Consider the following 53,809-nt stretch of genomic DNA (forward strand, 5'->3'; position numbering starts at 1 on the left):
ACCAGGGGGTGGCGCGCAGCCGGGTGGTGGCGAGCAGCGGGGCGAGGGTGAACTGGACGGCGAGGCAGCCGACGAGGCCGAAGACGGCGGAGACGGCGGCGCCGGGCAGGGCGGTGTAGAGCAGCGGGGCGAGGACGACGCCGGCGCACAGGACGGCGACGTCGGCGCCGGTGTAGACGCCGACCGGGGGGCGGGGCATCCGGATGCGGGCGAGGTACCGGGCGGCCAGGGTGATCTCGGCGGCGACGGCGGCGCTGAGGGCGGCCAGGGCGGTGGGGCTGACGTCCATTCAGTTCCTCCGCCTGCCGGGGTCGTTGATGGCGCCGCGATGGTCTGGGGTGCCGTGGCTGTCGAGGGTGTCGAAGGTGTGCTCGCGCAGGTCGGCGCGGACGGGTGCGGTGGGCGGCATGGCGGTGCGGTCGTCGTGGAGCACGATGTCGCACAGGCGCAGTCCGGAGGCGCGGGCGCGGTCTTCCAGGCGGCCGTGCAGGGCGGTGGCGGGCAGGCGGTCGACGAGCAGGTGCAGGCGGGCGGGTCCGTCGGGTCCTTCGGGGCCTTCGGTGAGGGCGTGGCGGGCGGGCAGCGGGACCTCGGGTTCGGCCTCGACGAGGTCGAGGACGTCTCGGGTGGTGACGGTGCGGCTGAGCGGGCCGTTCCAGCGGCCGAGGATCTCGGAGGTGGCGGGCAGGTGGGCGAGTTCGCAGGTGGGCGGCTCGGCGGGGAGGCGGACGAGGTCGCCGGTGGCGTAGCGCAGCAGCAGGGTGCAGTCGCGGTAGGGCACGTAGGGGGTGTGGACGACGGTGCCGGTGGCGCCGGGGGCGGTGGGTTCCCAGGTGAGCGGGTCGAGGACTTCGAGGTGTCCGAACTCGGTGGTGTGGTGGAGGTGGCCCTGGGTGCAGGGGGTGGCGCCGGAGGGGAGGATCTCGGTCATCAGGTAGGCGGAGGTGATGGTGGCGCCGAAAGCCGCTTCGGCGCGGCGGCGCAGTGGTGTGGAGAGCACCTCGCCGCCGACGCTGATCGACCGCAGGCCGAAGTCGGCGCTCTGCCACTTGTGGTGTTCGGCTTCCTGGACCAGGGCTGCCAGGTAGGAGGCGGAGGTGGTCAGGTGGGTGATCCGGGGGTCCTTGCCGGGCAGGCCGAGCGGGGCGGCGAGGCGGTCGAGGGCGACGGCGGGGCCGACGGTGCCGAACTGGACGAAGCCTGCTCCGGCGCGGGTGGCCGACTCCTCGGCGTTGACCAGTGGCATGGTGGCGCGGGAGCAGCCGGCGTAGGCGACGGTGTGGCGGGGTCGCAGGCCGAGGCCGAGGACGGCGGAGATGGTGCTGAAGGCGACGGCGCACTCGAGTTCGGCGCGGGAGAACCAGACGGCGGTGGGGGTGCCGCTGGTGCCGGTGGTGAGTGCCATCAGGACGGGGGTGGCGGCGTCGGAGACGAAGGCGGCGGGCAGGGCGCGCAGGGCCTGCTTGGGGGTGACGGGGACGCGCGACCATTCCTCGGGCTCCAACGTGGCCGGGTCGAGGTCGAGTTCGGCGAACTGCCGGCGGTAGTGGGCGGTGTGGCGGGCCGCGGTGCGGGCGGTGGCGCGCAGGCTGCGACGGGCGACCTCGCGCCGTACCTTCGGGTCGACGGGTCCGGTCCGGCCGGGCAGCAGGGCGGAGTCCTCGCCGGGTTCGCCGAACTCGGCGATGGTGGCGACGAGGTCGCGGGCGAGGCGTTCCAGGTCCTTGGGCCGTATCCGGCGGTTCGTCAGGATGGCTGCGCCGTAGCGCAGTTGGCTCAGCGCGGTCGCGAACATGCGGGCTCCCCGGGCCAGGGTCGGACGGTGGGCCACCCGGCCCCGGCCGGGGTCGACCGGGGCCGGGGCGCCGATCGGATCGGGCGATCGATCGGATCAGGCCATCGGTCGGGTCGGACCGCCGGTCGGGTCAGACCGTCGGTCGGGTCGTCGGTCGGATCAGACCATGTGGAGGAACATCGCGGCGGTGAGGGTGCTGAAGGCGTACTTGAGGTAGTGCTTGACCATGATCGGTTCTCCCTCGTACGGGCCGGCCGGGCGCGGCAGCGGATGCCCGTGGCCGGTTCCGGCCGTCGGGCAACGGCAGTATAGGGACGCACGGGCCGCCCGCAACAGCCCATGTGCACGACCAACCTTCCGGTTGTTCACGTCAGTTGGGGATCGCCGCCTCGGGACGCCGGGAGCGCTCAGGCGTCGGGGCCGGTCAGCACTCCAGGAGGGTGCAGGCCCAGTGCATGCCGCGCCCCATGCCGGCCGGGGCGATCCTGACCAGCACCGACACCGGCACCCTCGGCGCGGCGACGGTGGTGGGGGCGGGGCCCGGTGCCCCTCCCCCACCCGGCGGCCGTGCGGTTCAGGAGGCGGTGAAGCCGACCTGGTCGACGGTCCAGAAGGCGCTGTTGGTGCCGGTGTAGCGGAACTGGAAGCGGGCGGTGGTGGCGCCGGCGGGGACGGTGACGGGGAGGTTCTCGACGGTGTTGAGGTCGCTGCGGTAGGACTTCACCAGCTGCGGGGCGCCGTTGTCGAAGACCACGTAGACGTCGCCGGTCTGCGGCCCGTCGATCTTGTAGTTCGCCGCGAAGGACAGCACGCCGCGGCTCGCGCCGGAGACCGGGTAGGCCGGGCTGACCAGGGTGGAGTCGAACTGGCCGGCGCCGTGCGCCTTGTCGTCCCACTCGTCGGAGTCGGCGACGGCGAACACGTTGCGGGCGCGCACGTTGGTCTCGCGGGACTGGGCGAGCTGGGCGGCCGTCCAGAACTCGTCGGTGGCGAAGGTCCAGCCGCGCCACTCGGTGACGCCGCCGCTGGGCATGCGGGAGTTGTCGATGCTCCAGCCGGCCGGCGGGGTGTGGGTCCAGCCCTTCACGGTGGCCGGGATGCCGCTCTCGTCGGTACGGGTCTGCAGGCTCGGGCGCAGCGCGTCGAAGTCGTCGGGGACGATCTCGTCGATCGGGCGGCCGTCGAGCTTCCAGGCCGGGTCGATGGCGGCGCCCTCGTGCTTGAGGACGGTGGGGGCGATGTCGACGGGCTTGACGTCGTAGCGGCGCGAGCCGGGGGTGTAGCCGGTGCCGTTGGCGATCAGGAAGGTCTGGCGCTCGTTGGCGCTGTTGCCGCCGTGGCCGCCGGCGTCGGTGTGGCCGTGGTCGGTGGTGACGATGATCAGCCAGTCCTCGGAGGCGTACGTGGGGCGGGACTTGACGGCCTGGAGGACCTGGCCGACGAGGGCGTCGGCGGAGTGCAGGGCGGCCGCGTACTCGGGGCTGGTGCCGCCGTGGTTGTGGCCGGCCTCGTCGACCTGGTCGAAGTGCAGGAAGGTGGTGTCGGGGTTGCCGTGGGAGAGGTAGTCGACGGCGTCGGCGGCGGTCTTGGTGTCGTTCTCGCTCTCCTGGAGGCGCAGGTCGGCGCGGCCGTTGAAGACGTTGCCGGCGATGGGGTTCCAGGAGCCGATCACCAGGGTGGAGTTGCCGGGGTCGGCGTTCTCCAGGCGGGTGGCGAAGTCGGGGTAGAGGTCGAAGCGGGAGCCGGTGAAGGCGTTGTCCTTGACCTGGTGCTTGTCGGGCCACACGCCGGTGGCGATGGTCGACCAGCCGGGGCCGGAGAGGGTGGGCGCCAGCGGGTTGGCGTAGAGGTTGCTGGTGGCGGTCATACCGCCGGACATCAGGGCCTTGAGGTTGGGGGCGTCGGCGGTGAGCAGCTTGTCGTAGCGGGTGCCGTCGACGCCGATGACCAGAGTCTTGGCCTGCTTGGTGCCGTTCGGCAGGCCCTGGTACGGGCCGGCGGCGCTCGCGGCGGAGGCGGCGGCGGACAGCGGGATCAGCGTGGCGACGGTGGTGGCGACCGTGACGGCGGCGAGGGCGGCGGTGCGGGCGGAGCGGGAGGTGGGGCGGGAGGTGGGGCGGGAGGTGCGCAACGGAGGGGCTCCCAACTGGTCGTCAGTGCGGTGCATTCGCACCGGGAGTGAGGATGGGTCGGGCGGGCGAGGCAGACCCCTCACCGAATCCACGGTTGTATGAACAACCGCCGAAATTCAGACCAGACCCGTTACGCTTTCGTGATCAAAGGCCCCGGGGCGCCCGTACGGCCCACGGGGCGCTCGGTAGGCTTGCGCGGTGAACCACCCCATCCCCCGGGCCGCCCCCGAGCCCGCCCGCGCCGGCGTCCCCGAGCACGGCCGGGTGCCCAAGTACTACCTGGTCAAGGCCCGCCTGGAGGAGCTGATCGCCGAGCTGGGCCCGGGCGGGCGGCTGCCCACCGAGGCCGATCTGGCGCAGCGTCACGGCGTCGCCCGGGCCACCGTGCGCCAGGCGCTGCGCGAGCTGCTGCTGGAGGGGCGGCTGCGCCGGCAGGGCCGGGGCACGGTGGTGGCCGGGCCGAAGATCGAGCAGCCGCTGTCCCTGAGCAGCTACACCGAGGGCGTCTCGCGCCAGGGCCTGCGCCCCGGCCGCACCCTGATCGCCCTGGACCGGCTGCCCGCCGACGCGGCGACGGCCCGGTGCCTGGAGGTCCCCGAGGGCGAGCCGCTGTGGCACCTGGAGCGGGTGCTGCGCGCGGACGAGGAGCGGGTCGGGCTGGAGTCCACGTACGTGCCGGTCGCCCGGGTGCCCGCACTGGAGCGGGACTTCGACCCGGAGGGGTCCTTCTACGGCTACCTGCGCGGGCAGGGGGTTCGGATCGGCGCCGCCGACGAGCGGATCGAGACGGTGCTGGCCACCCCGCGCGAGGCGCTTCTGATCGGCACCCCGCCGGCGCTGCCGATGCTGCTGCTGCACCGCCGCAGCCTGGACGCCGCGGGGCGCCCGCTGGAGCAGGTGCGCAGCCTCTACCGCGGCGACCGGTTCAGCTTCACCCTCGCCCTCGGCGCGCCGGAGGGCGACTGACGGGGGCGTACCCGGACCCAGAGCGCGGCCGGACCCGTACCCGGACTGACCTCCTCCGGCCCGACCTTGTAGGTTTCGGTGTCACCGGCTGCGAGGTGCCGGTGACACCGGGTGGGGAGGGAGGGCCCCGGCCGGGCAGGGGGACGGGCCCCCGGAAGGGATGGGCGGACGGTGGCCACGAACACGGAGAGCGTGTTCCGCAGCGAGGGCGTACCCGTGAAGGAGCGGTTCGACTGCTGGCGGGAGCTGGTCAGCCGCACCCGGGACAGCGACGTGACCAGCGAGCACCGCGACGACTTCCGGGCGGAGATGCGGCGCCTGGAGCTGGGCCCGGTGACCCTGCTGCGCAGCTCCTTCCCGCCGACCCGCTTCCACCGCACCGCGCGCCGGGTGCGGCACTCGGACCCGGAGGCCTTCCACATCACCCTGCTGCTCGACGGCGGCTTCACCCTGACCCGCGACACCGGGCGCACCGAGACCTTCGGGCCGGGCAACCTGCACATGCTCGACAGCTCCCACCCCTTCGACCTGCGGTCCTTCGGCACCCGCGCCGCCAAGGCCCCCGGGGCCCCGCGCATCGAGGCCGTCGGCGTCGACTTCCCCCTCGCCCTGCTGCCGCTGGCACCGCACCGGCTGGAGGACCTGCTGGGCCGCGGCTTCTCCTCCCGGGAGGGATCCGGCGCGCTGGTCTCGGACTTCCTTCTCAGCCTCGACCGGCAGGCCGCCGCCCTGGGCCCGGCCGAGAGCCCCCGCCTGGGCGGCATCGTGGTCGACCTGGTGACCGCCTGGCTCGCCCGGGAGCTGGACGCCGAGGCCGCCGTACCCGACGACACCCGGCAGCGGGCCCTGGTCGAGAACGTCCGGGCCTTCGTCGGACGCAACCTGCCCGACCCCGAGCTGACGCCCACCGCGATCGCGGCCGCCCACCACATCTCCGTCAGCTACCTGCACCGCCTGTTCACCCGGCACTCCGGCGGCGAGACCGTCGCCGCCTTCATCCGCCGCCGCCGGCTGGAGCGGGCCCGCCGCGACCTGGCCGACCCCGCGCTGCGCGACCTGCCCGTCCACGCCGTCGCCACCCGCTGCGGCCTGCCCCGCGCCGCCGAGTTCAGCCGCGCCTTCAAGGCCGCGTACGGCCTCTCCCCCCGCGATCACCGCCTCCACGCCCTGGCCGGGACGGCCGGCGGGTAGCCGCCCGGGCGGGACAGGGCTGTCCCAACCCCGGCTCCGGCTCCGACTCCGGCCCCCACCCGATCCGATCCGATCCCAGGTGAACATATGTCACGACACATATGTCGTGTAACCTGTCCGGTATGAGTACTTCAGAGAAGATTCCGACCCTCGTCTTCGTCCCCTGCTTCTCCGGCGCCCCGTGGAGCGCCGAGCAGCTCGCCCCCTACGGCGACGCGCCCAAGCGGACGCTGCGCCTGCCCGAGGGCGTCGACGACATGGAGCGCTACGCCGACCACGTGCAGGAGGCGGTCGCGGACCTGGACGACTGGGTGCTGGTCGGCGACTCGTTCGGCGCGAACATCGCGCTCGCGCTCGCCACCCGCCGCCCCAAGGGCCTGCGCGCCCTGGTCCTGTCCGGCGGATTCGCGGCCAACCCGGTCGACTCCAAGCCGTGGAAGGCCCTGATGCGGGTGATCGGCAGGGCCCGCGGCCCGCTCTACACCCAGCTGACGCTGCGGGCCCACGCCCACCGCCTCGCCTCCCCGTTCGACGGCGAGGGACAGGTGCCCTGGAGCGAGGCGCGCAGCCGCGAACTGTTCCTCGCCAACACCCCGGCCGCGTCCTTCGACGCGCGCGTGCGGGCCAGTCTCACCGCCGACTACGTCGCCGCGCTGGGCCGGGTCGAGGTCCCGACCCTGCTCCTGACCCCCTCGCACGACGTGCTGATCGGCGAGAACGCCTCCAGGATCATGCTCGCGGGCATCCCCGACGCCCGCGAGGTCGTGCTGCCGCGCACCGGCCACATGTTCCGCTTCTCCCACCCGGTAACCTACGCCGCCGCGGTCGAGTACTTCCTCGCCGCCCAGCCGACCCTCCGGAAGGACATCGATGCGTAAGGCCGAACACCTGCGGTTCGCGATCCTGGCAGCCCAGCGCGAGGGCAACCGGCTGCTGATCCAGGCCCTCAAACCCCACGGCATCACCCCGTCCCAGGCCGAGGTGCTGCGCCTGCTCCAGCAGCACGGCACCCTGAGCCTCAACGGGCTCGGACAGCTCCTGGTGTGCGAGAGCGGCACCAACCCCAGCCGGCTGGTCGAACGCGTCGTCGCGGCCGGACTGGTCGAACGCCGCACCGACGACGCGGACCGCCGCTACCTCCAGCTCAGCCTCACCCCCGAGGGCGAACGCCTGGCCACCGAGGTCGCCGGGATCGAGGAGTTCCTCTACGGCGCGATGGACGCCGCCTGCGAGGGCCTGGACACCGACGCGATGCTCACGTTCCTGCACAGGTTCATCGATCCCCTCCCCTCGGGCGAGGCCCTCAACAAGCGCCTCACCCTCGACTGACGCCACGGCCGGCACCACGACCGACACCACGGCCGTGAACGCGAGAACCCCGCATCATGGGCACCCGATGCGCACGAGCAGGCGGGAATCCCGGATCAGTGCACGCAATGCCAAGGACTGTCCACTCGGTGCCAACACGGCGGGGTACCTCCCTGGCATGCTCATCGAGGAACACCGCGCAGCGGAATCTCAAGTTCCGTTTCCATGCCGGCGGCCCGGCACGCCACGGGGGAGCGTGCCGGGCCACCGGATTCCGGCGCGGCCGGTCAGCGGGCGGACTCGTGGGCGAAGACGGCCTGGCCGATCGCCTTCTGCAGCGGGTCCAGGTGCTTGTCGACGAGGGCCTGGTAGTCGGCGGTGCGGCCGTCGGACCACTGGCCGAGGCCCGCGACCATCGCCCGGCCGGCGCCGGAGAACATCTGCACCATGCCGCTGTCCGGGGGCAGGGTGGTCAGGCCCGCGGAGGGCGGCGGGGCCTGGGCGCCGACCTGGTAGTCGTCGAAGGCCATGCTCAGCGTGGTCACCAGGTGGACGGTGTCCACGGGGTCGGCCATGGTGAAGACGGCCAGGTTGTACTGGTTCTTGGCGCTGTCGGTGTACAGGGCGATCTGCTCGCCCAGGCAGCCCTTCGACGCGCGGATCATCCCGATCAGCCGGGGGCCGACCGAGTCCGGTTCGACGCAGGACGGCATGGCCTTCGATCCGATCCTGGTGTAGACCTCGCCGCCGGCCGCCGTCACCCGGGCGGGGAACAGTTGGTCGAGCGGCAGCAGGGAACCGGCCGAGGGGGTCGCGGAGGCCGACGGGGTCGTGAGGGCCGCGGATGCCGAGGGAATCGCGGATGCCGCCGACGACGACGGCGCCGCGGCGGCCGGGGAGGAGTCGCCCTCGTCGTCGGCGGGCTGCAGCAGGGTGCAGGCACCGGCGGTCAGTGCGGCGGCGACGGCGGCGAGCGCGAGGTTGCGCGGCCAGACCCGCTGGGACTGGGGCTGGTCAGGATCGGTGTGGGACATACCGCCGTACCGTAGTGATCATGATCGCAGCGCTTGACGACGGTCCGATCACAGTGCGATCACATTGCCGGTGACGGCTTGTCGTTGCTGTCCTCCCTGACCCAGGCGCCGGCGCCGAGGCGTCCGGTGGTGCCGAGGTCGAGTTCCGGGGTGACCATGACGGGGGCCGCGTCGGGGGTGGCGCGCACCCGGACGTAGGGGGCGTTGAGCGGTTCGCCGGCGCCGGCCTCGGTGGTGTTGCGCCACACCAGGGTGGTGCGGGCGCCCTCCCCCGGGCGCAGGTCGATCCGCCGGGGCGGGTCGTCGGCGCCGGTGCCGGTGGCGATCTCGGCGCCGCCGCGCAGGACGCGCACCCCGTCGAGGGGCTTGTGGTCGAGGTCGAGCGGCTGGACCTGCGGGTAGCCGTCGAGGGTGACGGTGGCGGTGCCGCAGTTGCGCAGGTGCAGCCCGACCACGCGCAGGCCCATCGCGGCGTCGCCCTCGTCGGCGTACAGCCGCAGGCCGGAGGCCGGGCAGGGGCCGCCGGCATTGGGCGCCTCGGCGGTGGGCACGCTGCGGACCTTGAGGAGTTCGGGCTTCGGCACGCGGGCCTCGGGCGGTGTCAGGGTGGGCGGCTGGCCTGTCCGCGGGGTCCGGCCGGGCGTGGTCAGGTCGATCCGCCCCTTCTCGGTGGCGCCTGGGGCGAGCCCGGTGACGGTCCGGGTCAGGTTCCCCACCCTTCCCCCGGGGCCGCCGAACACCGCCGTCCCCTGGCCCGGATCGGGGCCGTTGAACACCACGGTGAAGTCGTACGGTTCGCTGTTCGGGTTGGTCACCTCGTACTCGAAGCAGGTGGGCCCGGCGGCGGTGATCCGCGCCCCGCCCTGGGCGAGCTTCGTCGGCTGCGGCACGCCGCCGGGTGCGCTCGGCGCCGGGGTGCCGCACGGCGCGGGGCTGCCGGAGGCCTCCGGTCCGCCGCCGGAGCCCGCGGTCGTCGCGGTGCCACAGCCCGCGAGCAGCAGCGCTGCGGCGGCGAATGGGATGTGACGAACCGTCAGCGGGCGGCGGGGCGTGGAGGACTGGCGCATCGAGCGAGTCGATCACGCCGCGCGCCGGACGGCAGTGAGCTGCGCCACTTCGTGTGCAACAGACCTGCCACGATCAGCGCCGGCGGCGCGGTTCTCATCGCGTGGGGTCCTGCGCCTGGTCGGTGCTGGGCTGCCGGTCGGTGTCCGGTTGCCGGGTGGTCCACGAGGTGAGGATGCGCAGGGCGTCGTGGGAGGGGCTGCCCGGTTCGGCGGTCAGGACCATGAGGCGCTGTCCGGAGCCGTCGGGGCTGGTCCAGGTGTCGCAGTCGAGGGTGAGGTCCCCCACCAGGTGGTGGCGGTAGTGCTTGGTGCCGTAACCGGCGCTGTTGACGCGGTGTTCGGCCCACCAGGTGCGGAAGTCGGCGTCCTGGAGGGACAGTTCGCCGACGAGTCGGGCGAGGTCGGGGTCGCCGGAGTCGGCCGCGGCCTCCATGCGCAGCGCGGCGACGGCTTCCCGGGCGTCGTGGGACCAGTTCCGGTGCAGTTGCCGGACGACCGGTTCGGTGAACAGCAGCCTCAGGTAGTTGCGGTGGTGGGGCGCGAGGGCTGCGAAGTCGGTGTAGAGGGCGGTGGCGGCGGGGTTCCAGGCCAGGACGTCCAGGCGTCTGCCGAGGACGAGCGCGGGGGTGTCGGTGAGCTGGCCGAGCAGCCGTCCCATGGCGGGGCGCAGGCGTTGGGCGGGGCGGCGGGGGCGGGGGCGGGCGTCGGTCCGGCCGGCGAGTTCGTAGAGGTACGTCTGCTGGTCGTCGTCGAGGCGCAGGGCGCGGGCCAGGGTGGTGAGCACGGGTGCGGACGCCCGGACCCGGCCCTGTTCCAGCCGGGTGTAGTAGTCCACGCTGATGGCGGCGAGCCGGGCGACCTCCTCGCGGCGCAGCCCGGCGACCCTGCGGGCGGTGTCCGTCTCGGGGAGGCCGCACTCCCGTGGGGACAGCTGGGCCCGGCGGGCCTTGAGGAAGGCGCCCAGCGCCCGGGACTCGGAGTCTGCGGTCATGCCTCCAGTGTCGGTGTGCCGGGGCGGGTGGGGCACGTGTTCCGGGGGGGCAGGTTCTTTCCCGGGCACGGGTCTGACTCTCCCGCGCGGACGGCGGGTGGCCGAACGTGGAGGCGTGCCCGGCAGGGCGGGGCCCCGGGCCCCGGTGCCGGTGCGTCACGTCCCGTCACCGTCCCAGTGGAGAGCGCCCCATGGCCCGCACCGCCGTCCGTACCGTCCGTACCGCCTGTGATGTCCGTACCGTCCGTTTCGACAGCGCCGGCATCACGCTCGTCGGCCACCTCTACACCCCGCAGGCGCCGGCGCCCGGCCCGCGGCCGGCCCTCGTGGTCGGCCACCCGGGCACCGGCGTGAAGGAGCAGACCTCCGGCACCTACGCGCGGCTGCTGGCCGAGCGCGGCTTCGTCACCCTCGCCTTCGACGCCGCCCACCAGGGCGAGTCGGGCGGCCTGCCGCGGGGCCTGGAGGACCCCGCCCAGCGGGTGGAGGACTTCAAGGCCGCGGTGTCCTACCTCTCGGCCCTCGACGAGGTCGACGCCGGGCGGATCGGCCTGCTGGGCATCTGCGCCTCGGGCAGTTACGCGCTGGCCGCGACCGGCACGGACCGCCGGGTCAGGGCCGTGGCCGCCGTGTCCACCGCCGAACCCGCCCGCCAGTTCCGCCTCGGCGCCGACGGCACCCAGGACCCGGCCGTCTTCGAGGCCCTGCTGGACGCGGCCGCGGCGGCCCGCGGCGCCGCCGCCCGCGGCGAGGACCCCGGGGCGCTGCCCGTGTTCCCGGAGACCGCCGAGCAGGCCCACGCGCTGGGCGGACGGCACGGCGCCGAGGGCTTCGCGTACTACTGCACCCCGCGCGGCGAACACGAGCGCTCCGCGAAGACCCTCGCCTGGGAGAGCGTCGACCGGATGGCGCTTCACGACGCCTTCCTCGCCGTCCCGCTGATCGGCCCCCGCCCCGTCCTCCAGATCATCGGCGAACACGCCGTCACCGCCTGGATGGCCGTCGAAGCCCACCAGCGCGCCACCGGCCCCAAGGAGCTCCACCGGATCGCGGGCGCCGGCCACGTCGACCTCTACGACAAGGAGGAGTACGTCGCCCCGGCCGTCGACAAGCTCGCCGACTTCTACACCGCCCACCTCGCCACCGGCTGACGGCCGGAGCCGGGTGATCCTGCCGAGATCCGTATGACAGGATCGACAGGCCTGACGCCGTCCACGCAACGAGCCGGAGGACCCACGACATGTCGGCATCACCGGAGTTCCGCGGCTTCGACCTGGTGCGGCGCGGCTACGACCGCCCCGAAGTCGACGACTACCTCAGGGCCCTGTCCGGAGCCGGTGCACCGCCGCCCGTACCGGCCTTCCGGATCAGGTGGCGGGGCTACGCCCCCGAGCAGGTCGACGCGCGCATCGCGGACCTCCTGCACGGCAGGGGCGGCAGCGCGTGACCCCGCGCAGGAGGTCGGCCCGGCCGACCTCCTGCGCCGTGGGGTGTTCGGTACTCCGACGACGTCGCGCGTCAGCTCGCCGAGGCGCGCCGCCGAGCCTGTCCGAACGGTTCCCGCCGGGCGCGCGGTCGATTGTCGGACATGGCCTATCCGCCGGCCAGCGGGGCCAGGGTGCCGGGGTAGAGGTACTCCTTCGGCGGGATCGTCGTGCCGTGGGCCCAGGCGTCGAAGAAACCCTTGAGGTCCTTGCCGGACACCTTCGCGGCCAAGGCCTCGAACTGCGGGAAGGAGGCGTTGCCGTAGGCGTGGTCGGCGGTCCAGCGCTTGAGGGTGCCGAAGAACGCGTCGTCTCCGACGGTGCGCCGCAGGGCGTGCATCATCAGGGAGCCCTTGAAGTAGAGGGCCGCGCTGAGCTCGTTGCCCTGGCCGGGGTCGTACAGCCTGGTGGACCAGTACGCCGGGTTGTTCCTGTTCTCTTCGATGTTGTGGGCGTAGAAGGTGGTGTCGAGGTTCATGCCCCTGTGCTCCTCCCACAGTTGGTTGGCGTACTGGGCGACGCATTCGGCGATGCAGCCGTCGCGCCAGTCGGTGAACGAGACGCTGTCGCCGAACCACTGGTGGGCGATCTCGTGGACCGCCGCGGCGTCCCAGAAGTAGCTGGTGTAGGTGGGTCGGCTCTGGGTCTCCAGGTCCGGCGCGCCCGTGCCCGACACCTTGGGCTCGCCACGGACGATGGCGCCCGCGGAGGAGAACGGGTACGGGCCGAACGTCGAGGCCAGGAAGGCGAGGATCTCCGGCTGCTGGGCCTCGGTCGCCTTGGCCATCTCGTCGATCGGCACGTCCGGGCCGTAGGCCGTGATGACCGGCGTCCCGTCCGGCAGCTCCGAGCGGTGGACGGTGAACCTGTCGATGGCGACCGTGCCGAGGTAGGTCGCCATCGGCTTGTCCTCGCGCCAGCGGAAGGTCGTCGAACCGCCCGCGCTGGTGGTCGGACCGGGCCGGCCGTTGCCGATGGCCGTCCAACCGTCGGGGACGGTCGCGGTGAGCGAGAAGGTGGCCTTGTCGGACGGGTGGTCGTTGGACGGGAACCAGGAGGTCGCGGAGTGCGGCTCGCCCATCGCGTTGACGCCGCCGGATACCAGCAGGTGCCAGCCCTCGGGGTCGGGCTTTCCCGCGTACACCACCCGCACCGCGAAGGTGGCGCCGCCGGCCACGCGGCGGGCGGGTTCGATGTCCAGCTTGTGTGCGCCGGAGCGGGAGAACGACTTCGCCGGGATGCCGTTCACGGTGACGGAGGCGACCTGGAAGCCCTTGAGGTCCAGGGAGAGGCGGTCCAGCGACCGCAGGGCCCGGGCGGTGACGGTCGTGTCGCCCTTCAACAGGTCGGGCCGGGCCGGGTCGTAGGCGATCCGGACGTCGTAGTTCGCCACGTCGTAGCCGGCGTTGCCGTCGTCGGGGAAGTAGGGGTCGCCCGCCCCGGCCGCTCCCGCGGGGACGGCGGTCAGGGCGACGCCGAGGGCGGTGGTGGCCGCCACCAGGGCGGCGGCCTTGCGGCGGTGGTGGCTCAGTGGTGCGCGCATCTGCGGCTCCTGGGGACGGGTGGTCAGGACTGGGCGGGGGCGGGGGCGGTGGCGGCAGGCGTCATGGCGGCGAACTGCCACACCACGCCGATCAGGGCGTTGGTACTGGTCTCCTGCGTCGCGGGGTCGACGTTGGCGAGGTCGTCGCACGCGCTGTGGAGGCAGTCCGAGACGCCACTGCTGAACCCGGACGACGGGATGCCGGCGTCCCCGAACGACTGGGTGTCGGAGCTGTCCAGCGGGATGTCGAACGTGGCGAGGCCCCGGGCGCCGAACCAGTTCTCGAAGGCCTGGAAGGCCGCGGTCCCATCGTTCCTCGCGTCCTTCACCACGAGGTACTGCTGGACGTTCCTGCTGCCCGCCTGGTCGAGGTTGAGGTACAGGTCGATGGCCTTGCGGTCGGCGGCGGACAGGTTCTTGACGTAGTCCGCCGAGCCGGCCATCCCCAGCTCCTCCGCTCCCCACCAGGCGAAACGCAGGTGCCGCTCGGGCTTCAGCTTGGCCTTGGCCACCTGCAGGGCAGTGGTCAGGACGGCCGCCGAGCCGGAGCCGTTGTCGTTGATCCCCGGGCCCATCGGGACGCTGTCCAGGTGGGCGCCGGAGAGCAGTACGTGATTCGGGTCGCCGCCCGGCCAGTCGGCGATCAGGTTGTAGCCGTCCTTGCCGTCGTGGGAGAAGTGACGCAGCTGCGTCCGGAAGCCGGCCCGGTCCAGGGCCTGCTTCACGTACGCCACCGACTCCGCGTACCCCCGGGTGCCGTGCGCCCGGTTGCCGCCGTTGCGGTCCGCGATCCGTTGCAGGGCCTGGAGGTGCGGCATCACCTCCGCCGCCGTGACGGCGGGCACGGCGGGAGCCGGCCCGTGAGTGGCGGCCGTCGCCGCGACGGCGGGGACGGTGGACAGCAGCAGGGCCGCCCCGAGGGCGCGGGCGGTGAGGGACACCGGACGGGGGGAGGGCATCACACGGGAGCCTTTCGGAGGCGGGGCCGGGGCACTCCCCCGGCGGGTTCCACCCACCCTGGTCCGTCGGTGTCAGGAACTTGTCGAGAGGCTGTCGTGAACCGGTGGGAGTGCCTTGCGGAGGGCGACTTACGATCATCCTCATGTGCGCACATGTCGTGGTCGCCGAGGACGATCCCAAGCAGGCCGACCTGGCCCGCCTGTACCTGGAGCGGGAAGGGCATCGCGTGGTCGTCGTCCACGACGGCCGCGCCGCGCTGGAGCAGGCCCGCAACGGCCCCACCCAGCTCCTGGTCCTCGACGTGATGATGCCCGTCATGGACGGACTCGACGTCTGCCGCGCCCTGCGCGCCGAATCCGCCGTCCCGGTGCTGATGCTGACCGCCCGCACCACCGAGGAGGACCTGCTGCTCGGGCTCGACCTCGGCGCCGACGACTACCTCACCAAGCCCTACAGTCCCCGCGAACTCGTCGCCCGGGTCCGCGCCCTGCTGCGCCGCGGCTCTCACCCGCTGCCCCAGGACGCCGCCCCGCCGCCCCGGCCGGCGGTGCTGACCACCGGGGCCCTCACCGTCGACCCCCTGCGCCACGAGGTCACCGCGGACGGACGTCCCGTCAGCTGCACACCCGGCGAGTTCCGGCTGCTGGAGGTACTGGCCGCCCAGCCCGGCCGCGTCTTCACCCGGGCCCAGCTGCTGGAGCACCTGCACGGCATCGACCGGTACATCACCACCCGGACCGTCGACACCCACGTGATGAACCTGCGTCGCAAGATCGAGCCACAACCACGGCGCCCCACACGCCTGTTGACGGTCTACGGCATCGGCTACAAGCTCGCGGAGGGGCCGCGCGGTGCGTCGTGACACCCCGCCGCACCGCAGCCTGCTGCTCCGGCTGCTCGCCCTCTCCGCCCTGGTCTCCCTCTGCTCCATCGCCGCGACGGCCTGGCTGACCGCCCGCACCACGACGGGCGTGATCAGGCAGGAGCGGCGTCAGGCCCTCGCGGACCAGGTCCGGATCTACCACGAACTGCTCGGCTACGCCGCGACCCACCCCGACTGGACCGGCGCGGAGTCGACCGTGCGGCGGCTCGCCGCCGACACAGGGCAGCGCATCCTGCTGGCCACACCGCGCTTCGATCCGGTCATCGACTCCGCGGCGCCGGCCCCGGGCGCAGGCGCAGGCGCAGGCGCGGGCGCCGACCACACGGTCCTGCCCCACACCCCCACCACCACCGTCGACCCGCTCTCCGTCGACCTCGCCATGCTGCCCGACGCCCCCGCCGACCGGATCGACGCCCGCGCCGTGGGCCCGTTCCGGCTGACGACCGCCGAGCGCACGGCCATGGAGGAGGCCGCTCGCAACCGGGCCGGCTGCCTGCGGTCGGAACTGGGCGTCGAGGCGACCGTGACCGACGACCCCGCCGGACACCCCGTGGTGAGCGTCCCCGGCGGCCCGGCCCCCGCCACACGCTGCGCGTCCCCCCTGGTACTGGACGCCCCGACCCGCACCGAGAGCGCCGCCCTCGCCGACCTCACCGCACTCGTCAACGCCTGCCTGGAACGCCAGCAGATCCGGCCCGTCACGCTGTCCCTGGCACTGCAGTGGTCCCCGCCCCGTGACCCGGCTCAGGAACAGGCGATCTCCGCCTGCCTCGCCAACTCCCGCCGGCAGCAACTCGTCCGGTACGTGGCACCGCCCGTGCTGCTGTTCGTCGGCGCACCCGCCGGGGCGGAGGATCCCGGCCCCGTCCTGTCCGCCCCTCACCGCGGGCGGGTCGCCGAGGTCGCCGCGCTGGTCCTGGCCGTCACCGTGGCGATCACCACAACGGTCGGACTACGGCTCTCCCGGCCGCTGAACGCACTCACCCGCGCCGCCCGGCGGATGACCGACGGGGACCTCTCCGCCCGGGTGGCCACGACCGGCCGCGACGAGATCGCCGGACTCGCCGCCGCCTTCAACGCCATGGCGCAGCGCCGCGAACAACTCGAGGAGCTGCGCCGGGCGATGGTGGGCGACATCGCGCATGAACTGCGCACCCCGCTCAGCAACATCCGCGGCTGGCTGGAGGCCGTCGAGGACGGCATCGTCACCGCCGACGGCGCCCTGACGAGTTCGCTGCTGGAGGAGGCCCTGCTGCTCCAGCACCTGATCGACGACCTGCGGGACCTCGCCGCCGCCGACGCCGGCGAACTCGCCCTGCACCGCCGCACCGTGGACGCCGAGGACCTGCTCGCCCAGGTCGCCACCGCCCACCACGCCGGGGCACGGGCGTCGGGCGTGAGCCTGACCGTCGAACCGGTCGCGGCCACGGCCGGGTACGAGGTGTTCGCCGACCCGGTGCGTCTGCGCCAGATGGTGGGCAACCTGGTCGCCAACGCCGTCCGGCACACCCCGCCGGGCGGTACGGTCACCCTGCGGGCCCGCCTGGACGCCGACGCCCTACTCATCGAGGTCGCCGACACCGGCAACGGCATCGCCGCGGCGGACCTGCCGCTGGTGTTCGAACGCTTCTGGCGGGCCGAGAAGTCCCGCAACCGCCAGAGCGGCGGCAGCGGTCTCGGCCTCGCCATCGTCCGGAAGCTCGCCGAGATCCACGGCGGCGACGTCCGCGCGGCCAGCACGCCCGGCACCGGTTCGGTGTTCACCGTGCGCCTTCCCACCACGGCTGCTGCCCCGCCGAAGACCACCGGCGGCCGGCGGAAGGACCGTTGAGGGCGCTCGGGGCATCAGGCCCGCGCGTCTGAGGGACTCGCCGGCCGGGCACCGCCCGCCACGTAGCCGCGACGGCTTCGCGGGCCTTGCTGTTGCCGGCGCCGGGAAGGCGTTCCTCACTGCCGCCGGTGGGCCCGAAGAAGCAGCGTGTCGGCCGAGCGGGCACCCGAAGTGGCGGGCGGGAGGCGGTCGATGCCGATCGCGGTGAACCCGGCCTCGTCCAGCAGCTTCGTCCAGACGTGCTCCTGGAGGACCCAGCGGCGCATCGTCGCCGGAGTACCGTCCGGGGTACGGGCCGGGATGTCGACGTGCCGGACGTCCGGCTCGGCGGGCGCTCCACCGACGTAGTGGCCCAGGGTGGAGGCGGCGAGCAGCCCGCCGGGACGCAGGGCGCGGGCGGCCGCGGGCAGCAGTCGGCGGGGGTCGGCGAAGTCGAGACCGCCGAACACCGAGTAGAGGACGTCGTACTCGTCCGGGTGCGCCTCCAGGTGTTCGATGGCGTTGGCGTGCAGGGTGCGCAGGCGCGGCGCGAGATGGCCGTAGAGGTCACGGGCCATCGCGTGCTGAGCCGGAGAGGCGTCGATGGCGTCGACCCGGGCCGGGGCGCGGTGGACGACAAGGTGGGCGGCGTGCCGGGCGGCGCCCGCGCCGAGGTCGGCCAGTACGAGGCCGGTGACGTCCCCCAGCACCTCGCTTCCGGGCCCGCCGTCCTGGGCCCAGACCCAGGGGAAGGCGTCGGGGACGCTCCGGTCAGCGGCGGCGCGGGCGCGGCCGTAGTGGTGCCAGAGGTCCGACGCGGCGGGGTGGGCGGGTGGGGTTGTCACTCGGGCCATCCTGGTGCCCGGCGGGTCCGGGCGCGGGGGTTCGGGCGAAGACCACCCGTCCGGGTTGCGGTGGTCCCGACCGGGTCGGGACCACCGCGATCAACCGCTCGCAGCCGGGTCGTCCGCCTGGTCGTCGGCGGCGCAGGCCCGGCACCAACTCGACTACTCGGGCGCGTACTCCTGGTGCGGGACGGCGAGTTCCCAGAGCGAGTCGAAGGCCGCGCCGAAGAACCGCAGCAGTCCCGGTTCCATGGCTTCGGAGACGACCTCGCGGCAGTTGAGCTCACCGTCGCCGGTGAAGTGGTTGACGACGGCCTGTGCGTCGTCGAACAGCCAGAAGTCGTTGGCGGGGAGCGGGGTGTCCCGGATGTCGGCCCGCCGCAGCCAGCGGACCTGCTCGCCTGCCGCGATGTTGAGGTAGGTCACGTGGTGCTCGTACTTGATGTAGTCGGTGACCGGCTCCGAGACGATCCGCAGCCGCCGGACGGCCACGCCGCGGGACACCGCTTCCCGGACCGCGTCACCCCAGCCCTGGAACCACTCGGGCCGGTCTTCAGGAACGTAGCGGTGGCCGAGTCTCCAACGCTGGAACTCGGGATCGCTCGCGCCGTAGGCGTCACGAAGTTCCAGGTGAACGGCCGTGCGCGTTGCCTTGGCCAGCCCGTCACGGGTAGGCGTTGTCACGTGACTCCTTCGCGTCCTCGGCGAGTCGTCGGTCGAGGTCAGACGGTGAACTTCTCGTGCTCGACGGCCCGCGCCCAGGCGGCCTCGTAGGCCGCCAGGTACCGCCTGGCCAGTTCCGGATCGTTCCGGACCTCCATGCCGGCCTCGGCCCACTGCCCGTCCCCGGTGAAGTGGTGCAGGATCACCACCTCGTCATCCATCACCCAGCCGTCCAGGCCGGGCAGGAGCAGATCACCGGCGCGGGAGCGCGGCAACCACCGCACGTCCTCTCCCGCCGCGACGTTCGGAAACGTCACGTCGTACTCGTACCGGATGTAGTCGGTCACCGGCTCGGAGACGACCCGCAGACGGCGCATGGCGACCCCACGGCCGGTCGCCTCGGCCACCACGTCGAGCCACGACCGCCACCACGACTCGCGGTCCATCGGGTCAAGCCGCTTGCCCTGCTGCCAGGCGATGAAGTCGGGGTCGTCCAGCATGTAGCTGTCCCGCATCTCCAGATGCACCGCCGAGCGCTGCGCGTTCGCCAGCTGCTCACGAACCGCTGTTGCCATCGTCGTTGACCTCGCTGTCCGGCCGGGGGGGGTGAACTGGATCATGTTGGCGGGCAGCCGGTACACGCCCTCTGGCGTCATGACTGCCTCCCGTACCGGTTCCACGACCTTGGCCCCACCCGTGAAGGGCCGTCAAGGGCGCGGGTGGAGCAGTGCCGCAGCCCCCGGCGCGCGGGCGGCGGGGGCGGCGGGCGGGTCAGGCGTCCTCGTCGGGCGTCGGGGCCGCGCGGAGGGCGGTGACGACGCCCAGGGCGACGGTCGCGAAGGCGAGGGCGAGGAGGACGGCGAAAGCCGTCCCGATCAGGTATCGCACGAGGTCCTGCGTTCGGCGTCGAGGAGCAGGGTGAGGAGGTTCAACAGCGTCGAGGCCGGCGCGGTGTTGAAGCGGACGAGGACACGGCCGTCCATGGTCCTGTCGGTGTCGATCGAGGGGAAGATGAGGCCGAACTCGCGCCCCCGCTCCCGGACTTCGTCCAGCAGGGCGCGGATGTGGTCCTCGGTGTAGTACCGGATCCGGGGGTCGGTCGGCAGCATCGGGTGACGGCCGGGTCGGTAGATCATCAGGCGGCGTCCTTCAGCAGCTCGAACCACACGGATTTGGCACGCTCGTGGGGGTCGACGCCCCAGCGGTGGGTGAGGGCCTCGACCAGCTGGAGGCCGCGCCCCGACTCGGCGAGCAGGGACAGCGGCGGGGCGGAGGGCAGGACCGGGCTCTCGTCCGTGACGGAGACGCGCAGGGAGTCGCCGACGGAGATGATCTCGACCAGCGGCGCGGGGGTGTCGGTGTGGCGCCAGGCGTTGACGAGGAGCTCGCAGAGGGCGAGCTGCGCGTCGGAGATGAGGGAAGGGGCCCAGCCGACGCGGGTCATGGTGTTGTGGAGGGTGTGGCGGGCGATGGCGATGGTGGGCGTGTTGATGTGACGCATGGGAGTTCTCCCGAGGCGTGAGTGAGGGGGAACCGGCGGAACATGTGTCGCCGTGAGCCAGGCCAGCGGAGATGGGCGTGGCTGCTCTGCGGTGCTTGCTAGCAGGCGTTACTGACGATCCGTCGGATCGATGTGAGATCGACCGTAGCGCAGATGAGTATCCAATTTTCCACTCTTTGGGGAAGTTCACCCTACGGTGGTAGCTGGTGGACCGACGCTCGACGCACACGGCAGACTGGCCGCACTGACCTTCGGAAGGGACCCATGCCTCCACGCTCCAACCCAACACTCCGCCAGCGCAGGATCGGCACCGAGCTGCGGAGAATGCGCGAGCGGGCTGGCTACGGCGGTTCAGAACTCGGCCGCGCCGTCAGCATGTCTCCTGCCCAGGTCACTCAGATGGAATCCGGGCGGATCGGCATCAGCGTCGACCGCCTCCGCATCATCGCCGCCACATGCAACTGCGACAGCCCCTCACTGATCGACGCCCTCGCCGAGATGATCACCGAGCGCGGAAAGGGCTGGTGGGAGGAATATCGGGAGGTCCTGACGACGGACTTCCTCGAAGTCGCAGAGATCGAGAGCTACGCACGAGCACTCTCCACCTGCACAACGACCTACATCCCGGGCTTGCTGCAGACCGGCGCGTACGCCTCCGCTGTCTTCACGCGGGTCTATCCCCCGTTGTCCCACTCGGAGATCGACGTCCGCACTGCATTCCGCATCCAGCGGCAGCAGATAGTCCGCTCGGGCAAGACCTCTCTCGTGGCGTTCATCCACGAAGCCGCGCTGCGGATGCAGTTCGGCGGCCCCAAGGTGCTTGCCGAACAACTCGATGCACTCATCAAGGACTCCGAGCATCCCGGGATCTCGATCCGAGTAGTGCCCTTCGCCGTCGCCACCTTCCCAGGTGCTTCCGAGAACCTCACGTTCGCCAACGGCCCGGTTCCCGAGTTGGACACTGTCCAAATGGACGTTGCCCAGGGTGTCCTGTTCTTCGACTCCCCGGCAGACCTGGCCAAGCATCGGACGATCTTCGATCGCATGGACTCCCTGGCACTCTCCAACGAGAAGTCCCGGGATCTCATCCGATCAGTCATGAAGGAAACGGAAGACAGCTATGCCTGAGTCGAAGTGGCAGAAGTCGAGCTACAGCGGCGCAACCAACGAGTGCGTGGAGGTCCGCACAATCAGCGGCGTGGTCGAACTCCGCGAGTCCGACGAAGCCCACCTCACCCTCCGCACCACCCCCACCGCCCTCGCCGCCCTCCTCATCGGTGTCAAGGCCGACGAGTTCGACCACCACACCTGAACCCTTGCAACCTCCCCCTTTGCGCAGGAAGTCGGCCTGCCCGACTTCCTGCGCAACCGCCTCGTCTCCACCGCCCCTCGCGCCTGACTCAGCGCGAGGGGCCGACTCCCCCGGAGGCACAAATGACCGACACCGCGTGGCAGAAGTCCAGCTACAGCGCTGCAAACAATGAATGCGTCGAGGTTCGCGCCATCAACGAGGCGGTCGAACTCCGTGAGTCCGACGAAGGCCACCTCATCCTCCACACCACCCCCACCACCCTCGCCACCCTCCTCCACGCCCTCAAGGCCGGCGAATTCGACCACCACACCTGAACCCTCCCGGCCCCTCGCGCATGCTTGCGCGAGGGGCCGACGGCTCCCCCAAAGGCACTCGACCGGCGGCCGGCAGCTCAGCTCGTCTGCTCGCCGAGGGCAGTGCGGAGCCAGTCGAGCGAGTCGGTCGCCAGAAGGGTGTCCGCGAGCGCGTTGGCGGTCTTCGTGGTCAGCCGCCCACGGCTGTTGTCGATCCACCGCTGGGCGTTCGCGTAGCCCTGAGCCCGGTACTCGATGCCCTGGATCAGGCACTCCAGCTTGTCGGCGTCCCGTGCGCAGATCGCTTCCGGCGACTCCTTCGCCTCGTACTCGGCGATGAGCTCCTGCACGGCCGACGCCAGAACCTCGGGCATGCCCGCGACCTGGTCGGCCGTCACCGCCTCCGGGTCGGCGCTGCTCGCGTACTTCTTTCCCAGGTAGTTGACGTCTCCCGTACGCGTCTCCGCGATGTCGTGCCAGGTGGCGAGGAACGCCGCCTGCGCGGGGTCGGCGCCTTCGAGCTTGGCGATGAGCGAGGCGAGGAGCGAGGTCCGCCAGGAGTGTTCGGCCACCGACTCGGGGTCGCGGACGCCGGCCATCCACCAGCCCGTGCGCTTGGTCTGCTTGAGTGTCCCGGCTTCGAACAGGAAGCGCGCCACCGAGGACAGGTCGTCGGGCACCGTCGGACTCCCCTCACGCCTCAGCGAGGCGGATTGCGTAACGGATGTTCTCGAGTTCGCGCCGCCCGCGCGACGAGAGCTCAGCGCTATCCAACATCATGGGGAGCCGGTCTCGTAGGGCGCTTGCCGCCGTTCCGGAGCGCAGCAGGTTCGGCCGGATCTGGAGCAGCGACCACACACTGTGGATGTTCAGGTCGAGGTAGCCATGACGGGGGTCGATGCCATCGGCGAGGTGGGCTAACAGCTTGTGTCCGGGCCGAAAGCCCGATGCCTGGGATGCGATGAAGTCGTCGGAGAGTTCGAGCGGGATCTCGCCGATCCAGTACGCCCAGTAGTTGAGGTTCACGGCTGCGCCGACGTCGTCGGCAAGGGCGGTGTCGATGAAGTGGGACATGCGGTCCGGGTCGCCGTGGCGAGCCGAGACCATCGCGCCGGACTACGCCGCCGCGCAGCGACTCGTCCACGGCATCGAGGGCGACGGCGTGATCCCGATGGCGTCGGCCCGCCCGGCGAAGAAGTCGGCGGGCAAGCACCGCAAGCCCTGACCGTTGGCCCGGCGCCCGGCCCTGGCAGGGGCCAGGCGCCTTCGCGTCATGCGAGGGCCTGACCACTCCGCCCCGCCGAGTTGTTGCTCGGCGGGGCGGAGTCGTGTGCGGTGGATCGTGCCCGGCTTCGACCGGTTCGGGCTCACCGTCACGCCCGACGGGCAGACGGTGTGGCTGGACAGCTCGGACAATCCCGTGCCGGCGCCTCACTGATCGGAGTGGGAAGTCGGCCGGGCCGACTTCCCACTCCGCACCAAGCGCCTTACTGCTTTGGCCGGCTCGCCCGCTGCTCCCCGGCTACAGGAGCCGGAGGTGGTCGAGGGCGAGGTAGGCCGCGGCGGTGTCGGTCATCTCCCCCGCGCGGAGCACGCGGGTGCGGAACTCCGCCAGGTCGAGGGTGACCACGTCGATGAACTCGGTGCGCTCCGGCTGCGGTTCGCAGATCTTGACGCAGTCGGTGGCGACGAAGGCGTAGCGGCGGGTGTCGGAGTACGCGTCGAGCCAGTACGACCCGACCTCGCGCACGTCGCCCTGGTAGCCGGTCTCCTCCAGCAGCTCGCGGGCGATGGCGTCCGCTGCGGACTCCCCGGGTTCGACGTAGCCGCCCGGGAGTTCGTGCAGCACGCGGTCGGGGCCCGGACGGTACTGGCGGGCGAGAATGACCTGCCGACCGGGGGTGAGGGCGAGCACGGCGCCGGCCGGGCGCTCGCGCTTGAGGTAGAACTCCTCCTTCCTGCCGTCGGGCATCTCATAGTCGACACGGTCCACGGCCCGGCCGAACTTGCTGAAGACGGTGGTGCGTTCGAGCTCGCGCCACGACGCGGCGGTGGTGTCGGTCATGGCCAGGACTGTACGACTCGCCCCGTCGCGAGAGAGCCACGTCCGCGGGGATGGCGGGTACGGCAAGTCCAGGAGACCACCGGATCGGGTGATGTGGCAGGGCACAACCATGGCCGGCGCCCGCCTCGCCACCGTGCTCTACCGGCGGGGGACCGCTCCGAAGCCGATCACCACGCGGCTCAGGCCTCGGCACTCGCGGCCACCGTCGGCTCCGCACGCCTGGCCTCCGCGCTCGCTGACATGCGGGCCCGCTGCGGGCCGGTGAGTTCGACCGCCACGCCTGAACTCCCGCGGCCCCTCGTTTGCGCGGGAAGTCGGCCTGCCCGACTTCCCGCGCAGACGCCTCACCGAGCCGCGCCGACACCGTTGCCCCTCGCGCCGGCCCCGGCGCGAGGCTCCACTCTTCGTCGCCGGGCGGGCCCTTGCGCTCCGCAAGGGCCCGCCGACAGAGAGACCCACGCCGACGCGCCCGTATGGCTGCCCAGCTCCGCCGGGGGCGGCCGTGGCATGCATCTGGTCAGCGAACACGCCCACCGTCGGGGCACTCGCCCCACCCGCATGCACGGCTTTCGCCGCCCGGCGGCGCCCGACCCCACCGCGTGATACCCGCTGGCCTGCGGTCGGCGACGCGCGGCAGTATGCCGCCATGACGACGAACGGAGCCCCCGGAACGGCGGGCGAGGCGGTGCGGGAATTGCGGGAGCTCGCCCACTGGTGGATCGACGGCCGGTACGGCGACCCGGATCGTCTGATCCAGGCCGCTCTCCGCGCCCTGATCGTCGGCGTCGACACACCGTCGCTGCCGATCCTCGCCGGGCTCCTGCGCAGCGAGAAGGACCAAGCCCCGGAACTTTTCGGCCAGGTGATGGACGAGCTCGGTTTTGGCTTCCACCCACCCGAGGACTACTGGGAAGGCCGACTGGCGCTCGCCCGCTGGTACGCCGCCGAGATCGTCGGCGGATGGCTCGACCCCGTCGAGGGCGCCGAACTCATCATCGAGAACGTCGCCGAGGCCTACGGCGAGTCCGAGGAGTTGGCACCCATGGTCGACGCGGTGAAGGCGCTCCAGAACTACGGCGAGCCGACATTCCCGGACGACATCCCCGCACACCTGACCCGGGCCGCCCACGAACTCCTGGCCCGTATCCCCTCCTGACAGCACGACCGCGCCGACACCGGCCGCGACGCGTCTGCAGAGTCGTGGGCCGACCTGCTGCGCGACTGCCGCCGACGCGGCATGCGCGACCCCGAACTCGTCGTCGGCGACGGCGCGATGGGCCTGTGGAAGGCACTGGCCGAAGTGTTCCCCGCCCCGCCACCAGCGGTGCTGGGTCCACAAGGCCCGAAGTGTCACGAACGCCCTGCCGAAGTCCGCACAACCGGGCGCGACGAAGGCCGTGCAGGAGATCTACAACGCCGAGGACCGCACGCACGCGGAGAAGGCCATCGACGCTTTCGCCAAGACCTACGGGACGAAGTGGCCCAAGGCGGTCTCGAAGATCACCGAGGACCGGGAGGAGCTGCTGGCGTTCTACGACTTCCCGGCCGAGCACTGGGTCCACCTGCGGACCACGAACCCCATCGAATCCACGTTCTCCACGGTCAAGCTGCGGACCAAGGTCACCCGCGGGGCCGGCAGCCCGGCCGCGGCCCTGGCGATGGTGTTCAAGCTGGTCGAGTCCGCGCAGGCCCGCTGGCGCGCGATCACCGGAGCCCACCTCGTCGCCCTCGTCCGCTCCGGAGCCGAGTTCAAGAACGGCGTCCTGGTCGAACGGGAGGAGCCCACCGCAGCCTGATCACACGTCAACCGATTGTCGCCCTCGTCCGCGCAAGGGCCCGCTTCGAACACGGCCAACTCGTTGAACGTCCGCAGACGACCGCGGCATGAACAGGGTGGCGGACATGCCTCGAAGTTCGAGACCATCCGGTCATGTCGGATGACACACCAGGACAGGACCTTCCGGTCGGCTTCGGGTTCCGGCCGTATAGCGGCGGCGAAGACCACGGCGCCATGGCCGCGGTGCGGCTGGGGTGTGCTGAACATGACGGGGTCGATGCCCATTCGGTTGTGGAAGGGATCCCGACAGCAGCCGAGATCGCCGAAGCCTCCGCCAAGCTGGAGGAGCCGTCCAAGAACCAGAACCTGGTGGTACACGACGGGAGAGTCGTCGGCTACTCGACGATCCGGTGGTGGCAAGAGCAGGACGATACGTGGCTCTACCTGCACCGCGGCTACCTCTTGCCCCAGCACCGCCGCCAGGGCATCGGCTCAGCCATGCTGAGCTGGGCCGAAGAGCGGATCCACCAGCTCGTCGAACAGCATGGAACGAATCGGACGGCAGTGATCGGCGCGAACGCTCTGGTCTCCGAGCAGGACGCCACCGCCCTTCTCCTCGCAGCCGGCTACCGACGCGTCTTCGGCCTGGTCGAGATGGAATTGGGCGATCTGCGGCAGCTGCCCGAGCGGGACAGCGAACTGCCGGCCGGGATACGGACGGGACCGATCGGGGCAAGCCACTACCGTGCAGCCTGGAGGACGGTCGTCGATTCGTATGCGGATGCCGGTTTCACTCGGAAATGGCCGTTCCAGGACTTCGTCGACACCGCCGACTCGGCATGCTGGAGGGCTGCGTGGAACGGGCAGGACATGGTCGGCGTCGCCCTCTGCTCCATCCGCCGCCACGACCACACCGTGGGAGAGATCGAAGAGCTGAGTGTCCGGACGGACCAGCGACGTCTCGGAATCGGCCGGGCCCTGCTGCTGGACGGGCTGCGAAGCCTTCGTGAGCAGGGTGCAACGACCACCCGGCTGTTCACGGGCACGGCGAATCCGCACCGGTCCTACCACCTTTACGAGAGCGTGGGGTTCCGGCGGCAGAACGAGCACGTCCGCTACCGCAAGCCGCTTGCTTGACCGACCGGTCCTTGGGCGGTTCGATCAGTCCACAGGATTTGACACACCGGCCGCCACGTTGGTCCGGGCGCCGCTTCGCAGATGCCTGAACCGCAATGGCTCCTCGCTTCACGGCGCTCTCGCAAGGCTTCATGAGGATTCTGACGGATCCTCATTCTTGTGGTTTACCTGGGCGTCCGAGTGAGACCGACCGCAAGGGGAGTGACTGTGAGCCTGAACCGCGAACGCGTGCTGGTCAGCTACGACGAGTTCGAGGAGATGTTCACGACCTTCCAGCACACGGCCTTCCGGCTGGAGACCCGCCGCCGCTACCGCTCGGACGAGGAGTCCGAGACCTACCAGCAGTTCGTCGCCGGTCTGGCCCCCGAATGGGACCTGGACCACCCCTGGTGCCGCTCGCGTCGCGAACAGGCGGCCCTGGGCAAGCGGTTCGAGCGGGTGCGCATCATGGACAACCCGCCCACCATCGGGCAGCGGTACCTGCTCAACAACTCCGAGCGGAACGGTCTGGTCGGCGAGGACATCCGGTACCTCTGGCGCGCCGACGCCGACCGGCTCGGCCTCCCGGCGGAGGATGCCTGGCTGTTCGACTCGCGCTACCTCGCCCTGCTGCACTTCGACGCCGACGACGACATCACCGAGATCGAGGTGATCACCGACCCGGTGAAGGTGGCCCGCGCCTGCCAGGAGCGGGACGCCGCCTGGCACTACGCCACCCCGCACCGCGAGTTCGCGGCTGGGGTACCGTCCGGCATGTGAGCACCGACTTCCAGCACCGGCGCGTCTGGGACACGCTGGGCGCCGTGCTCGTCGCCCCGTGGGCGCCCGAGTACGGCGGGGAGGCCGTCGTCCGGCTCACGGTCGGTGAGGACGGCACGGCGAGCGGCCGGTTCGTCGGGTCGTCCGCCTTCATGCGGCTGCGCCGGCAGCGGACCGCACGGCCGGGCAGTCTGGAGTACCTGTCCGGGCCGTGGCCGGCCGACGGCACGAAGTCGTCGACGCCCCTCTCCCCCGACGAGATCGGCGGGTGGCCGGCCATGTTCGCCATCGGCGTGCAGGTGCCCGACGCGTTCCCGCTGACCGAGCGGTACGCCGACGGCACGTACACGCTGTGGCTCCACGACACCGCCGTCACGTCCTGGGCCACCGCCGACTGGGAGCCCGACCGGAGCGCCTACGAGGTGGTGCAGTCCGGCCCCCGCGGGCTCTGGGACGAGGTGGAGGCGGCCTGGCGCTGGTGGCGCCGCCGGGGGCGCCCCGGCTTCGACCGGTTCGGGCTCACCGTCACGCCCGACGGGCAGACGGTGTGGCTGGACAGCCCGGACAATCCCGTGCCGGCACCGCACTGATCGGAGTGGGAAGTCGGCCGGGCCGACTTCCCACTCCGCACCAAGCGCCCTACCGCCTTGGCCGAACGCCCCGGGGGCGACGCCGCCCGACGCCGATGCCGGAGGTGCATCGCCTCCGAACCGGTGGTTCCATAAAGTGGGAGCACCCTTCTGGAGGTGACGGTATATGCCAGCACCGGTTCTGCAAGCATATGGCCCTGTCAACTGGGCAATGGCTCAGGGAAATAGCCCCCTCATGCCCGGCCAGTACCACACGTGGCTGAGCCCCGACTTGCCGGGGAACGCAGTCGTGTTCGCGGTATCCGCGCACCCGGCCAGGGAGTCGAGCGTGCAGTCCATGAGAGTGGACTATCTCGCCACGCAGTACTTGAGCAGCGGTACGGCCGGCGCAAGTTACGCGCTCCTCAACAACGGCCCCTGGGGGATCACGGCCTACCATGCCTGGCTCAGCGGGGTCAATCTCGACCCGTCATCCGGGTCGCCCGAAGATCTCGGACGGCGGGCTTTCGCCATTCACGACACCGCGGGAATCATCTCCGAAATCGTCACCGCCCCGATCGGTCTGGCCGTGGAAAAGCAGACAGCGCTGGGATTCTCCATGACGGAGATCGAGCTCCCGCCGGACGTCACTGCCGCGGACCTCGAAAGCTCGGAGGCCGCGACGGAGTTCGCCGCCGGATTTCTCGTGCAGGTATCCACGACGAAGCTGAGGGCTGCCGTCGTGGAGCGGTAGCGGGCCGTCGTGGGGCGGCAGCGGGCCGGGCCGCCGGTGGCGGTGAGGTGACGGGCAACCCGGGCCTCACCCCGCCGTCCTGCACGATCGGGATCAGCGCACGAGGCGATAGAAGGGGACACCGTTCGTCGAGTCGGAAAAGACCCAGATAGCAGGTATGTCGTCCTCTGTGTAGCCGCCTGCTATGGCGGCACCGTGTTCATCGACCGACGTCGTGTAGAAGTAGTCCTCGGGGTTCGAGCGGAGCGCAGACAGCAGCTGAACCGTGCCAGGAACTTGCTGGCCGTAAACCCAGCCGGCAGAAGGCTCGTCCTGCCAGCCTGATTTGGTCAGATCGAGCGCCTTGGCGGCGTCCGTGGTGTAGACGTGCGCCTGGCTCTCCGGGTGGTAGAGGCGAAGCAGCTCCACAACCCCGCGGAGCTCGGGCGGCAGCACTACCACCGGCCTCTGGTCGTAGATCCAGCATGCGATCCCTTCCAGGGAGTACCCGTGGCTGTTGATCGCAGTGGTCGCCTCAGCTGCTGACGTGGTGTAGAAATGCGGCACTTCGATCGACCTCTCCGAATTCCAAGGGATAATGCGGCATATTCTTGGCGCGGCCTGTTCTCCTTTCGAGTCGCGCATACATCTCTCCTCAATGTTCCGCCCAAGCCGCCACCCGTGCACCTCGCGCGCAGGATCACGGAACCCGGGGCATGGTCCCGATGACGTCGGCCCGGCCGGCGAAGAAGCCGGCAGAGAAGCCGGCGGCCGAGCGCCGCGAGTCCTGACGGTTGGTCTGGTGCCCGGCCCCGGCAGGGGCCGGGCACCGGCACGGTCGGCCGGGCGCTCGCGCTTGAGGTAGAACTCTTCCGTCCTGCCGTCGGGCATCTCGTAGTCGACGCGGTGTCCACGGCCCGGCCGAACTTGCCGAACACGGTGGTGCGTTCGAGCTCGTGCCACGACGCGGCGGTGGTGTCGGTCACGGCCGGGACTGTACGGCTCGCCCCGTCGCGAGCGAGCCACGGCAGGGCAGATCGGTGGGCAGATCGGTGGGTGGAAGGCCCACCGCCACGGCTCCGGCTGGAGCCGATCGGGCTCAGCCCGGGGCGGGGGCGGCCGCGGGGCCGGGGCCGACGCCTCCGCCCGTTCCTTCGAGCTGCTGGATCAGGGCCTTGAGTGCCGCGATCTCCTCACTCAGGGCCTTCTTGCCCGCCTTGGTGAGCTGGATCCAGGTGCGGGCCCGCTTGCCTTCGTAGCCCTTGTCGATCGTGACCAGGCCCGCCTTCTCCAGGACCGCGAGGTGCTGGGAGAGGTTCCCGGCGGTGAGCCCGAGCGTGCTGCGGAGGAACGTGAACTCCACCTGCCGGGCCTCCTTGGTCACCGCGAGGATGCCCAGGCGGACGCGCTGGTGCACGACGTCGTCGAGGCCGTTGGTGGGGTGTTCGTTCATGTGGCCGACCGCCCCTTGCGCCTCTGCAGCAGGGCGAGGCCGACGCCGCCGAGCAGCAGCACTCCCCCCTCCAGCAGGATGCGCGGGAGGCCGCCCCACGGCGAGGGGTCGGGAAGGTCGCCGGCGCTGATCATGAAGCCAAGGTACCCGCAGGCGATGGCGAGGAGCAGCCAGCTGCGCTCGATCCGGGCGAGCAGCAGCAGCGCCAGGCCGATCGTGCCGGCCGGGCTCACCACCGGGTTGGTGAGGATCGGTGCGAAGGGCGACGGCCCGCGGAGTTCGGCGAGGAACCCCGGGTCGAGGGCCGTCCACAGCACGTAGCCGGTGATGAGTACGACCAGGGTGATGCCCAGCGCCAGGTACGGTCCGACCCGGGTGCCCAGGCCGAGCCTGGTGGAGCGCCGCACGTAGAACCAGCTGATCGCGGCATAGGCGAGCAGTAGCGCCACCGGCCAGTACCACATGGCCGGCGGCAGGCCGCCGTTGTGGTCGCCTTGGCCGTAGCGGACCACCGGTGCGGCGCCGAGGCGCACCGCGGCGAAGACGAGGAGGGCGAACCAGGCGCCGCGCTGCTCGCGGTGGATGTGCCGGGTCAGGGCCTGCTTCATCGTCAGGAGGTCGCGGGGGTTGTTCGAGGAGGGGGCGGAGTGAGTCGTCACGCCCACAAGGTTTGCATGACAAACCGATTGTGTCCAGAGACCTGTTGCCGATCCAGCGAAAGTGGGCGCGTCGAAGAAGCCCTCCACACCGGTGTCATGACGCTTCGTCAAGGTGAGTGGCCGTGGCCGTCCAGGATGGGACGTCTGCTACGTCGCTCCCCCGAGCCGCTGGTAGAGCACGTGCCGGGAGCGTCGGGTGCGGGTGACGAGGCCGGCGCGGTGGAGGATCTGCAGGTGGTAGGAGGCGGTGGCCGGGCTCAGGTAGAGCCGTTGGGCGAGTTCCGTCGTGGAGCGGGGCTGGCTCAGTTCGGCCAGGAGTTTGCGCCGCATCGCGCCGATCAGCGGGTGGTCCTGCGCGGGCGGTAGGCAGTCCGCCTGCGCGGCGGGGTAGACGATCAGCGGGGTGCGCGGGGCCGGCGCGCCGGGTGGCTCTCCGGCGCAGAACAGGGCCCAGTCGACGAAGACGCTGGGCGTCAGGATCACCGCGTCCGCATCCAGCGTCAGCTGGTGGATGCTGTCCGTACGCATGTGCACGAGGAGTTCGCCGTCGCGCCACTCCAGGTTCGGGGCAAGCCGGTTGAGGGCCTCGGCGAGCCCGGACCGGGCGATCTCGGAGGCCCGGGCGGTGACGTCGGCCTCCAGGCGGGCCCGGATCACCGGCCACGAGGGGGCCAGTGCCGCGTGCCAGAACCGGGCCATCTCGTCGGCGAGGCGGTGCGCGAAGTGGTCCTCCCCGCGGTCGAGGGCCCGCAGGAGCTGCCGCGGCGGCGGGTGGCCGGAACCGGGATCCCAGGCATGGCCGTTGACGGCCCCGGCCAACTCGTAGCGGATCCGCTCCTGCGGGGTCGTCGCGATCTGGTGCAGCCCCGTGTTGATGTCGGTCAGGAAGGCCGGGGGCTCCGGCCGGATGAAGTCCGGGGCGTACCCGAGGGGGCCGCCCCCGCCGACGACGGCGAGCAGCCCGAGCCGGTGGCGGGACAGCGCGTCCGTGGCCCTGGTCCGCCACTGCGGGGTCAGGGTGCCGGGGCTGAAGCCGACGAGGCGGAGCAGGTCCTTGGCCGCGCCCACCGGTGAGACCGCGAACCTGACGCCTCCCAGACCCCGGGCCCCCAGGCGGATCCGGATCACAGACGCTCCCCCTTCGCCAGCCCCTTCGAAAACCATCGAATCATTCGACCGGTCGATCGGCATGGCGTTTGCTGGATTCACCGAACCGCCCAGCCCTGAGAGGAATCCGGGACCCGTGATCGCTCACAAGAAGCTGGCCGCCGTCGTGGCCGCCGCGGCGGCCCTCGTCGTCGGCGCCACCGGCGCGGCGTCCGCCCAGGCCGCGCAGTCCGCCCAGACCGCCGAGGCCGCCGGCCAGGCCGGTCACGTGGCCTGGAGCCAGGGCCAGACGCCCGGCACCCAGGCGGGCGCCCTCACCGCGGGCCTCTACGTCCGGATCTACAGCCTGTACCAGGGGACCCCGGGCCAGTGTCTGGACGCCGACGCCACCGCCGGCGGCAACGGCACCCGGGTCCAGGTGTGGGGGTGCAACGGCACCACCCAGCAGGAGTGGTACCTGTCCACCGACGGCAGCCTGCAGAACGTGCGGTTCCCGGGCATGTGCCTGGACGCCGACACCAACGGCGGCGGCGCCAACGGCACCCGGGTGCAGCTGTGGCAGTGCAACGGCACCACCCAGCAGAAGTGGTACCACCCCTCCGGGGACCTGGCCATCTACAACTACCGCTACAACAACGGCAACAACACCGTGCTGGACCGCGACATCAACGTGGCCGGCGACGGCGCCCGCACCCAGCTGTGGGGCAAGAACTTCCAGTCCCAGCAGTGGTGGGACATCCGCACCGCGTGACGCCTCCGGCGCGGACGGCCGGTGACCACGCCGTCCGCGCCGACACCCGGTGACCATGACGTCTCGACACGGAGGGAACACCCCATGGGAATCGCCCACCACGGCACGGCGGCACGCACCCGGACGAGGCTCGGCACGGCGGCCGTCGGGCTCGCCGCCGCGCTCGCGTTCGCCGCAGGAATGACGCCGGCCTCGGCGTCGGCGTCGAGCGTGACGCCGAACGCGGCGCCGAGCGTGGCGCAGCAGGGCAGCGGAACCTCCTCCCCCTCGGTCAGGGACGGGGAGATCGTGGAGCTCTGGAACCTCAACAGCCAGCACTGCCTGTCGGTCGGGGCCGGGAGCACGGCGGGCGGGGCCGGGATCATCCAGTGGTCCTGCTACGGCGGCGCCGAGCAGTACTGGGGGCTCTACCCGATGCCGAACTCCGGCGGCGGCTACGAGATCGTGAACAAGAACAGCGGCAAGTGCCTGGCGGATCCGGCGAGTTCGACGAACGCCGGGGTCCAGCTGATCCAGTACGGCTGCGACAAGGGGCCGGAGCAGACCTGGTACTTCGGCTCGAACCCAGACACGGGCTTCGCGCAGATCAGGAACCGGGCGAGCAACCTGTGCGCCGCGGTGGGCGGTTCGAGCACGACGCCGGGCGCCCCGGTCATCCAGTGGCCGTGCACGGGCGGTTCCGAGCAGCGGTGGACGACCTCCGCGTGACCGCCGGGCGCGTGACCGCCGACGCGTGACCGCCGGACGGACGGCCGTCGGCGCCCGGTGACCGAGTCTCGCGGCTTCTCCCCCACGGACCCCCACGAAGCCGCGAGACTCCTCCCCGCACCGCCCCCGCGCCGCCCCGCACCGCCGCCGGTCAGAGGCGGTCGGCGTCCAGGACGGCCCGGACGAAGGCCTCCGGGGCCTCCTGGGGGACGTTGTGGCCGACCTCGGGCAGGGCGCGGTGGAGGTACGGGCCGGTGAAGAAGTCGCGGTAGGTGGAGCCGTCGCCGGGCGCCGTGAAGGGGTCGCGGCCGGGGTCGAGGGTGACGGTGGGCACGGCGATCTTCGGGCGGGCGGCGAGCCTGCGCTCCAGTCGGTCGTAGCGGCGCTCGCCGTCGGCCAGGCCGAGGCGCCAGCGGTAGTTGTGGATGACGATCGCCGCGTAGTCCGGGTTGTCGAAGGCGGCGGCGGTCCGGTCGAAGAGCGCGTCGTCGAAGGCCCAGGTCGGTGAGACCTGCTGCCACACCAGGCGGCACAGCTCGCGGCGCTTGTCCCGGTTCTCCATGGCCGTGCGCCCGCGCTCGGTGGCGAAGTAGAACTGGTACCACCAGGTGTGCTCGGCGGCGGGGGCCAGCGGCTGCTTCTGCATCTCGACGTCGGTGACGAGGTAGCCGCTGACCGAGACCAGGGCCTTGACCCGCTCCGGCCACAGCGCGGCGATGATGTCGGCGGTGCGCGAGCCCCAGTCGAAGCCGGCCAGCACGGCCCGCCTGATGCCCAGCGCGTCCATCAGGGCGAGCACGTCCAGGGCGACGGCGGACTGCTGGGCGTTGCGCATCGTGCGGTCCGACAGGAACCGGGTGCTGCCGTGGCCGCGCAGGTACGGGACGATCACGCGGTAGCCCTGGGCGGCGAGCAGCGGGGCGACGTCGACGTAGCTGTGGATGTCGTACGGCCAGCCGTGCAGGCAGATGACGGCAGGGCCGTCGGCCGGTCCGTCCTCGGCGTAGCCGACGTCGAGGAGGCCGGCACGGACCTGGGCCAGGCGGGCGAAGCCCGTCCGGGCCGCGGGGGCGGGCGCACCGGCCGGCGCGGGGGTACCGGCCGGTGCGGCCCCGGCGGTCTGGGGCAGGGCGGCCAGGGACAGCGCGGTGGTGCCCGCGCCGATTCCGACGGCCCTGGTGAAGGTGCGCCTGTCGATCATGCCGGTTCCTCCGTCGTGTGAATGTGCCGCTCGGGCCGATGGGTTGACGCCGGGTCAACGTCCCGGACCGCCGCCGCGTGCCGCCAGTGGCGCCCGGGGCCTGCGGGGCCCGTGAGGCGCGCCGCAGCCTGCCCGGCGCTCGCACGATTGGGTGGCGACCGCTATTGATTGCGCACCGTTCACCGGGGCCTGCTGGAGTGGACGGGCTCCCCCAGGCCCGTCGCACTCCTCACCGAACAGGTCAGGTGAACGACATGCTCGACCACTCTGCCAGCCCGCCCCGCCCCGCGCTGTACCTGCGCTGCTACCCCGCCGACGCGGCGGGCCTGGAGTACCAGCGTGCCGCGTTGGAGCGCCTGGCCCGCCAGCGCGGTCTGCCGGTGCCCGCCGCGTTCCTGGACGACGGGGTGCGCTCCGGCGAGCGGTGCCCCGCCCTGGAGCGGCTGCTGGAGCGGGCCGGGCAGGGCTGGGTGAACGTGGTGCTGGTGCCCGGCCCGTTCGTCTTCTCGCTGGACGACCGCAGTGCCCGGGCGACGGTGCGCCGGCTGGAGGCGCTGGGCTGCACGGTGCTCGACCTGCCCGGCCGGGGCGCCCTGCCGCACCGGCTGCCCATCCCCGCCTGTACGGCGTGAATGCACCGCCTACACGCACCACCTGCACACATCTCCTGAACGCGCCACCCGCCCACACCGAGTGAACGCACCACCCGCACACCCCCGCACCGCCCGTACCGCGACGGCGCCCCGGCCGCCACTGCCGGGAGCCGTCACGGCATGATGGGCCCCATGGCCTTCGCAACCCTCCTCGGCGAGCGCCGCGCACCCGGACCGACCGGACGGCCGTGAGCCGGCCCGTCGAGCCGGGAACGCCCGGCGCCGGATTCGCGTTCGTCGGGCGCCGCCCCGAACTGGAGCGCCTCACCCAGGCGATGCTCCACCCGCCCGCCGTCGTCCTGGTCGAGGGCGAGGCCGGTCTCGGCAAGTCCCGGCTGGTGGCCGAGGCCGCCGCCGACGCCGCCGCGGCGGGCCGCCGGGTACTGACCGGCTTCTGCCACCCGCTGCGCGAGCCGCTGGCCTTCGGCCCGGTGGTGGACGCGCTGCGCGGCGTCGGCCCGTTCCTGCCGCCCGCCGACCGCATCGCGGCCAGTGCCGGGGCACTGCGCCCGCTGCTGCCCGACCTCGCCGACCGGCTGCCGCCGCTGCCCGCGGCCGCCGGTGACGGGACGCCGGGGCTGCGGCTGCTCGTGCAGGCGGTACGGGCGCTGCTGGGCGCGCTGGGCGAGACGGTGCTGGTCGTCGAGGACCTGCACTGGGTGGACGACGCCACCCGGGAGCTGCTCCTGCTGCTGGCGCGGGACGTGCCGGCGGGGCTGGCCCTGGTCCTCACCTACCGGGCCGAGGACCTGCCGCCGGACACCCCCGCGCTCGGCGCCGCCTACCGGCGCCCCGCCGGGGTGGGCGGCGCGCTGGTGCGCCTGGCCCCGCTCGCCGAGGCCGAGGTCGACGAGCTGGCCCGGGCCGCGCTCGGCCCGCGCGCGACGCCCGCGCTCGCCCGGGTGCTGTTCGACCGCAGCGAGGGCCTGCCGCTGGTCGCCGAGGAGGACCTGATCACGCTGGGCGAGCGGCGCGGCGCCGGGGCGCTGACCAACGCCGCGGACCTGGCCGCCGACCTGGAGCAGTCCGAGGTGCCGCGCGGCCTGCACGACGCCGTCACCGAGCGGCTCGCTGCGCTGTCCCCGGACGCCGCCGCGATCGCCTCCGCGGCCGCGGTGCTCGGCGTGCCGGCCGGGGAGGACCTGCTGGCCGCGGTGGCCGGCCTGGAGGCGCAGGCCGCGGCGGACGGCCTGACCGAGGCGCTGCGGGCGGCGCTGCTCCACGAGCGGCCGCTGGCCCACTACGGCTTCCGGCACGTGCTGGCGCAGCAGGTGGCGTACCGCCGGCTGCCCGGGCCGCGGCGCACCGCGCTGCACCGGCGGGCGGTGGCGGCGCTGGGCGCGCGCGAGCCGAGGCCGCTGGTGCAGATCGCCCACCACACCCTGGCGCTCGGCGACCGGGCGGCGTGGCAGGAGGTGGCCGAGGCGGCGGCCGGTCAGGCGGTCGCGCTCGGGGACAGCGGTAGCGCGGGGGCGCTGCTGCGCCGGCTGCTGGACGAGCCCGACCTCGATCCGCACCGGCGCGGGCGGGCGGCGCTGGCGCTGGCGCGGATCGCCGCCGACGGCGTGGACTCGGTGGCCAGTGCGGCGGTGCTGACGGCGATCATCGCCGACCCTCGGCTGCCGGTGCCGGACCGGGGCGAGATCCGGCTCTCGCTGGGCTTCCTGATGGCCGTGCACGGCGGGGACCGGGCCGGTTTCGACCGGATGGAGGAGTCCCTGGAGGAGCTGGAGGAGCGTCCGGGCCGGGCGGCCAGGGCGATGGTGGCGCTGGCCATGAACGAGCGCGACGGCGCCGGGGAGCGCGCCTGGCAGTGGCTGGAGCGGGCCGAGCGGACGCTGGCCGCGCACCCGGACGAGGAGGTCGCGGCGGCCGTACGGGCGACCCGGCTGACGTTCCTGGCGCGCGAGGGCGACCCGTCGGTGTGGGAGCGGCTGGAGGAGCTGCCGCGCAGTTCGCGGCGGCCGGAGATCGTCCGGCAGACCACCCGCGCGCTGTACAACGCGGGTGAGATCGCCGTCGAACTGGGCCACGACCGGCGGGCGGCGCGGCTGTTGGAGGAGAGCCGGCGCCTCGCCCGGCAGGCGGCGATCCCCTATCTGGAGTGCTACAGCCGGATCGCGCTGGTGCGGCTGGACGGCCTGGCCGGGCAGTGGGAGGGGCTGGAGGAGCGGCTGGCCGCGCTGGGCACGGAGTTCCCCGACCTCGCGATGGCCGGGGTCGAGCAGGCGCTGCTGCTGGGCCGGCTGGCGGCGGCGCGCGGCCGGCTCGCGGTGGCGCACGCCCACTTCGCGCAGGCGGGCCCGTACGGGGAGCGGGAGTCGCAGGTGACGGGGGCGCTGCGGGCGGCGGCGGGGCTGGCGGCGCTGCAGCTGGCGGAAGGGGACGTGGCGCGGGCGGCGGCCACGCTGGAGCCGGCGCTGGCGGCGCTGCGGCTGGCCGGGGCGTGGCCGCGGGCGGCGGAGTTGCTGCCGGTGGCGGTGGAGGTGCTGCTGGCGGACGGCGACCGGGCGGGGGCCGAGGAGTTGGCCGGGCAGGCGGGGGCGCAGCTGGAGGGGCGGGACGCGCCGGCCGCGCTGGCGGCGCTGGCCTTCGCCCGTGGTCTGCTGCTGGCGGATGGGGATCCGGCGGGCGCGGGCGCGCAGTTCGTCCGCTCGGGCGGGCTCTGGCAGGAGATCGGGCGCCCGTACGAGGCGGCGCGGGCCGGGGAGCGGGCGGCGACCGTGGCGGCGGGGGTGGACCGGGCGGCGGCCGGGGAGCGGATCGCCGCGGCGGAGCGGGCGTACCTGGCGCTGGGGGCGGCCTCGGACGCGGCCCGCTGCCAGCGGCTGCGGCGGGAGCTGGGCCTGGGCCGGGCGGTCTCGCCGGGGCGGCGCGGCTACGGCGAGCGGCTGTCGCCGCGTGAGCGGCAGGTGGCGGCGCTGGCCGCGCAGGGGGCGGCGAACCAGGACATCGCGCGGGCGCTGTTCCTGTCGACCCGTACGGTCGAGCACCATGTGGCCGGTGCGCTGCGCAAGCTCGGGGTGGGGCGGGCGGGGCTGGGTGAGGCGCTGGCGGCCGAGGACGACGCCGGCTGACGCCACCCGACGCCACCCGGAAAAGGGGTCCCGCCCCGCTCCCTCAAGGGGGCGGGACCCGGTCCGGGTCAGCCGTGCTGGTGGTGCCCGGAGCGTTCGACCAGCCGGGAGAGCCGGGCCAGTCGGGCCAGGCCCGGGCGGCGCAGGCCGCTGCTGCGGCGGGCGGGCAGGACCAGCCCGGGGTCGGGGGCGGTGAAGTGCTCGTCGGCGTAGAGGCGAAGGCGCTCGCGGCGGGTCATGGCGACCTCCTGGGGGGTGAGGGTCGTCGGCTGGGGCGGGCTCCAGGAAACCGGCCGGGCCGGGGTGGGATCAATGCGTACCGCTACCCAATCCGGCCGCGAATCCTGGGTACCGCTCCCCGGCCCCGTAGCGCCCAAGGACGGTACGGGGCCGCGAAGGGGTCTGGGTCAGGCGTCCAGGGCGCGGGCCTCGGTGCCGTGGACGCGCCGCAGCCGCCCACCGGGGAGGGGGCGGCTGCGGCGCGGGCGGGTTGAGGGCGGGTCAGCGGGGCCGGCGGGGTCAGTAGCGCAGGACGGCGGCGATCCGGCCGGAGTCGGCGAGGGTTCCCTCGGGGACGAAGCCGATCTCGCCGCCGGTGTCCAGGGTGCGCTCGATCACCTCGTCGACGATGTCCTCGCGGGCCCCTTCCTGGCCGGCCTCGGCGGGCACGAGGTGCTCGCCGTCGTCGCGCACGGTGGCGCGGAAGTTCTCCTCGACCACCAGGCGGGCGATCCGGCCCTCGCCGACGGTCTGCCAGACCTCGTCCAGGCCGGCCGCGAACTGCTGGGCGCCGCGGGCCTTGTCGAGCTGGGCGAGGCTCTCGTCGACCTCCCGCCGGGCCTGGGCGCGCACGGCGGGCTCGACGACCTTGCGGACGGTCTCGGCGTCGGCCTGGGCCAGGCCGCCGTGCGGGAGCTGCGCGGTGGACTCCTTGGCGATCGGGCCGACGGCGTCCAGCAGGGCGAGCGCGGCGGCCTCGCCGACCACGTACAGCGGGCGGGGGGCGGCGGCCAGCAGCTTGCCGACCTCGGTGTCGGCCTGGCGCAGGAAGGTCTTGGTCGCCTCGTCGCGGAAGGTGCTGGGGGTGTCGCCGATCTGCTCCTGCCGCTCGGGGTCGGGGTTGTCGAAGACGCGCACCAGCGGGAAGCCGTTGCCCTTGTCCTCGGTGACCCGCTCCTCGGTGCCGCCCCACAGCACCACCTTGTCGGCGGCGACCGCGAGCACCCAGAACGGGCGCTCGGCGGCGTGTGCGGCGACCAGGTTGCGGGTGAGGTAGGTGTCGGAGAGGACCACCCGGGCGGGGGCGGTGCGACCGAGTGACCAGACCTGGTGCTCGCCGGGCGCGGCGAAGAGCGCCAGGCCGTCCTCGGCGTGCACCAGGTCGACCTCGGCGAGGGCCCGGTCGAGTTGCTCCAGCACGTCGATCCGCTCGGCGCGGGAGACCTTCGGGTCAGCCTGGACGCGCTCCTTCGCCTCGGCCAGCAGGTTGCGCAGCCGGACCGGGTCCTGGGCGTTGTCCGGCTCCCGGCGGTGCGTGGGCATCAGGATCGACACCGCCGGGTAGGGCCGCGGCCGGCGCAGCTCGGCGAGGACGGCGGGGCTGAGGTCGGGGCGCATGGAGACCCTTTCCGAAGGCGGTCGGCCTTCTTTCGTGGACGCGCGAAGCCTGGGCACTGGGCGCTGGGCACTGCTGCCAAATGTCGTCAATGTACCCATTTACGGCTTCTGCGGCGCGCGCACGACCGGGGCCGGGCACCCCGGGGTCTGCGACTGCGGGCCGCGTCCCGCCGGCGCCGTCCGGGGTCGGGCGGCGGCGTCGGCGGGACGCGACGTTATGCGACGGTCGGGGCCGTCAGAACTGGACGTCGGTACAGGAGTAGAAGGCGTTGGCGGTGTCGGCGATCTCCCAGACGGCGACGATCACCTGGTGGCCGGTGCGGCCGGTGGGCAGGGTCGCGGTGTGGGTGGTGGTGGCGGCGGGCTGGCGGCCGTTGTAGGGGACGGTCAGGAACGGGGTCAGGTCCAGGGCGGAGCGGGTGATCGGCTGGCTCGCGTCGTAGCCGGGCTTGGTCAGGTAGTACTTGAAGTTCGTGGTGGAGTGCCGGGCCTCGATCTCCCAGGTGAAGGTGAGCTGCTGGCCCGCCGTCACCTTGGTGGTCGGCCAGGCGCCGCCCCGGGGGTTGTCCAGCGGGGCCCAGCGGGCGTCGCCGCCGGCGCAGATGGTGCCGTCCGCCGGGCCGCGGCTCGGGAAGCCCTTGGGGCCCTCGACGCTCTGCGGCTCCCACTGGATGTCGCCGCAGTCCCACGGGACCGCGTTGGCGCCGCAGAGCGCGGAACGGCTCGGCGGCAGGTTGATGAAGCCGTGCGACTGGGCCGGCAGGGCCGCCGCGATCGGCAGGGCGATCGCGGCCGCGGCGGCGGCGATCAGGTGGCGCTTGCGCATGGTGCTCCTCCGTGGGGGTGGATGGAGTGTGCGCCCGGCGCGGGGCGTGCGCGTGGGGGTGCGCACGGCGGCCTGCCCGAAACATGGCATGCCCGCGCCAGACCGGTTGCCCGACACCGTAGGAGCCGCCTTCCCTTCGCGTCAATGGTCTGAACCATTTGTGGCAGCAGTGGTCTGAACCACTTTCAGGAGTCGCGCCTCAGGGGTCGGCAGTAGTTGCACAAGCGCATTACACGCTCTAGCCGATATTTCGCTCCATGGCTTATCCTGGACGGAGCCACACGTGGAAGGAGGCCGGGCCCATGACCGCCACGGACCCCGCGCTCACCGCCCTTGCCAGCGGCTGGAACGCCCTGTCCCTCCTGCACAGCCGGATCGAGTCCCACATCGAACGCGCACTGCAGGCCCGGCACGACCTGAGCGTGCGCGAGTACTCGCTGCTCGACGTGCTCAGCCGCCAGCACGACGGCGAGGGCGGACACCTGCAGATGAAGCAGGTCGCCGACGCGGTCGTGCTCAGCCAGAGCGCCACCACCCGCCTCGTCACCCGACTGGAGGACCGCGGCCTGCTGGCGCGCTACCTGTGCCCGACCGACCGCCGCGGCATCTACACCAACGTGAGCGAGGACGGGCTGAAGCTCCTGGAGCAGGCCCGCCCGACCAACGACGCCGCCCTGCGCGAGGCGCTCGACGAGGCCGCCCGCAACCCCGAGCTGACCTCGCTGGTCAGGGCGGTCGAGGCCGTGGACGCCGCCTCGCCGGCCCGTTAGAGCCTCCGCCGACAGCACCGCCCCCCCGGGCCCGGCCCGTCCCGAACCGCACACCCGCGGCTCCGGACGGGCCGGGCCCGGCCGCGTTTCCACCCCCTTCGGACCCTCCCCCCCTTCGGCCCCATGGCGCGTGCCCACTGTCCGCGCTTGCACTTATCGCGCGCCTGCAACTATTGTCGAGGCATGCAAGGCGCTCGCTCAAGCAACCACAGAAGGGTTGGGCCCATGCCTCTCGCTCTCATCGCCCTGGCCATCGGCGCGTTCGGGATCGGGACGACGGAGTTCGTGATCATGGGCCTGCTGCCCGAGATCGCCGGCGACTACGGCGTCTCCATCCCCGACGCGGGCCTGCTGGTCACCGGCTACGCCCTCGGCGTGGTCCTCGGCGCGCCGCTGATGACCGCCCTCGGCACCCGGATCGGCCGCAAGACCATGCTCATGCTGCTGATGGGCCTGTTCACGGCCGGGAACCTGCTCTCCGCGTTCGCCCCGTCCTTCCCCGTGATGCTGGCCGGGCGCATCGTGACCTCGCTCGCCCACGGCGCCTTCTTCGGCATCGGCTCCGTCGTCGCCGCCGACCTCGTCGCCCCGCAGAAGAAGGCCGGCGCCATCGCCACCATGTTCACCGGGCTAACCGTCGCCAACATCGTCGGCGTGCCGCTGGGCACCTACATCGGCCAGGCCGTCGGCTGGCGCACCACCTTCGGCGTCGTCGCCGCGCTCGGCGTGGTCGGCCTGCTCGGCATCGCCCGGCTGGTGCCCACCCTGCCCCGCCCCGAAGGCGCCCACCTGCGCCGGGAGTTGACCGCCTTCCGCAACCCCCAGGTGCTGCTCGCGATGGCGATGACCGTGCTCGGCTTCGGCGGGGTCTTCGCCGCGATCACCTACATCGCCCCGATGATGACCAACGTCGCCGGCTACTCCGACGGCTCCGTCACCTGGCTGCTGGTGCTGTTCGGCGTCGGCATGTTCCTCGGCAACCTGCTGGGCGGGCGCTACGCCGACCGCAAGCTGATGCCGATGCTCTACACCACCCTCGGCGGACTCGCCGCGGTGCTGGCGCTGTTCACCCTCACCGCCCACAGCAAGGCGCTCGCCGCCGTCACCGTCCTGCTCGTCGGCGCCCTCGGCTTCGCCACCGTCCCCCCGCTCCAGAAGCGGGTCCTGGACCAGGCCCACGGCGCCCCCACCCTGGCCTCCGCCGTCAACATCGGCGCCTTCAACCTCGGCAACGCGCTGGCCGCCTGGCTCGGCGGGGCCGTCATCTCCGCCGGCCTCGGCTACACCGCACCGAACTGGGTCGGCGCCGCCCTCGCCGCGGCCGCCCTGCTGCTGGCCCTGTGGTCCGCCGCCCTGGAGCGCCGCACCTCCGGCCGGCCGGCCACGGCCGCCGCGCCCGCACCCGTCCCCGCCCACCACTGACCCCACCCATCACTGACCCCCCTACCGGAGAACCACCATGAGCACCGCCACCGCCGTCGCCCCGCTGACCACCGCCGACGCCGAGACCCTCCTCGCCGCCGCCCGCACCGCCGCCGAGGCCGCGGGCGTGCCGGTCAGCGTCACCGTCCTGGACGCGGGCGGCCACCTGCTCGCCTTCCGCCGCGACGACCGCGCCGTGCTGATCTCCGGCGAGACCAGCACCCGCAAGGCGTACACCGCCCTCCAGCTCAACGCCCCCACCGCCGACCTGGTCGACCTGGTCAAGCCCGACGGGCCGTTCCACTCCCTGCCCACCGCGCTGGACCGCCCGCTGCTGTTCATCGCCGGCGGCATCCCCGTCCACCGCGACGGCCGGCTGGTCGGCGCCCTCGGCGTCGGCGGCGGCGCCCCCGAGCAGGACCACGCCTTCGCCACCACCGCCCTGCGGCAGCTCGGCTGACGCACCGACCGGTCCTGGCGGCCCCGGCCTACCGGCCGGGGCCGCCGGTGTCTTGGGGCCGTGGGCCGCCGGGCCCCGGGACCACCGGACCACCGGACCACCGGACCGAGGGACCACCGCAGCCGTGGCGCCACCGGGCCAAGAGCCAGCCCGGGGCCGGGCCCTGCCCCGGCAGCTCCTAGTACTCCGGGTGGCGCAGGGCGACGGCGGCGCGGACGGTGTCGGCCTGGTGGGCGGCCTGGCGGGCGACGGGCAGCCAGACGGGCTGGAAGCGCTGCTGGTACTGGGCGCACCAGTCCCGTAGGAGGTGGTCGAGGCGGGCGGCCTCGCGGGCGGCGGGGGCGCCGGCCGGCCGGACGGCGCGGCGCAGCAGGGCGGCGGCGCGCACGGGGATGCGGTGGGCCCAGAGGTCGATGCCGGCGAGGCGGGCGCGGGTGAGCGGGGTGCGCATCAGGTCGTGTCCGTGGACGTCGGGGTCCCATTGGTCGGCGAGTTGGTGCAGGGCGGTGAGCGGGGTGCGGGCGGCGCGCAGCAGCGGGGTGTCGGGGTGTCGCAGGTACGGCGTGGCGGCGTCGAGGAGTGCGGTGAGGAGTGTGCCGCGGTGGCGCAGGCGGTCGGCGTGGGTGCGCAGGTGCCGGCGGGCGGCGTCGGCGGGGCGGGTGTCGCCGAGGTGGGCGCTGGTGAAGGCGGGGACTTCGACGAGGACGGTCTGGCCGCCGTGGCGCTGGGGGGCGAACCAGGTGCCGGCCTGGCCGCCGCCGGTGTCCTGGTGGGGGGTGAGCATGCCGGTGGCGGTCTCCTGGTGGTCGATGTGGTGGGGGGTCATCAGGTAGACGCCGGGGCCTGATTCGTGCAGGTGGAAGGTGTCGAAGTTGCCGGTCTCGACGGGGATGCCGTGGTGGGCGGCGGAGCGGGCGAAGGGGTGGGCGAGGGGGGCGGGGTCGATGGTGGCCTGGAGGAAGGTGCCGCCGACGTCGGTGCTGTGGAGGGAGAACTGGAGGGTGGGGCGCAGTTCGTCGATGAGGTCGAGGAGGGCGCGGCTCTCGGGGAGGTCGGCGCCGATGGCGGGGGCCCATTCGGGCTGGTCCTCGGCGGCGGGGCGGTAGTAGTGGGCGAAGTAGGCGGGCAGGGTGCGGGCGGTGCGGCTGCCGTCGGCGAGGTGGGCGCCGTCGGGGTCGAGGCAGAGCAGGAAGTGCCAGGCGAGGTCGGGGCGTCGGGTGGTGAGGGCGTGGTGGGCGAGGTCGGTGACGGCGGCGCGGGAGGCGAACTCGTCGGCGTGGGCGCCGGCGACGACGAGGAGGTTGTGGGGGGCGTCGCGGCCGACGGTGAGGAGGGTGAGGGGGCGTCCGGCGCGGGAGGTGCCGACGGTGCGCACCCGGCACAGGTCGGGCTGCTGGGCGGCCAACCGGTGGGCGGTGGCGGTGAGTTCGTCGAGGCTGGGGTAGTGGTCGTGGAGTCGGGTGGTCCGGCCGGCGGGTGTCGTCGTGTCGGTCATCTTCGGTGTCCTCCCCTGGTGGTCGTGGCAGTAGTTGTACCTGCTGCGGGAGGGGGCCGGGCCCGCCCGGGCGCGGAGGCTCGGACGGGCCCGGACGGGGCTGGGGGTGTCAGCCGGTGATGGGGCGGGTGTCGAGGCGGATGTGGTCGACGGCCCAGTACCAGTTGTTGCCGGCGTCGTACATGCGGAACTTGAGGGTGACGGTGCGGGCTCCGGCGGGGACGGCGAAGCTGCGGGTGATGCGGGTGTTCTGGGCGTCCTTGCCGGCGTTGTCGTTGCCGGTGGCATCGGAGCTGTAGGCGAGCAGGCGGGTCTCGGTGCCGTTGTCGAAGACGGCGGTGACGGAGGCCTTCTGCGGGGCTTCCTGGCGGTAGTGGGAGTCGAAGGCGAGGTGGAGGGTGTCGGTGCCGGCCGGGATGGTGACGGCGGGCGAGGCGAGGGTGGAGTCGAAGACGCCCTTGCGGGAGGGGGAGCCGGTGTCGTCCCAGTCGTCGGGGTCGGCGACGGCGACGACGCCGAGGGCGCGGGTGAAGTTGCCGCGGTCCTGGGCGCCGAGGGCGGCCCATTCGCGCTTGGTGTGGAAGGTCCAGCCCTGGAGGCGGGCGGTGCCCTGGGGCATGGCGGGGGCGTTGACGACCGTCCAGCCCTTGGGGGCCTGGGCGGTCCAGCCGAGCAGGCCGGATTCGGGCTTGAGGGTGTCGGCGAGGGATTCGAAGTCCTCGTCGAGGAGGTGGCCGGTCATCACCGGGGCGGGGCGGGCGGCGAGTTCGCCGTCGGCGACGGCGTGGCGGCCGTCGGCCTGGGCGCGGGCGGTGACCAGCAGGCGGTGGGTGGCGGTGGCGGGCAGCTGGGCGGGCGGGGTGACCTGCCAGACGGCGGTGGCGGTGGCGCCGGCGGCGAGCTTGTCGGGTGCGGCGGTGACGGGGGTGGCGCTCCAGCCGGGCGGGAGCAGCGGCTGGGCTTCCAGGCGGGTGAGGGCGGTGGTGGCGGTGAGGGTGGCGGTGAGGGTGGCGGTGATCGTGGCGGGGCGTCCGGGCAGCAGGACGGGTTCGTCGATGGTGGTGGAGGCGGCGCCGAGGGCGAGGTCGACGGTGAGCGGGTCGGTCAGGCCGAGGGCGGGGTCGGTGACGGTGCGGTCGTCCCAGGGGAAGCGGCCGGCGATGCGGCGGCGGAAGCCGAGGTCGCCCTGGACGCCGACGGCGACGTCGTACCAGCCTTCGGGGCCGACCTTGAGGTTGACGGTGCGGTCGTCGCCGGCCGCGACGCGGACCTCGCGCAGGCCGTCGCCGTAGGCGAGGTCGCCGACGAGGAAGGTCTGGGCGGTGCGCGAGCGGTTGATGACGTCGACTTCGAGCACCTTGCCGTCGCTCTCCTCGGACAGGGAGATCTCGTAGGCGGAGGCGGTGTCGCCGCGCAGGTGCCACAGGGCGCCGTTGGGGCCGTGGACGCGCAGGTCGTAGCCGGCGGGGCCGACCTTCCAGACGTCGGACAGCCGGCTCCTGGCGGCGACGGTGTAGTGCTTGGGGGCTTCGCCGGGGGCGGGGTAGACGGCGAAGACGGCGCCCTGGCGGCCCTGGTTGACGAAGTCGAGGGTCAGTTCGTCACCCTTGAGGCGGGGCTTGACGAGCAGGTTGTAGGGGGCGGGGCGGGAGGAGCGGGTGCCGCGTTCCTGGCGGGGGAAGGTCTGCGGGCTGGGCACGGTGGGGGCGGGGAGTTTGCCGGTGTCGGTGACCTTCTGGCGGTTGCCGCTGGTGTCGGGCAGTTGCGGCCAGGCGGGGTTGCGGCCGGAGAAGTCGAAGATGTCGGTGAGGTCGCCGCAGACGGCGCGCCGCCAGGCGCTGATGTTGGGTTCCTGGACGCCGAAGCGCTGTTCGAGGAAGCGCAGCACGGAGGTGTGGTCGTAGACGGTGGAGTCGACGACGCCGCCGCGGGTCCAGGGTGAGACGACGACCATGGGCACGCGCACGCCCAGGCCCATCGGGTAGGGGCCGGAGACGAGGGTCTCGCCGGCGGGGAGGGTGTCGGACCAGGTGAGGGTGCCGTCGGCGGCCTTGACCCGGTACCTGCCGTCCTGGCCGACGACCCGGTGGTAGGTGGAGGAGCCCTTGGAGACGCGGACGACGACCTCGCCGTCGACGGGGACGTTGGACTTGCCGCGGCCGTCGGCCAGCGGCGGGACGGGCGGCAGCTGGTGGTCGAAGAAGCCGCCGTGCTCGTCGTAGTTGAGGATGAAGACGGTCTTCTGGAACACCTCGGGCTTGGCGGCGAGCGCGGACAGGAGCCGGGAGGTGAGGTGCTCGCCGTTCGGCGGGGCGTAGTTGGCGTGCTCGGACAGGGCGGCGGGGGCGACGATCCAGGAGACCTGCGGGAGGCGGTCGGCCTGGACGTCGGCGGTGAAGGCCTCGACGAGGGCGTCGCCCATGGCGAACGGGTCGTTCTTCTTGGCGGGGTCGCCGACGGCGCGCATGCCGCGCTCGTAGAGCGGCTCACCGGGCTTGGCCTTGACGAAGGGGGCGAACCAGGCGAGGGCGTTGTCGTCGAAGTTGTCGATGGCCTGGTAGGTCTTCCAGCTGACGCCGGCCTGTTCCAGGCGCTCGGCGTAGGTGGTCCACTCGTACCCGCCGGGAATCTCGGTGTTGTCGGTCACCGGGGTGTCGCGGACGGTGCCGCCGCTGGTGCCGGTCATCAGGTGGTCGCGGTTGGTGTTGGTGTTGCACTGCACGGAGGCGTAGTAGGCGTCGCAGACCGTGAACACCGAGGCGAGGGCGTGGTAGAAGGGCATGTCGGCGGACTCGTAGTAGCCCTGGCCGAGCCAGCCGGAGGAGCGGCGGGTGACGGAGCCGTCGGCGCGGCCGTCGTTCCAGGCGTTCATGGAGTCGCCGTAGCCGAAGGACGGGGCGCCCTGCTGGTAGGCGTTGGTGTGGGCGGCGTTCATCGCGAAGGGCAGCAGGTAGCCCTCCTTGCGGCCGGGGTCGGGCTGGTGGAACACCGAGCGGCCGTCGACGCCGCGCACGGCGGTGCGGTCGCCGAAGCCGCGGACGCCCGCGAGGGTGCCGAAGTAGTGGTCGAAGGCGCGGTTCTCCTGCATGAACACCACGACGTGCTGGATGTCCGCCAGCCGTCCGGGCCGGGCCGGTGCGGCGAGCGCCTGCTGGACGCTGATCGGGAGGGCGGACAGCACCGCGGCCGCCGCCGCGCCGCCGAGGATGCTGCGGCGCGACAGTTCGGGCTTCGGACTCATGGGGGTGGGGCTCCTTGCTGACGGACCGCGGGTCTTCGGAACGGGGGCTCCGGTACGGGGGCCGGCCGCGCGGTTCGGACCGGACCCGTTATGTGTACGAGACCGAGGTGGACGCAGCCGTGGTGTCCGATGACGGGTCGATGACCGGCAATCGACTCCGAGCTGTACAGACAACTTGACGACAGTTGATCAATCAGTTGATCCGTCAACCAGCCCGGACCGGCCGTCAGGAGCCCCACCGGGCGGCCCGGCACGGCCCGTCCCGGCGCCCCGCGCACTCCCCCGTCACCCGTGTGCCGCAGCCGGGGTGTCGGGCCGCGCGGACACGGGCAGACGCGCGGCGTGAACCCCATCGAGCGGGGCCTGCGGGCCGTGGACCGCTTCCAGCAGCGCCACCGGGCCCCCGGCCTGGTGATCGGCGTCGTGCGCAAGTACGGGGACGACCGGGGCGGGCTGCTGTCCGCCCTGATCACCTACTACGGCTTCGTCGCCCTGATCCCGCTGCTGCTCCTGCTCAGCACCGCCCTCGGCTTCGTCCTGCACGGCCACCCCGGGGCGCAGCGCGCGGTGCTGGACTCCGCGCTCGCCGACTTCCCGATCATCGGCGACCAGCTGCGCCGCAACGTCCACTCGCTGCAGGGCAGCGGCCTGGCGGTGCTGATCGGCGTGCTCGGGCTGCTGTACGGCGCGCTGGGCATCGCGCAGGTGCTGCAGCACGCCATGGCCGAGGTCTGGAACGTGCCGGGGGTGAAGCGGCCCGGCTACTGGCCGCGGCTGGCGCGCAGCGTGCTGCTGTTCGCGGTCCTGGGCAGCGGGCTGGTGCTGGGCACGGCCGCCGCCTCGCTGGTCGGCGGCACGCTGGCCGGGCCGGCCGCCCGGGTCGGGGGGCTGGTCGTCTCGGCGCTGGTGAACGCCGCGCTGTGCCTGGCCTGCTTCCGGGTGCTCACCCCGCACGAGGTGCCGCTGCGGTCGCTGTGGCCGGGCTGCGCGCTCGCCGGACCGCTGTTCACCGTCCTGCAGGCGACCGGCTCGCTGCTGGTCGCCCACGAGCTGCGGCACGCGAGCCAGGTCTACGGGTTCTTCGCGACGGTGATCGGGCTGCTGTTCTGGCTCTACCTGGCCGCGCAGGTCACCGTGTACGCGGCCGAGGTCAACGTGGTGCTGGTGCGGCGGCTGTGGCCGCGCAGCCTGCTGCAGCCGCCGCTGACGGAGGCCGACGTGGCGGTGCTGTCCTCGGTCGCCCGGCAGGAGGAGCGCCGGCCCGAGCAGCGGGTCGACGTGTTCTTCCACGACGAGCCGTCACCGCCCGAGGAGCCGGAGGAGCGCGAGGAGCCGGAGGGGGACGGCGGGGAGGACGGGAAGGGCGGGGACGGCGGGAAGGACGGCGGCGGCCGGCCCGCCTGAGGGGCGAGCGCGGTTTCAGCCGCGGGCCAGCCGGTGGGCGTCGAACTCGGCCCAGATCGCCTTGCCCTGGCCGTGCGGCTCGGCGCCCCAGCGGTCGGCGGTGCGTTCCACGATGAACAGGCCGTGGCCGCCGGGCAGGGCCGGCTCGTGCGGCAGGCGCAGCGCGGGCATGGCCGGGCTGCGGTCGCTGACCTCCACCCGCAGGCGCTGCCCGGTGGCGTCCAGGACCAGCTCCAGCGGGCCGCCACCGTGCAGCATGGCGTTGGCCACCAGCTCGGCGACCAGCAGCACGACGTCCGCGCCGACGCCCTCGTGGGCGCCGGGCGCACCGGTGGGGGCGTACCAGTCGCCGACGGCCTCGGCGGTGAAGGCGCGGGCCCGGGCGACGGGCTTGGGGAGCCCGGCCAGGGGCAGCCGTCTGCGCTGGCCGCCGGGCGGCAGCGCCGGGCCGGACCGGTGCGCTTCGCCGTCCAGGGTTCCCCGGCTCATCGTCATGTGAGGGCGCCCTTTCGGATCGACGGCGGTTCGCATGGTCGGTTTCCCGGCGCTTTCGGGATTATGCCTGCGCCGGCGCCGGGCGCGCGGCCACCGCGGCGCGGCACGCCGGGACGCCGCGTCCCGCGAAACGTGGACCGGCTCAGGCCGCCAGGGCCTCCTCGGCCGAGGCGTGGATGGAGAACACCGCGCGGGTGCCGGTCAGTTCGAGGACCCGCATGACGGTGGGCGGCACCGCGGCCAGGTGCAGGTCCACGCCCTCCTCCCCCGCCGCGAGGCGGGTCTTGAGCAGGAGGTTCAGGCCGGAGGAGTCGCAGAAGCCGACCTCGGCGAGATCGATCACCACGGCGCCGGGCCGCTGCGCGACCAGGGCGGTGAGGGTGTCGGCGGCGGGGGCGAGCGTCTCGATGTCGAGGTCGCCGGCCAGGACGCAGACCACCGCGCCGGAGGCCACGGGGCGGGTGCGTACCGCCAGTTCGGCACGGTACGGGGAGGCCGCCGGCGCGTGGTCCCGCCGGTCGTCGTCGGATGGCATCATCGTCGTCCCCTCCATGTCCGTGCCCTCCGACCTTACGTAGGCGGCGTCCCGCGGCCAAGCGGGGGGTCGGTGCGCCGGCTCAGTCCTCCTCCAGCCCTTCGCGCAGGCGCCGCAGGGTGCGGGCGAGGAGGCGGGAGACGTGCATCTGGGACAGCCCCAGGCGGGCGCCGATCTGCGACTGGGTCAGGTCCTCGCAGAAGCGCATCGACAGGATCAGCCGCTCGCGTTCCGACAGGGCGCCGACCAGCGGCTTGAGCGCGACGAGGTCCTCGACCCGGGAGAGGTCCGGGTCCTCCTCGCCGATGCGCTCGGCCAGGCTGCCGGGGCGGTCGTCGTCCTCGGTGCCGGTGTCCAGGGAGCCGGCGGTGTGCCCGTTCGCGGCGGTGAGGCCCTCGATCACCTCGTCCTCGGCGAGTTGGAGGTGGGCGGCGAGTTCGGCCACCGTGGGGGCCCGGTCCAGCTCCTGCGCCAGGTGCTCATGGGCCTTGGCCAGGACGATCCGCAGCTCCTGGAGGCGGCGGGGCACGTGGACGGCCCAGGTGGTGTCGCGGAAGTGCCGGCGGATCTCGCCGAGCACGGTGGGCAGGGCGAAGGTGGTGAACTCGACGCCGAGTTCGGCGTCGAAGCGGTCGATGGCCTTGATCAGGCCGACGGCGCCGACCTGCAGCAGGTCCTCCTGCGGCTCGCGGTGCGCGTTGAAGCGGCGGACCGCGAACCGGACCAGGGACAGGTTCATCTCCACCAGGGTGGACCGCACGTACGAGTACTCCCGGGTGCCCTCCTCCAGGACGGCGAGGCGGCGCAGCAGCACCCGGGTGAGTTCGCGGGCGTCGGCCGGCGGGACCTCCCGCGGGTCCTCGGCGGCGGCGAGCTCGGGTGGCAGCAGGTCGCGCAGCGCCGGCGCGGGCGCGGCGGGGGCGGCCGTGCGGGAGGGGTCCTTCGTCGGCGAAGCGGCGGAGGCGGTCAGTTCACCAGTGGTCGTGACCATCGGAGTCCTTCCTCGTGTCGGCACGGTCGAACGCCCCGGATACCCCGCCTCGGCCGATCGATGCAGTGGCGGCGCGTGGAGGTTTGGTGAATCCCGGGCCGGGCGTATCCGGGCCGCGGCCGGGTCGAGGGGGAGACACCGCCACGAAGAGGCCCCGACTCCTAAGGGGCGGTGGGGTGGTGGAGCCGGCGGGCGGCGGTGCGGATGGCGAGGGTGTACGGGGCGTCGAGGGCGCGGGTGGGGGCGTCGAGGTCGTCGAAGGGCACCAGGGCCCGGTGGGTGTCGTCGGTGGTCTGGGTCCAGGCCGTCCAGGCGTTGTGGACGTCCTCGTCGGTGACCTGCTCGCCCTTGGCCTGGAGCAGCACGGCGTAGATGCGGAAGAGGTCGTCGGAGCCCGCGGGAGGTCTGGCCTCGGTGGGCAGGCAGGAGCGGATCAGGTCGGCGATGGGGTCGAGGTGGCTCATACGGCCAGTGTGCCGGTGGCGAGCGTGCCGGTGAGCAGGATCAGGTGGGCCAGGGCGAATATCACGGGCACGAGCCGTTCGGTGGTGCCGAGTTCGGTGTAGTGCCGGTGGCGGCGGCCGGTCGCGGCGCTGTTCCGAAGGACGTCCCACTCCTCGGTGTAGATCCGCGCGGGCAGCTTCTCCTCCAGGCTGTTGATGACCCGGAACTTGGCACCGTTGAGGTCCCGGTAGCTGCGCAGCTGCATCCACCAGGCGCCGGAGAGGGTGATGCCGGCCAGTGCGACGGCCGTCGCCACCCACCACGGGGACTCCGACAGCTTCGGTATGCCGAAGCCGATCAGGGTGACCAGCGCGGTCTGCACGGACAGGAAGAAGGTGTTGGCGCTGCCCCGGCGGGCGGAGATCCGGTCGGCCATCTCCACGGCGAGCAGGTACAGTTCCAGCGTTTCGGACCGGCCGTTCGGCTCCTGCGGCTTGGTCATCGCGCGGCCCCCTCGGGCGGGTGGTGTGCCGGCTTCGCCCACTGCCCGGGCTCGGCCCGATGTGTCCATCCTTCCCTGCGGGTCGGCCCGTCAGTGCTGCGCGCCGACGGCGGCGGCCACCGTGGCCGGGGTGGCCGCGGCGGCGGTGCCGGTCGGCAGGGCGCGCAGGGCCGCCTCGGCCTGCGCCTCGCCCTCCCCGTACTGGTGGGCGCGGGCCTCGCGCAGCGCGGCGCCGAGGTGGAGGGCGGCCTGTTCCGGGCGGCCGGTGGCGGCCAGGGCGCGGCCGTAGAGGGTCTGCAGGACCACCCGGCGGGTGACCGGGAAGGGCGGTTCGGCGACGGCCAGGCCGCGGGCGGCGTGGTGGGCGGCCTCCTCGGCGGCCCCGCCGGCCAGGCACTCGTGGGCGAGGTGCTGGCGGGCGAGGGCCACCAGGTCGGCGCGGTCGGCCCGTTCGGCCAGGGACAGGGCCTTCAGCAGCAGGCCGCCCACCCGGGCCCGGCCGGCCCGGTCGCCGTGGCGGGCGAGGGCGATGGCGAGGTTGACCAGGGCGACGGCCCTGGCGGTGCCGTCGCCGGCCCGGTCGGCGAGGTCGGGGGCGCGTTCCAGGTGGACGAGGGCCTCCCCGGGGCGGCCCTCCTCCAGCAGCACCCAGCCCAGCAGGGCCCGGGCGCGGGACTGGGCGCCGGGGTCGCGGTCGGCCTCGGCGGCGGCCAGGCCGTGTTCGAGCAACGGCACCCAGCCGTCCCGGACCTGCCAGACGATCAGCGGCCACTGGAGCAGCACCAGGCGCCAGGCCCGGTCGTGCAGTCCGGCGGCGACCGCCGCCTCGACCGCCCCGCGCAGGGTGTCGCGTTCGGCGGCGTACCAGGCGAGCGCGCTCGCCCGGTCGGGGAAGGGGCGGACCTCGGCGGGGCGGCGGGTGCCGGGCGGCAGGGTGCAGCACGGCTCGCTGCCGGGTTCGGCGGCGGCGCAGGCGGTGAGCAGGGTGTTGAGCAGGTGGTCGAGCAGGCGGGGCAGCACCTGGGCGTCGGTGTCGCCGGGCAGGCTGCGGGCGTAGAGGCGGACGAGGTCGTGCAGGGTGTAGGCGTCCCGGCCGATCTGGACGATCAGGTGGGCGGTGGCCAGTTGGGCCAGGGCGTCGGCGGCCTCCTCGGGGCGGCAGCCGGCCAGGGCGGCGGCC

At 73.0% G+C, this 53,809-nt stretch carries 58 protein-coding genes and 1 pseudogene (2 of these 59 only partly in view); 26 read left to right on the plus strand and 33 right to left on the minus strand.

All coding sequences use genetic code 11. The features are described from left to right. The 4 genes from ACGF13_RS35485 to ACGF13_RS35500 form a co-directional block, all read right to left on the minus strand. A protein-coding gene (locus ACGF13_RS35485; RefSeq protein WP_392883315.1) for a hypothetical protein crosses the window boundary here: on the minus strand, positions 1–289 show its 5' portion. Its footprint begins 644 nt before the window's first position; 289 of the gene's 933 nt are visible here — the first part of the coding sequence; it begins with the start codon at positions 287–289; the stop codon falls past the left edge of the window. Next, the gene (locus ACGF13_RS35490; protein WP_392883316.1) at positions 290–1,795 is read right to left on the minus strand and encodes a phenylacetate--CoA ligase family protein; all 1,506 of its coding nucleotides are present in this window, start codon (positions 1,793–1,795) and stop codon (positions 290–292) included. Between the two features lie 159 nt (positions 1,796–1,954). Beyond that, positions 1,955–2,128 carry a hypothetical protein gene (locus tag ACGF13_RS35495; RefSeq protein WP_392883318.1) on the minus strand — a complete coding sequence of 58 codons (174 nt, stop codon included), beginning with the start codon at positions 2,126–2,128 and terminating at the stop codon, positions 1,955–1,957. A 241-nt stretch (positions 2,129–2,369) separates the two neighbouring features. Then, positions 2,370–3,926 carry an alkaline phosphatase family protein gene (locus ACGF13_RS35500; RefSeq protein ID WP_392883319.1) on the minus strand — a complete coding sequence of 519 codons (1,557 nt, stop codon included), beginning with the start codon at positions 3,924–3,926 and terminating at the stop codon, positions 2,370–2,372. 199 nt (positions 3,927–4,125) lie between these two features. On the opposite strand from ACGF13_RS35500, the gene ACGF13_RS35505 reads away from it, so the two are divergent. The 4 genes from ACGF13_RS35505 (at position 4,126) to ACGF13_RS35520 (ending at position 7,413) form a co-directional block, all read left to right on the plus strand. Next, entirely contained in the window at positions 4,126–4,893 is a 768-nt protein-coding gene (locus ACGF13_RS35505; RefSeq protein ID WP_392883320.1) for a GntR family transcriptional regulator, read from the plus strand. 171 nt (positions 4,894–5,064) lie between these two features. Further along, a complete protein-coding gene (locus ACGF13_RS35510; RefSeq protein WP_392883321.1) occupies positions 5,065–6,084 on the plus strand; it encodes a helix-turn-helix domain-containing protein in 1,020 nt (339 codons plus the stop codon). A gap of 122 nt (positions 6,085–6,206) precedes the next feature. After that, entirely contained in the window at positions 6,207–6,962 is a 756-nt protein-coding gene (locus ACGF13_RS35515) for an alpha/beta fold hydrolase (protein WP_392883322.1), read from the plus strand. After that, positions 6,955–7,413, plus strand: coding sequence for a MarR family winged helix-turn-helix transcriptional regulator (locus ACGF13_RS35520; RefSeq protein ID WP_392883324.1), 459 nt, complete (start codon positions 6,955–6,957; stop codon positions 7,411–7,413). The genes ACGF13_RS35515 and ACGF13_RS35520 overlap by 8 nt, the downstream gene beginning before the upstream one ends. 266 nt (positions 7,414–7,679) lie before the next feature. On the opposite strand, the gene ACGF13_RS35525 is transcribed toward ACGF13_RS35520, so the two are convergent. From ACGF13_RS35525 to ACGF13_RS35535, 3 genes are all read right to left on the minus strand, one after another. Continuing rightward, the gene (locus tag ACGF13_RS35525) at positions 7,680–8,426 is read right to left on the minus strand and encodes a hypothetical protein (RefSeq protein ID WP_392883326.1); all 747 of its coding nucleotides are present in this window, start codon (positions 8,424–8,426) and stop codon (positions 7,680–7,682) included. 59 nt (positions 8,427–8,485) lie between these two features. Then, positions 8,486–9,493 carry a DUF4232 domain-containing protein gene (locus tag ACGF13_RS35530; RefSeq protein WP_392883328.1) on the minus strand — a complete coding sequence of 336 codons (1,008 nt, stop codon included), beginning with the start codon at positions 9,491–9,493 and terminating at the stop codon, positions 8,486–8,488. A 94-nt stretch (positions 9,494–9,587) separates the two neighbouring features. Continuing rightward, positions 9,588–10,484, minus strand: a complete 897-nt coding sequence (locus ACGF13_RS35535) for a helix-turn-helix domain-containing protein (RefSeq protein ID WP_392883330.1) — start codon at positions 10,482–10,484, stop codon at positions 9,588–9,590. A 191-nt stretch (positions 10,485–10,675) separates the two neighbouring features. Here ACGF13_RS35535 and ACGF13_RS35540 point away from each other — a divergent pair, with 191 nt between their 5' ends. Together ACGF13_RS35540 and ACGF13_RS35545 are read left to right on the plus strand one after the other, a co-directional pair. Further along, on the plus strand, positions 10,676–11,635 hold the full coding sequence (locus tag ACGF13_RS35540) for an alpha/beta hydrolase (RefSeq protein WP_392883332.1): 960 nt from the start codon (positions 10,676–10,678) through the stop codon (positions 11,633–11,635). Positions 11,636–11,724: 89 nt separating this feature from the next. Then, positions 11,725–11,931 (plus strand): hypothetical protein, encoded by a 207-nt coding sequence (locus ACGF13_RS35545; protein ID WP_392883334.1) that lies wholly within the window; start codon positions 11,725–11,727, stop codon positions 11,929–11,931. 146 nt (positions 11,932–12,077) lie between these two features. Here ACGF13_RS35545 and ACGF13_RS35550 read toward each other — a convergent pair whose 3' ends face one another. Both ACGF13_RS35550 and ACGF13_RS35555 read right to left on the minus strand, forming a co-directional pair. Continuing rightward, positions 12,078–13,511 (minus strand): M1 family metallopeptidase, encoded by a 1,434-nt coding sequence (locus ACGF13_RS35550; protein ID WP_392883336.1) that lies wholly within the window; start codon positions 13,509–13,511, stop codon positions 12,078–12,080. A 23-nt stretch (positions 13,512–13,534) separates the two neighbouring features. Further along, positions 13,535–14,470, minus strand: coding sequence for a M20/M25/M40 family metallo-hydrolase (locus ACGF13_RS35555; protein ID WP_392883338.1), 936 nt, complete (start codon positions 14,468–14,470; stop codon positions 13,535–13,537). A gap of 143 nt (positions 14,471–14,613) precedes the next feature. Between ACGF13_RS35555 and ACGF13_RS35560 the strand changes: the two genes are divergently transcribed. After that, entirely contained in the window at positions 14,614–15,333 is a 720-nt protein-coding gene (locus tag ACGF13_RS35560) for a response regulator transcription factor (RefSeq protein WP_392883340.1), read from the plus strand. Then, positions 15,323–17,185: a sensor histidine kinase gene (locus ACGF13_RS35565; protein ID WP_392883342.1), complete on the plus strand. Its 1,863-nt coding sequence runs from the start codon at positions 15,323–15,325 to the stop codon at positions 17,183–17,185. Before ACGF13_RS35560 ends, ACGF13_RS35565 begins: the two co-directional genes overlap by 11 nt. A 116-nt stretch (positions 17,186–17,301) precedes the next feature. Here ACGF13_RS35565 and ACGF13_RS35570 read toward each other — a convergent pair whose 3' ends face one another. From ACGF13_RS35570 to ACGF13_RS35590, 5 genes are all read right to left on the minus strand, one after another. Then, entirely contained in the window at positions 17,302–18,018 is a 717-nt protein-coding gene (locus ACGF13_RS35570) for a class I SAM-dependent methyltransferase (protein WP_392883343.1), read from the minus strand. A 153-nt stretch (positions 18,019–18,171) separates the two neighbouring features. Further along, positions 18,172–18,693 carry a DUF6879 family protein gene (locus tag ACGF13_RS35575; protein WP_392883345.1) on the minus strand — a complete coding sequence of 174 codons (522 nt, stop codon included), beginning with the start codon at positions 18,691–18,693 and terminating at the stop codon, positions 18,172–18,174. Positions 18,694–18,731: 38 nt separating this feature from the next. Continuing rightward, on the minus strand, positions 18,732–19,247 hold the full coding sequence (locus ACGF13_RS35580) for a DUF6879 family protein (protein ID WP_392883346.1): 516 nt from the start codon (positions 19,245–19,247) through the stop codon (positions 18,732–18,734). Positions 19,248–19,547: 300 nt separating this feature from the next. Then, positions 19,548–19,808 carry a hypothetical protein gene (locus ACGF13_RS35585; RefSeq protein ID WP_392883347.1) on the minus strand — a complete coding sequence of 87 codons (261 nt, stop codon included), beginning with the start codon at positions 19,806–19,808 and terminating at the stop codon, positions 19,548–19,550. Beyond that, the gene (locus tag ACGF13_RS35590; RefSeq protein WP_392883348.1) at positions 19,808–20,173 is read right to left on the minus strand and encodes an ATP-binding protein; all 366 of its coding nucleotides are present in this window, start codon (positions 20,171–20,173) and stop codon (positions 19,808–19,810) included. The genes ACGF13_RS35585 and ACGF13_RS35590 overlap by 1 nt, the downstream gene beginning before the upstream one ends. 264 nt (positions 20,174–20,437) lie before the next feature. On the opposite strand from ACGF13_RS35590, the gene ACGF13_RS35595 reads away from it, so the two are divergent. The 3 genes from ACGF13_RS35595 to ACGF13_RS35605 all read left to right on the plus strand — a co-directional run bounded on the left by ACGF13_RS35595 (position 20,438) and on the right by ACGF13_RS35605 (position 21,799). Beyond that, on the plus strand, positions 20,438–21,301 hold the full coding sequence (locus tag ACGF13_RS35595; protein WP_392883349.1) for a helix-turn-helix domain-containing protein: 864 nt from the start codon (positions 20,438–20,440) through the stop codon (positions 21,299–21,301). Beyond that, the gene (locus ACGF13_RS35600; RefSeq protein ID WP_392883351.1) at positions 21,294–21,485 is read left to right on the plus strand and encodes a DUF397 domain-containing protein; all 192 of its coding nucleotides are present in this window, start codon (positions 21,294–21,296) and stop codon (positions 21,483–21,485) included. The genes ACGF13_RS35595 and ACGF13_RS35600 overlap by 8 nt, the downstream gene beginning before the upstream one ends. 122 nt (positions 21,486–21,607) lie before the next feature. Beyond that, positions 21,608–21,799, plus strand: a complete 192-nt coding sequence (locus ACGF13_RS35605; protein ID WP_392883352.1) for a DUF397 domain-containing protein — start codon at positions 21,608–21,610, stop codon at positions 21,797–21,799. 77 nt (positions 21,800–21,876) lie between these two features. On the opposite strand, the gene ACGF13_RS35610 is transcribed toward ACGF13_RS35605, so the two are convergent. Together ACGF13_RS35610 and ACGF13_RS35615 are read right to left on the minus strand one after the other, a co-directional pair. Then, positions 21,877–22,458 (minus strand): HD family hydrolase, encoded by a 582-nt coding sequence (locus ACGF13_RS35610; protein ID WP_392883354.1) that lies wholly within the window; start codon positions 22,456–22,458, stop codon positions 21,877–21,879. A gap of 13 nt (positions 22,459–22,471) precedes the next feature. After that, the gene (locus ACGF13_RS35615) at positions 22,472–22,852 is read right to left on the minus strand and encodes a hypothetical protein (RefSeq protein ID WP_392883355.1); all 381 of its coding nucleotides are present in this window, start codon (positions 22,850–22,852) and stop codon (positions 22,472–22,474) included. Between ACGF13_RS35615 and ACGF13_RS35620 the strand changes: the two genes are divergently transcribed. Then, positions 22,839–23,003, plus strand: a complete 165-nt coding sequence (locus tag ACGF13_RS35620; RefSeq protein WP_392883356.1) for a DUF6087 family protein — start codon at positions 22,839–22,841, stop codon at positions 23,001–23,003. The genes ACGF13_RS35615 and ACGF13_RS35620 overlap by 14 nt on opposite strands. A gap of 297 nt (positions 23,004–23,300) precedes the next feature. On the opposite strand, the gene ACGF13_RS35625 is transcribed toward ACGF13_RS35620, so the two are convergent. Next, entirely contained in the window at positions 23,301–23,843 is a 543-nt protein-coding gene (locus ACGF13_RS35625) for an NUDIX hydrolase (protein ID WP_392883358.1), read from the minus strand. A gap of 646 nt (positions 23,844–24,489) precedes the next feature. Between ACGF13_RS35625 and ACGF13_RS35630 the strand changes: the two genes are divergently transcribed. The 6 genes and pseudogenes from ACGF13_RS35630 to ACGF13_RS35655 all read left to right on the plus strand — a co-directional run bounded on the left by ACGF13_RS35630 (position 24,490) and on the right by ACGF13_RS35655 (position 28,839). Then, positions 24,490–24,999 (plus strand): hypothetical protein, encoded by a 510-nt coding sequence (locus ACGF13_RS35630; RefSeq protein WP_392883359.1) that lies wholly within the window; start codon positions 24,490–24,492, stop codon positions 24,997–24,999. A gap of 21 nt (positions 25,000–25,020) precedes the next feature. Continuing rightward, positions 25,021–25,639 (plus strand): annotated as a pseudogene (locus ACGF13_RS35635) (IS256 family transposase); the annotation flags it as partial. A 134-nt stretch (positions 25,640–25,773) separates the two neighbouring features. Further along, entirely contained in the window at positions 25,774–26,757 is a 984-nt protein-coding gene (locus ACGF13_RS35640) for a GNAT family N-acetyltransferase (protein WP_392883361.1), read from the plus strand. Between the two features lie 207 nt (positions 26,758–26,964). Beyond that, a complete protein-coding gene (locus tag ACGF13_RS35645; protein WP_392883363.1) occupies positions 26,965–27,516 on the plus strand; it encodes a DUF6879 family protein in 552 nt (183 codons plus the stop codon). Beyond that, complete coding sequence (locus ACGF13_RS35650) at positions 27,513–28,106, plus strand: hypothetical protein (RefSeq protein WP_392883365.1); 594 nt, start codon at positions 27,513–27,515, stop codon at positions 28,104–28,106. Before ACGF13_RS35645 ends, ACGF13_RS35650 begins: the two co-directional genes overlap by 4 nt. A 235-nt stretch (positions 28,107–28,341) precedes the next feature. Further along, complete coding sequence (locus ACGF13_RS35655; protein WP_392883367.1) at positions 28,342–28,839, plus strand: hypothetical protein; 498 nt, start codon at positions 28,342–28,344, stop codon at positions 28,837–28,839. 93 nt (positions 28,840–28,932) lie between these two features. On the opposite strand, the gene ACGF13_RS35660 is transcribed toward ACGF13_RS35655, so the two are convergent. The 4 genes from ACGF13_RS35660 to ACGF13_RS35675 form a co-directional block, all read right to left on the minus strand. Continuing rightward, positions 28,933–29,463 (minus strand): hypothetical protein, encoded by a 531-nt coding sequence (locus ACGF13_RS35660; RefSeq protein ID WP_392883368.1) that lies wholly within the window; start codon positions 29,461–29,463, stop codon positions 28,933–28,935. Positions 29,464–29,917: 454 nt separating this feature from the next. After that, on the minus strand, positions 29,918–30,271 hold the full coding sequence (locus ACGF13_RS35665) for a transcriptional regulator (protein ID WP_392883369.1): 354 nt from the start codon (positions 30,269–30,271) through the stop codon (positions 29,918–29,920). Next, a complete protein-coding gene (locus ACGF13_RS35670) occupies positions 30,268–30,930 on the minus strand; it encodes a hypothetical protein (protein WP_392883371.1) in 663 nt (220 codons plus the stop codon). The genes ACGF13_RS35665 and ACGF13_RS35670 overlap by 4 nt, the downstream gene beginning before the upstream one ends. A 147-nt stretch (positions 30,931–31,077) precedes the next feature. Beyond that, complete coding sequence (locus ACGF13_RS35675; protein WP_392883373.1) at positions 31,078–32,058, minus strand: ArsR/SmtB family transcription factor; 981 nt, start codon at positions 32,056–32,058, stop codon at positions 31,078–31,080. A 115-nt stretch (positions 32,059–32,173) separates the two neighbouring features. On the opposite strand from ACGF13_RS35675, the gene ACGF13_RS35680 reads away from it, so the two are divergent. Together ACGF13_RS35680 and ACGF13_RS35685 are read left to right on the plus strand one after the other, a co-directional pair. Then, complete coding sequence (locus tag ACGF13_RS35680) at positions 32,174–32,788, plus strand: ricin-type beta-trefoil lectin domain protein (protein WP_392883375.1); 615 nt, start codon at positions 32,174–32,176, stop codon at positions 32,786–32,788. Positions 32,789–32,872: 84 nt separating this feature from the next. After that, positions 32,873–33,496 (plus strand): RICIN domain-containing protein, encoded by a 624-nt coding sequence (locus tag ACGF13_RS35685; protein WP_392883376.1) that lies wholly within the window; start codon positions 32,873–32,875, stop codon positions 33,494–33,496. A gap of 151 nt (positions 33,497–33,647) precedes the next feature. Here ACGF13_RS35685 and ACGF13_RS35690 read toward each other — a convergent pair whose 3' ends face one another. Beyond that, positions 33,648–34,697 carry an alpha/beta fold hydrolase gene (locus tag ACGF13_RS35690; RefSeq protein WP_392883378.1) on the minus strand — a complete coding sequence of 350 codons (1,050 nt, stop codon included), beginning with the start codon at positions 34,695–34,697 and terminating at the stop codon, positions 33,648–33,650. Between the two features lie 254 nt (positions 34,698–34,951). Between ACGF13_RS35690 and ACGF13_RS35695 the strand changes: the two genes are divergently transcribed. Together ACGF13_RS35695 and ACGF13_RS35700 are read left to right on the plus strand one after the other, a co-directional pair. Next, a complete protein-coding gene (locus tag ACGF13_RS35695) occupies positions 34,952–35,329 on the plus strand; it encodes a recombinase family protein (RefSeq protein ID WP_392883379.1) in 378 nt (125 codons plus the stop codon). A gap of 209 nt (positions 35,330–35,538) precedes the next feature. Then, positions 35,539–38,427 carry an ATP-binding protein gene (locus tag ACGF13_RS35700; protein WP_392883380.1) on the plus strand — a complete coding sequence of 963 codons (2,889 nt, stop codon included), beginning with the start codon at positions 35,539–35,541 and terminating at the stop codon, positions 38,425–38,427. A 68-nt stretch (positions 38,428–38,495) separates the two neighbouring features. Here the strand turns inward: ACGF13_RS35700 and ACGF13_RS35705 are convergent, their stop codons facing one another. From ACGF13_RS35705 to ACGF13_RS35715, 3 genes are all read right to left on the minus strand, one after another. Beyond that, on the minus strand, positions 38,496–38,666 hold the full coding sequence (locus ACGF13_RS35705) for a hypothetical protein (protein WP_392883381.1): 171 nt from the start codon (positions 38,664–38,666) through the stop codon (positions 38,496–38,498). 280 nt (positions 38,667–38,946) lie between these two features. After that, entirely contained in the window at positions 38,947–40,044 is a 1,098-nt protein-coding gene (locus ACGF13_RS35710) for a chemotaxis protein (RefSeq protein WP_392883382.1), read from the minus strand. A gap of 235 nt (positions 40,045–40,279) precedes the next feature. Continuing rightward, positions 40,280–40,870 carry a lytic polysaccharide monooxygenase gene (locus tag ACGF13_RS35715; protein WP_392883383.1) on the minus strand — a complete coding sequence of 197 codons (591 nt, stop codon included), beginning with the start codon at positions 40,868–40,870 and terminating at the stop codon, positions 40,280–40,282. 302 nt (positions 40,871–41,172) lie between these two features. On the opposite strand from ACGF13_RS35715, the gene ACGF13_RS35720 reads away from it, so the two are divergent. From ACGF13_RS35720 to ACGF13_RS35730, 3 genes are all read left to right on the plus strand, one after another. Then, positions 41,173–41,640, plus strand: a complete 468-nt coding sequence (locus ACGF13_RS35720; RefSeq protein ID WP_392883384.1) for a MarR family winged helix-turn-helix transcriptional regulator — start codon at positions 41,173–41,175, stop codon at positions 41,638–41,640. Between the two features lie 225 nt (positions 41,641–41,865). Continuing rightward, a complete protein-coding gene (locus ACGF13_RS35725; protein ID WP_392883385.1) occupies positions 41,866–43,062 on the plus strand; it encodes an MFS transporter in 1,197 nt (398 codons plus the stop codon). A 37-nt stretch (positions 43,063–43,099) separates the two neighbouring features. Beyond that, the gene (locus ACGF13_RS35730; RefSeq protein WP_392883387.1) at positions 43,100–43,522 is read left to right on the plus strand and encodes a heme-binding protein; all 423 of its coding nucleotides are present in this window, start codon (positions 43,100–43,102) and stop codon (positions 43,520–43,522) included. Positions 43,523–43,700: 178 nt separating this feature from the next. On the opposite strand, the gene ACGF13_RS35735 is transcribed toward ACGF13_RS35730, so the two are convergent. Both ACGF13_RS35735 and ACGF13_RS35740 read right to left on the minus strand, forming a co-directional pair. Further along, positions 43,701–45,017: a M14 family zinc carboxypeptidase gene (locus ACGF13_RS35735; RefSeq protein WP_392883388.1), complete on the minus strand. Its 1,317-nt coding sequence runs from the start codon at positions 45,015–45,017 to the stop codon at positions 43,701–43,703. A gap of 109 nt (positions 45,018–45,126) precedes the next feature. Further along, positions 45,127–48,258 (minus strand): phosphocholine-specific phospholipase C, encoded by a 3,132-nt coding sequence (locus ACGF13_RS35740; protein ID WP_392883389.1) that lies wholly within the window; start codon positions 48,256–48,258, stop codon positions 45,127–45,129. Positions 48,259–48,600: 342 nt separating this feature from the next. Between ACGF13_RS35740 and ACGF13_RS35745 the strand changes: the two genes are divergently transcribed. Continuing rightward, on the plus strand, positions 48,601–49,662 hold the full coding sequence (locus ACGF13_RS35745; RefSeq protein WP_392883390.1) for a YihY/virulence factor BrkB family protein: 1,062 nt from the start codon (positions 48,601–48,603) through the stop codon (positions 49,660–49,662). 15 nt (positions 49,663–49,677) lie between these two features. Here the strand turns inward: ACGF13_RS35745 and ACGF13_RS35750 are convergent, their stop codons facing one another. From ACGF13_RS35750 to ACGF13_RS35775, 6 genes are all read right to left on the minus strand, one after another. Then, a complete protein-coding gene (locus ACGF13_RS35750; RefSeq protein WP_392883391.1) occupies positions 49,678–50,157 on the minus strand; it encodes an ATP-binding protein in 480 nt (159 codons plus the stop codon). Between the two features lie 142 nt (positions 50,158–50,299). After that, positions 50,300–50,695 (minus strand): STAS domain-containing protein, encoded by a 396-nt coding sequence (locus ACGF13_RS35755; RefSeq protein ID WP_392883393.1) that lies wholly within the window; start codon positions 50,693–50,695, stop codon positions 50,300–50,302. A gap of 79 nt (positions 50,696–50,774) precedes the next feature. Next, positions 50,775–51,683: a SigB/SigF/SigG family RNA polymerase sigma factor gene (locus ACGF13_RS35760; protein ID WP_392883395.1), complete on the minus strand. Its 909-nt coding sequence runs from the start codon at positions 51,681–51,683 to the stop codon at positions 50,775–50,777. Positions 51,684–51,844: 161 nt separating this feature from the next. Continuing rightward, positions 51,845–52,147: a hypothetical protein gene (locus tag ACGF13_RS35765; RefSeq protein ID WP_392883396.1), complete on the minus strand. Its 303-nt coding sequence runs from the start codon at positions 52,145–52,147 to the stop codon at positions 51,845–51,847. Continuing rightward, positions 52,144–52,629, minus strand: a complete 486-nt coding sequence (locus tag ACGF13_RS35770; RefSeq protein ID WP_392883398.1) for a hypothetical protein — start codon at positions 52,627–52,629, stop codon at positions 52,144–52,146. Before ACGF13_RS35770 ends, ACGF13_RS35765 begins: the two co-directional genes overlap by 4 nt. Positions 52,630–52,719: 90 nt before the next feature. Next, positions 52,720–53,809, minus strand: partial view of a BTAD domain-containing putative transcriptional regulator gene (locus tag ACGF13_RS35775; protein ID WP_392883400.1) — the 3' portion only. 1,706 nt of this gene lie beyond the right edge of the window; the window shows 1,090 of its 2,796 coding nt (coding positions 1,707–2,796); the start codon falls outside the window, past its right edge — the gene reads right to left on this strand; the stop codon is at positions 52,720–52,722.

Source organism: Kitasatospora sp. NPDC048286, assembly GCF_043201735.1.
Classification (GTDB): domain Bacteria; phylum Actinomycetota; class Actinomycetes; order Streptomycetales; family Streptomycetaceae; genus Kitasatospora.

Excerpts from the sequence above, each read along its gene's own strand:
- ACGF13_RS35515 (WP_392883322.1), top strand. The coding sequence starts at position 6,207 with ATGAGTACTTCAGAGAAGATTCCGACCCTCGTCTTCGTCCCCTGCTTC.
- ACGF13_RS35625 (WP_392883358.1), bottom strand. The coding sequence starts at position 23,843 with ATGACCGACACCACCGCCGCGTCGTGGCGCGAGCTCGAACGCACCACC.
- ACGF13_RS35545 (WP_392883334.1), top strand. The coding sequence starts at position 11,725 with ATGTCGGCATCACCGGAGTTCCGCGGCTTCGACCTGGTGCGGCGCGGC.
- ACGF13_RS35580 (WP_392883346.1), bottom strand. The coding sequence starts at position 19,247 with ATGGCAACAGCGGTTCGTGAGCAGCTGGCGAACGCGCAGCGCTCGGCG.
- ACGF13_RS35695 (WP_392883379.1), top strand. The coding sequence starts at position 34,952 with ATGCTCGACCACTCTGCCAGCCCGCCCCGCCCCGCGCTGTACCTGCGC.
- ACGF13_RS35685 (WP_392883376.1), top strand. The coding sequence starts at position 32,873 with ATGGGAATCGCCCACCACGGCACGGCGGCACGCACCCGGACGAGGCTC.
- ACGF13_RS35720 (WP_392883384.1), top strand. The coding sequence starts at position 41,173 with ATGACCGCCACGGACCCCGCGCTCACCGCCCTTGCCAGCGGCTGGAAC.
- ACGF13_RS35620 (WP_392883356.1), top strand. The coding sequence starts at position 22,839 with ATGAAGTGGGACATGCGGTCCGGGTCGCCGTGGCGAGCCGAGACCATC.
- ACGF13_RS35615 (WP_392883355.1), bottom strand. The coding sequence starts at position 22,852 with ATGTCCCACTTCATCGACACCGCCCTTGCCGACGACGTCGGCGCAGCC.
- ACGF13_RS35655 (WP_392883367.1), top strand. The coding sequence starts at position 28,342 with ATGCCCGGCCAGTACCACACGTGGCTGAGCCCCGACTTGCCGGGGAAC.
- ACGF13_RS35705 (WP_392883381.1), bottom strand. The coding sequence starts at position 38,666 with ATGACCCGCCGCGAGCGCCTTCGCCTCTACGCCGACGAGCACTTCACC.
- ACGF13_RS35605 (WP_392883352.1), top strand. The coding sequence starts at position 21,608 with ATGACCGACACCGCGTGGCAGAAGTCCAGCTACAGCGCTGCAAACAAT.
- ACGF13_RS35590 (WP_392883348.1), bottom strand. The coding sequence starts at position 20,173 with ATGCGTCACATCAACACGCCCACCATCGCCATCGCCCGCCACACCCTC.
- ACGF13_RS35520 (WP_392883324.1), top strand. The coding sequence starts at position 6,955 with ATGCGTAAGGCCGAACACCTGCGGTTCGCGATCCTGGCAGCCCAGCGC.
- ACGF13_RS35665 (WP_392883369.1), bottom strand. The coding sequence starts at position 30,271 with ATGAACGAACACCCCACCAACGGCCTCGACGACGTCGTGCACCAGCGC.
- ACGF13_RS35755 (WP_392883393.1), bottom strand. The coding sequence starts at position 50,695 with ATGATGCCATCCGACGACGACCGGCGGGACCACGCGCCGGCGGCCTCC.
- ACGF13_RS35600 (WP_392883351.1), top strand. The coding sequence starts at position 21,294 with ATGCCTGAGTCGAAGTGGCAGAAGTCGAGCTACAGCGGCGCAACCAAC.
- ACGF13_RS35630 (WP_392883359.1), top strand. The coding sequence starts at position 24,490 with ATGACGACGAACGGAGCCCCCGGAACGGCGGGCGAGGCGGTGCGGGAA.
- ACGF13_RS35525 (WP_392883326.1), bottom strand. The coding sequence starts at position 8,426 with ATGTCCCACACCGATCCTGACCAGCCCCAGTCCCAGCGGGTCTGGCCG.
- ACGF13_RS35690 (WP_392883378.1), bottom strand. The coding sequence starts at position 34,697 with ATGATCGACAGGCGCACCTTCACCAGGGCCGTCGGAATCGGCGCGGGC.
- ACGF13_RS35490 (WP_392883316.1), bottom strand. The coding sequence starts at position 1,795 with ATGTTCGCGACCGCGCTGAGCCAACTGCGCTACGGCGCAGCCATCCTG.
- ACGF13_RS35585 (WP_392883347.1), bottom strand. The coding sequence starts at position 19,808 with ATGATCTACCGACCCGGCCGTCACCCGATGCTGCCGACCGACCCCCGG.
- ACGF13_RS35715 (WP_392883383.1), bottom strand. The coding sequence starts at position 40,870 with ATGCGCAAGCGCCACCTGATCGCCGCCGCCGCGGCCGCGATCGCCCTG.
- ACGF13_RS35740 (WP_392883389.1), bottom strand. The coding sequence starts at position 48,258 with ATGAGTCCGAAGCCCGAACTGTCGCGCCGCAGCATCCTCGGCGGCGCG.
- ACGF13_RS35595 (WP_392883349.1), top strand. The coding sequence starts at position 20,438 with ATGCCTCCACGCTCCAACCCAACACTCCGCCAGCGCAGGATCGGCACC.
- ACGF13_RS35535 (WP_392883330.1), bottom strand. The coding sequence starts at position 10,484 with ATGACCGCAGACTCCGAGTCCCGGGCGCTGGGCGCCTTCCTCAAGGCC.
- ACGF13_RS35570 (WP_392883343.1), bottom strand. The coding sequence starts at position 18,018 with ATGGCCCGAGTGACAACCCCACCCGCCCACCCCGCCGCGTCGGACCTC.
- ACGF13_RS35725 (WP_392883385.1), top strand. The coding sequence starts at position 41,866 with ATGCCTCTCGCTCTCATCGCCCTGGCCATCGGCGCGTTCGGGATCGGG.
- ACGF13_RS35540 (WP_392883332.1), top strand. The coding sequence starts at position 10,676 with ATGGCCCGCACCGCCGTCCGTACCGTCCGTACCGCCTGTGATGTCCGT.
- ACGF13_RS35760 (WP_392883395.1), bottom strand. The coding sequence starts at position 51,683 with ATGGTCACGACCACTGGTGAACTGACCGCCTCCGCCGCTTCGCCGACG.
- ACGF13_RS35530 (WP_392883328.1), bottom strand. The coding sequence starts at position 9,493 with ATGCGCCAGTCCTCCACGCCCCGCCGCCCGCTGACGGTTCGTCACATC.
- ACGF13_RS35765 (WP_392883396.1), bottom strand. The coding sequence starts at position 52,147 with ATGAGCCACCTCGACCCCATCGCCGACCTGATCCGCTCCTGCCTGCCC.
- ACGF13_RS35640 (WP_392883361.1), top strand. The coding sequence starts at position 25,774 with ATGTCGGATGACACACCAGGACAGGACCTTCCGGTCGGCTTCGGGTTC.
- ACGF13_RS35560 (WP_392883340.1), top strand. The coding sequence starts at position 14,614 with ATGTGCGCACATGTCGTGGTCGCCGAGGACGATCCCAAGCAGGCCGAC.
- ACGF13_RS35730 (WP_392883387.1), top strand. The coding sequence starts at position 43,100 with ATGAGCACCGCCACCGCCGTCGCCCCGCTGACCACCGCCGACGCCGAG.
- ACGF13_RS35660 (WP_392883368.1), bottom strand. The coding sequence starts at position 29,463 with ATGCGCGACTCGAAAGGAGAACAGGCCGCGCCAAGAATATGCCGCATT.
- ACGF13_RS35555 (WP_392883338.1), bottom strand. The coding sequence starts at position 14,470 with ATGCCCTCCCCCCGTCCGGTGTCCCTCACCGCCCGCGCCCTCGGGGCG.
- ACGF13_RS35770 (WP_392883398.1), bottom strand. The coding sequence starts at position 52,629 with ATGACCAAGCCGCAGGAGCCGAACGGCCGGTCCGAAACGCTGGAACTG.
- ACGF13_RS35710 (WP_392883382.1), bottom strand. The coding sequence starts at position 40,044 with ATGCGCCCCGACCTCAGCCCCGCCGTCCTCGCCGAGCTGCGCCGGCCG.
- ACGF13_RS35735 (WP_392883388.1), bottom strand. The coding sequence starts at position 45,017 with ATGACCGACACGACGACACCCGCCGGCCGGACCACCCGACTCCACGAC.
- ACGF13_RS35550 (WP_392883336.1), bottom strand. The coding sequence starts at position 13,511 with ATGCGCGCACCACTGAGCCACCACCGCCGCAAGGCCGCCGCCCTGGTG.
- ACGF13_RS35750 (WP_392883391.1), bottom strand. The coding sequence starts at position 50,157 with ATGACGATGAGCCGGGGAACCCTGGACGGCGAAGCGCACCGGTCCGGC.